Origin of the sequence: Streptomyces shaanxiensis, assembly GCF_039537145.1 — a bacterium.
Taxonomy (GTDB): domain Bacteria; phylum Actinomycetota; class Actinomycetes; order Streptomycetales; family Streptomycetaceae; genus Streptomyces; species Streptomyces shaanxiensis.
In genome coordinates this window covers 1-57,671 of the sequence record NZ_BAAAZY010000037.1, presented here as the reverse complement: position 1 = coordinate 57,671, position 57,671 = coordinate 1, and the positions used below count along the sequence as shown (strand labels likewise).

Annotated in this window: 38 protein-coding genes (1 of these 38 running past the window's edge); 16 read left to right on the top strand and 22 right to left on the bottom strand. The window is 71.4% G+C overall.

Going from position 1 to position 57,671, the window contains the following annotated elements; all coding sequences use genetic code 11:
* On the top strand, nucleotides 1-457 hold the 3' portion of the coding sequence (locus tag ABD932_RS42965; RefSeq protein WP_345021884.1) for a nucleoside deaminase. Its footprint begins 29 nt before the window's first position; only the last 457 of its 486 coding nucleotides appear in the window; its start codon lies beyond the left edge, outside the window; its stop codon occupies nucleotides 455-457.
* Nucleotides 458-521: 64 nt separating this feature from the next.
* On the opposite strand, the gene ABD932_RS42960 is transcribed toward ABD932_RS42965, so the two are convergent.
* Together ABD932_RS42960 and ABD932_RS42955 are read right to left on the bottom strand one after the other, a co-directional pair.
* Nucleotides 522-1,376: a GNAT family N-acetyltransferase gene (locus tag ABD932_RS42960; protein ID WP_345021882.1), complete on the bottom strand. Its 855-nt coding sequence runs from the start codon at nucleotides 1,374-1,376 to the stop codon at nucleotides 522-524.
* Nucleotides 1,377-1,632: 256 nt separating this feature from the next.
* Complete coding sequence (locus ABD932_RS42955; RefSeq protein WP_345021880.1) at nucleotides 1,633-2,292, bottom strand: chaplin; 660 nt, start codon at nucleotides 2,290-2,292, stop codon at nucleotides 1,633-1,635.
* A gap of 271 nt (nucleotides 2,293-2,563) precedes the next feature.
* Here ABD932_RS42955 and ABD932_RS42950 point away from each other — a divergent pair, with 271 nt between their 5' ends.
* Nucleotides 2,564-4,150, top strand: coding sequence for an alpha/beta hydrolase (locus ABD932_RS42950; RefSeq protein WP_345021879.1), 1,587 nt, complete (start codon nucleotides 2,564-2,566; stop codon nucleotides 4,148-4,150).
* Between the two features lie 83 nt (nucleotides 4,151-4,233).
* Nucleotides 4,234-5,331, top strand: coding sequence for a baeRF3 domain-containing protein (locus ABD932_RS42945; protein ID WP_345021878.1), 1,098 nt, complete (start codon nucleotides 4,234-4,236; stop codon nucleotides 5,329-5,331).
* Between the two features lie 89 nt (nucleotides 5,332-5,420).
* Here ABD932_RS42945 and ABD932_RS42940 read toward each other — a convergent pair whose 3' ends face one another.
* The gene (locus ABD932_RS42940) at nucleotides 5,421-5,834 is read right to left on the bottom strand and encodes an SsgA family sporulation/cell division regulator (RefSeq protein WP_345021877.1); all 414 of its coding nucleotides are present in this window, start codon (nucleotides 5,832-5,834) and stop codon (nucleotides 5,421-5,423) included.
* 431 nt (nucleotides 5,835-6,265) lie between these two features.
* Here ABD932_RS42940 and ABD932_RS42935 point away from each other — a divergent pair, with 431 nt between their 5' ends.
* Nucleotides 6,266-7,696 carry a PP2C family protein-serine/threonine phosphatase gene (locus ABD932_RS42935; protein ID WP_345021875.1) on the top strand — a complete coding sequence of 477 codons (1,431 nt, stop codon included), beginning with the start codon at nucleotides 6,266-6,268 and terminating at the stop codon, nucleotides 7,694-7,696.
* 73 nt (nucleotides 7,697-7,769) lie between these two features.
* Here the strand turns inward: ABD932_RS42935 and ABD932_RS42930 are convergent, their stop codons facing one another.
* On the bottom strand, nucleotides 7,770-9,266 hold the full coding sequence (locus ABD932_RS42930) for a DNA-binding protein NsdB (RefSeq protein WP_345021873.1): 1,497 nt from the start codon (nucleotides 9,264-9,266) through the stop codon (nucleotides 7,770-7,772).
* 241 nt (nucleotides 9,267-9,507) lie between these two features.
* Between ABD932_RS42930 and ABD932_RS42925 the strand changes: the two genes are divergently transcribed.
* Nucleotides 9,508-10,650, top strand: coding sequence for an aminoglycoside phosphotransferase family protein (locus ABD932_RS42925; protein WP_345021871.1), 1,143 nt, complete (start codon nucleotides 9,508-9,510; stop codon nucleotides 10,648-10,650).
* Nucleotides 10,651-10,936: 286 nt separating this feature from the next.
* Nucleotides 10,937-12,904 carry an N-acetylmuramoyl-L-alanine amidase gene (locus tag ABD932_RS42920; protein ID WP_345021869.1) on the top strand — a complete coding sequence of 656 codons (1,968 nt, stop codon included), beginning with the start codon at nucleotides 10,937-10,939 and terminating at the stop codon, nucleotides 12,902-12,904.
* A 27-nt stretch (nucleotides 12,905-12,931) separates the two neighbouring features.
* On the opposite strand, the gene ABD932_RS42915 is transcribed toward ABD932_RS42920, so the two are convergent.
* Nucleotides 12,932-15,166 (bottom strand): glycoside hydrolase family 95 protein, encoded by a 2,235-nt coding sequence (locus ABD932_RS42915; protein ID WP_345021867.1) that lies wholly within the window; start codon nucleotides 15,164-15,166, stop codon nucleotides 12,932-12,934.
* A 229-nt stretch (nucleotides 15,167-15,395) separates the two neighbouring features.
* Complete coding sequence (locus tag ABD932_RS42910) at nucleotides 15,396-15,893, bottom strand: hypothetical protein (protein ID WP_345021866.1); 498 nt, start codon at nucleotides 15,891-15,893, stop codon at nucleotides 15,396-15,398.
* Nucleotides 15,894-16,060: 167 nt separating this feature from the next.
* On the opposite strand from ABD932_RS42910, the gene ABD932_RS42905 reads away from it, so the two are divergent.
* Nucleotides 16,061-16,984: a phosphotransferase family protein gene (locus ABD932_RS42905; protein WP_345021865.1), complete on the top strand. Its 924-nt coding sequence runs from the start codon at nucleotides 16,061-16,063 to the stop codon at nucleotides 16,982-16,984.
* A gap of 84 nt (nucleotides 16,985-17,068) precedes the next feature.
* Here ABD932_RS42905 and ABD932_RS42900 read toward each other — a convergent pair whose 3' ends face one another.
* The 5 genes from ABD932_RS42900 to ABD932_RS42880 form a co-directional block, all read right to left on the bottom strand.
* Nucleotides 17,069-17,314 carry a DUF397 domain-containing protein gene (locus tag ABD932_RS42900; protein ID WP_126397947.1) on the bottom strand — a complete coding sequence of 82 codons (246 nt, stop codon included), beginning with the start codon at nucleotides 17,312-17,314 and terminating at the stop codon, nucleotides 17,069-17,071.
* A 121-nt stretch (nucleotides 17,315-17,435) separates the two neighbouring features.
* Nucleotides 17,436-18,602, bottom strand: a complete 1,167-nt coding sequence (locus tag ABD932_RS42895; RefSeq protein WP_345021863.1) for a thiolase domain-containing protein — start codon at nucleotides 18,600-18,602, stop codon at nucleotides 17,436-17,438.
* A complete protein-coding gene (locus tag ABD932_RS42890) occupies nucleotides 18,599-19,648 on the bottom strand; it encodes a thiolase domain-containing protein (protein WP_345021861.1) in 1,050 nt (349 codons plus the stop codon). Before ABD932_RS42890 ends, ABD932_RS42895 begins: the two co-directional genes overlap by 4 nt.
* The gene (locus ABD932_RS42885) at nucleotides 19,645-20,586 is read right to left on the bottom strand and encodes a Zn-ribbon domain-containing OB-fold protein (protein ID WP_345021859.1); all 942 of its coding nucleotides are present in this window, start codon (nucleotides 20,584-20,586) and stop codon (nucleotides 19,645-19,647) included. The genes ABD932_RS42890 and ABD932_RS42885 overlap by 4 nt, the downstream gene beginning before the upstream one ends.
* A gap of 13 nt (nucleotides 20,587-20,599) precedes the next feature.
* The gene (locus ABD932_RS42880; protein ID WP_345021857.1) at nucleotides 20,600-21,400 is read right to left on the bottom strand and encodes a crotonase/enoyl-CoA hydratase family protein; all 801 of its coding nucleotides are present in this window, start codon (nucleotides 21,398-21,400) and stop codon (nucleotides 20,600-20,602) included.
* A gap of 166 nt (nucleotides 21,401-21,566) precedes the next feature.
* Between ABD932_RS42880 and ABD932_RS42875 the strand changes: the two genes are divergently transcribed.
* The 3 genes from ABD932_RS42875 (at nucleotide 21,567) to ABD932_RS42865 (ending at nucleotide 25,767) form a co-directional block, all read left to right on the top strand.
* The gene (locus ABD932_RS42875; RefSeq protein WP_345021855.1) at nucleotides 21,567-23,195 is read left to right on the top strand and encodes an acyl-CoA synthetase; all 1,629 of its coding nucleotides are present in this window, start codon (nucleotides 21,567-21,569) and stop codon (nucleotides 23,193-23,195) included.
* Nucleotides 23,196-23,470: 275 nt separating this feature from the next.
* Complete coding sequence (locus ABD932_RS42870; RefSeq protein WP_425587598.1) at nucleotides 23,471-25,195, top strand: alkaline phosphatase family protein; 1,725 nt, start codon at nucleotides 23,471-23,473, stop codon at nucleotides 25,193-25,195.
* Between the two features lie 137 nt (nucleotides 25,196-25,332).
* A complete protein-coding gene (locus ABD932_RS42865; protein ID WP_345021851.1) occupies nucleotides 25,333-25,767 on the top strand; it encodes a hypothetical protein in 435 nt (144 codons plus the stop codon).
* 269 nt (nucleotides 25,768-26,036) lie between these two features.
* Here the strand turns inward: ABD932_RS42865 and ABD932_RS42860 are convergent, their stop codons facing one another.
* From ABD932_RS42860 to ABD932_RS42850, 3 genes are all read right to left on the bottom strand, one after another.
* On the bottom strand, nucleotides 26,037-27,314 hold the full coding sequence (locus ABD932_RS42860) for a cation:proton antiporter (RefSeq protein ID WP_345021849.1): 1,278 nt from the start codon (nucleotides 27,312-27,314) through the stop codon (nucleotides 26,037-26,039).
* A 6-nt stretch (nucleotides 27,315-27,320) separates the two neighbouring features.
* On the bottom strand, nucleotides 27,321-27,806 hold the full coding sequence (locus ABD932_RS42855; protein WP_250084658.1) for a cation:proton antiporter regulatory subunit: 486 nt from the start codon (nucleotides 27,804-27,806) through the stop codon (nucleotides 27,321-27,323).
* 79 nt (nucleotides 27,807-27,885) lie between these two features.
* The gene (locus tag ABD932_RS42850) at nucleotides 27,886-28,740 is read right to left on the bottom strand and encodes an alpha/beta fold hydrolase (protein ID WP_345021846.1); all 855 of its coding nucleotides are present in this window, start codon (nucleotides 28,738-28,740) and stop codon (nucleotides 27,886-27,888) included.
* Nucleotides 28,741-28,950: 210 nt separating this feature from the next.
* Between ABD932_RS42850 and paaK the strand changes: the two genes are divergently transcribed.
* The gene (gene paaK / locus ABD932_RS42845; RefSeq protein WP_345021844.1) at nucleotides 28,951-30,246 is read left to right on the top strand and encodes a phenylacetate--CoA ligase PaaK; all 1,296 of its coding nucleotides are present in this window, start codon (nucleotides 28,951-28,953) and stop codon (nucleotides 30,244-30,246) included.
* Here the strand turns inward: paaK and ABD932_RS42840 are convergent.
* Nucleotides 30,243-31,742 (bottom strand): acyl-CoA synthetase, encoded by a 1,500-nt coding sequence (locus ABD932_RS42840; RefSeq protein ID WP_345021843.1) that lies wholly within the window; start codon nucleotides 31,740-31,742, stop codon nucleotides 30,243-30,245. The genes paaK and ABD932_RS42840 overlap by 4 nt on opposite strands.
* A 131-nt stretch (nucleotides 31,743-31,873) precedes the next feature.
* Here ABD932_RS42840 and ABD932_RS42835 point away from each other — a divergent pair, with 131 nt between their 5' ends.
* The 4 genes from ABD932_RS42835 (at nucleotide 31,874) to ABD932_RS42820 (ending at nucleotide 40,155) form a co-directional block, all read left to right on the top strand.
* Nucleotides 31,874-34,306 (top strand): penicillin acylase family protein, encoded by a 2,433-nt coding sequence (locus ABD932_RS42835; RefSeq protein WP_345021841.1) that lies wholly within the window; start codon nucleotides 31,874-31,876, stop codon nucleotides 34,304-34,306.
* A 215-nt stretch (nucleotides 34,307-34,521) separates the two neighbouring features.
* On the top strand, nucleotides 34,522-36,000 hold the full coding sequence (locus ABD932_RS42830; protein WP_345021839.1) for a cytochrome P450: 1,479 nt from the start codon (nucleotides 34,522-34,524) through the stop codon (nucleotides 35,998-36,000).
* Entirely contained in the window at nucleotides 35,957-36,991 is a 1,035-nt protein-coding gene (locus ABD932_RS42825) for a (-)-alpha-amorphene synthase (protein ID WP_345021837.1), read from the top strand. Before ABD932_RS42830 ends, ABD932_RS42825 begins: the two co-directional genes overlap by 44 nt.
* Nucleotides 36,992-37,245: 254 nt before the next feature.
* On the top strand, nucleotides 37,246-40,155 hold the full coding sequence (locus tag ABD932_RS42820; RefSeq protein ID WP_345021835.1) for an ATP-binding protein: 2,910 nt from the start codon (nucleotides 37,246-37,248) through the stop codon (nucleotides 40,153-40,155).
* 58 nt (nucleotides 40,156-40,213) lie between these two features.
* On the opposite strand, the gene ABD932_RS42815 is transcribed toward ABD932_RS42820, so the two are convergent.
* A complete protein-coding gene (locus tag ABD932_RS42815; protein WP_345021833.1) occupies nucleotides 40,214-41,773 on the bottom strand; it encodes an acyl-CoA synthetase in 1,560 nt (519 codons plus the stop codon).
* Nucleotides 41,770-42,894: a nitronate monooxygenase gene (locus ABD932_RS42810; protein WP_345021831.1), complete on the bottom strand. Its 1,125-nt coding sequence runs from the start codon at nucleotides 42,892-42,894 to the stop codon at nucleotides 41,770-41,772. The genes ABD932_RS42815 and ABD932_RS42810 overlap by 4 nt, the downstream gene beginning before the upstream one ends.
* A gap of 169 nt (nucleotides 42,895-43,063) precedes the next feature.
* Between ABD932_RS42810 and ABD932_RS42805 the strand changes: the two genes are divergently transcribed.
* Complete coding sequence (locus ABD932_RS42805; protein WP_345021829.1) at nucleotides 43,064-44,833, top strand: serine hydrolase domain-containing protein; 1,770 nt, start codon at nucleotides 43,064-43,066, stop codon at nucleotides 44,831-44,833.
* Between the two features lie 24 nt (nucleotides 44,834-44,857).
* Here the strand turns inward: ABD932_RS42805 and ABD932_RS42800 are convergent, their stop codons facing one another.
* From ABD932_RS42800 to ABD932_RS42780, 5 genes are all read right to left on the bottom strand, one after another.
* Nucleotides 44,858-46,600: a fatty acyl-AMP ligase gene (locus ABD932_RS42800; RefSeq protein WP_345021827.1), complete on the bottom strand. Its 1,743-nt coding sequence runs from the start codon at nucleotides 46,598-46,600 to the stop codon at nucleotides 44,858-44,860.
* Nucleotides 46,597-46,860 carry an acyl carrier protein gene (locus ABD932_RS42795; RefSeq protein ID WP_345021825.1) on the bottom strand — a complete coding sequence of 88 codons (264 nt, stop codon included), beginning with the start codon at nucleotides 46,858-46,860 and terminating at the stop codon, nucleotides 46,597-46,599. Before ABD932_RS42795 ends, ABD932_RS42800 begins: the two co-directional genes overlap by 4 nt.
* On the bottom strand, nucleotides 46,857-49,784 hold the full coding sequence (locus tag ABD932_RS42790; RefSeq protein WP_345021823.1) for an aldehyde dehydrogenase family protein: 2,928 nt from the start codon (nucleotides 49,782-49,784) through the stop codon (nucleotides 46,857-46,859). The genes ABD932_RS42795 and ABD932_RS42790 overlap by 4 nt, the downstream gene beginning before the upstream one ends.
* A 14-nt stretch (nucleotides 49,785-49,798) precedes the next feature.
* A complete protein-coding gene (locus ABD932_RS42785; RefSeq protein ID WP_345021821.1) occupies nucleotides 49,799-57,334 on the bottom strand; it encodes an SDR family NAD(P)-dependent oxidoreductase in 7,536 nt (2,511 codons plus the stop codon).
* A 55-nt stretch (nucleotides 57,335-57,389) separates the two neighbouring features.
* The coding region (locus ABD932_RS42780; RefSeq protein ID WP_345021819.1) for an alpha/beta fold hydrolase at nucleotides 57,390-57,671 on the bottom strand (282 nt) is incomplete at its 5' end.

The window sequence follows — 57,671 nt, the reverse complement described above, 5'->3', positions numbered from 1 at the left end:
CCTGCGCCGCTGCGTCGAGCTCGCGGCCGAGGCGCTGGAGTCCGGTGACGAGCCGTTCGGTTCCGTTCTGGTGGGGGCGGACGGCGCGGTGCTCGCCGAGGACCACAACCGCGTCGCCTCGGGCGACCGCACCCGCCACCCCGAGTTCGAGCTGGCCCGCTGGTCCGCCGCCCACATGTCGCCCGACGAGCGGGCGGCCGCGACCGTCTACACCTCCGGCGAGCACTGCCCGATGTGCGCGGCCGCGCACGCGTGGGTCGGCCTGGGACGCATCGTGTACGTCGCCTCGTCGGAGCAACTGGCCGGCTGGCTGGCCGAGTTGGGTGTGCCCGCCCCGCCGGTACGGACGCTGCCGGTCCAGGAGGTCGCGCCGGGCGTGGCGGTGGAGGGGCCGGTGCCCGAGTTGGCGGAGGACATCCGAGCGCTGCACTTCCGGTTCCACCGGCGAACGGGCTGACGGGCGGTTTCGAGCACCGTACGGCCCGGACGCCGGCGTTCCGGGAAGGTCCCGCCGGGGCCCGCTAGCCGAGTTCCAGCGTGGTGACGCCGAAGACCCGCTCCTGGGCGTACGGCCGCACCGGGCCCGTGTACATACGGGCCGTTTCGAAGGACGGCGTGAAGCCGGCCTCCTCGACCAGGGCCACCGCCGCCGCGTTGGTCTCGGGCACGTCGATGGCGACCTCGCGGCCGGCCGCCTCCGCGGTCAGGGCGGCGCAGAGGGCCCGCGCGTCCTCGGCGGTGTCGGCGAAGAGCGGGCCGATACGCGGGCAGTCCTGACCTGGGCGGATCACTCCGTAGCCAGTGACGCGGTCGCCGTCGCGGCGGACGACGGCGTGGTGTCCCGGCCCGGTGAGCCAGTGCTCCAGGAAGCGGGGCCGGTCGGCCGGCGTGCAGAGCCCGTCGTACGCGGCGATCTCCGCCAGGTCGGCGGGCCGTACGGCGCGGACGTCCGCCGGAGCCTCGCCGGTGGGTGCCGTGCCGGTGAACCGGAAGGTGCGGTGGGCGAGTTCGAAGCCCGAGCGGCGGTAGTTGTCCTGCTCGGCGACCACGCCGTCGAGGCCCACCGTGCGGTTCTCGGCGTGCGCCAACGCGGTCTTCCACGTGGTGAGGCCGTAGCCACGGCCGCGCAGGTCGGGACGGACCAGGTACCAGCCCAGGAAGGCGTAGTCGGCGCCGTAGTTGACGACGGAGATCGCCGAGACGGGCTCGCCGTCGATCCGGCCGATGAAGAAGCCCTCCGGGTCCTGTGCGAAGAAGGCCGCACCGTCCGCGACTCCCGGGTTCCACCCCTCGGCGACGGCCCAGTCGCGGACGACCGGCCAGTCGTCGAGATCGGCCCGGGTCACGACGAGGTCTTCGGGGGCCGGAGAGGCCATGGGTGCGCTCCATTCCGTCGGCGGTCGCGTGCGCACGGTGATCGACCGTGCACGCAGCATCCTTTCCGATGGCCCGCCGAGGCGTCACGGCATGATCAAGCCGTTGCCGCGCAAGGGGGTAAGCCCGGACGGTTGTCCGCACCCCGAAACCGGACGGATGTACGCACCACCAATCCGGACGGATGTCCGCATGACGAAGGCCCCACCGCTCGCCCGCCCGGTGGGGCCTCGCGTACCGCAGTCGCCAAGGGCGGTGTCAGCGCACCGCCTGTGGGCGGAAGCGGCGGTACAGGATGGCCCCGCCGAGCACGAGAACCGTGCCGCCCACGGCGGCGGCGAGGGGCTGGTCCGCTCCCGTGTGGGCGAGGGAGCCGCTGGACCCCTGCGGGACGAACGCGGGCGGTACCGCCCTCGGCCGTGGCGGGTGCGTCCTCGGCTCGGACGGCTTGGGCGCCGGCCTCGTGGTGGGGGGCGGGGTGTCGCCGGGGCCGTTCACCGACTCGTTGCCGGTCACCGCGTTGCCGACGCCGACCACGTTCACGCTGTTGCCGCTGACGTTCACCGGGAGGTGGACGGGGAGCTCCACGACGTTGCCGGACGCGATGCCCGGCGAATCCTTTCCGCTTCCTACGGCCGAGGCTCCGTCGTGCGACGTGCCGCCCGGCTTGCCGGCAGCGTCCTTGTTCGCGCAGCTGTTGCCCGCGGCGGGGTTGAGCAGTCCCACCACGTTCACGGTGTTCCCGCACACGTTCACCGGGACGTCCACCGGGAGCTGGACGGTATTGCCGGAGAGCAGCCCCGGCGAGTCGGCCGCGGCACCGTGCGCCGCGGAATCGGCATACGCCGGCATTGCCATGGCCATCGCGCCCGAGGCGGCGGCGACGGCGATCACACCGTTTCGGGTAACCCGTCTCATAGGTTCCCTGCCTTCCAGACATGGTCGCGGGCCCTCGCCCGCATCGGATAAAACGCGGGCGAACCATTCGAGTTATGGCTTATCTGCCTTTCACCCCATCGAGCGGCACGGTTGTCGAACTAGTGGCAAAAACACCCGATGGGCACGCAAGGGGCGCAGGGTACGCCCGCTCCGGCGGTCCCGCACGTCCGGAGGCGTGCGTTCCGGGGCCCGCTTATCGTGAGCGAGGACGCCGTTCCCCGGTCCGCGACGGGCGTCCCTGGAGGCATTGATGCTGGCCAAGCTGTCAACGCGGCCCATGCTGCGACGCTGCGCGGTCACCGGCGCGGTCGGACTGGTCCTGCTCGGCACGGGCCTGCCGACGGCCACGGACGGCCCCGAGCCCGACCTCACCCGCTTCTACGAGCAGAAGGTCGCCTGGGCGAAGTGCCCGGGCGAGGGACTGCCGAAGGACATGCAGTGCGGCAAGATCACCGTCCCCCTCGACTACGCCCACCCCAAGGCGGGGACCCTCGATCTGGCGCTCGCCCGCTACCGGGCCACGGGCGAGAAGCGGGGCTCGGTGCTGGTCAACTTCGGCGGGCCGGGCGGCGCGGGTGTCCCCCAGTTCGCGGCCGGCGGCAAGGAGTTCATGGAGCTGACGGACAACTACGACATCGTGACGTTCGATCCGCGCGGTGTCGGCAGGTCCTCACCGGTCAGCTGCGGGGACGGCCAGGAGGACATCGAGGTGGAGGACGACGGCACGGAGCTCGGCGGCGATCCGCAGCACGTCCTGCGGCAGTTGAAGAAGGCGGCCGACGCGTGTGCCCGGCACTCCGGACCCGTACTCCCCCACATCGGCACGGTCAACGCCTCGCGCGACATGGACGTGATGCGCCAGGCCGTCGGTGACGAGAAGCTCAACTACCTGGGCTTCTCGTACGGAACCCGGCTCGGCGCGGTGTACGCCGCCCAATTTCCCGAGAAGGTAGGCCGGTTGGTGCTCGACGGCGTGGACACGCTGACCGAACCGCTGACCGAGCAGGGCGTGGCCGGCGCCCAGGGCCAGCAGAAGGCTCTGGAGGAGTTCATCAACTGGTGTGTGAAGGACATCGCCTGTCCGTTCGGGCAGGACGCGCGCGAGGCCAGGAAGCAGGTCGTGCGCCTCGTCGACTCGCTGGACGAGAACCCGGTGCCGTCGGCGTTCGGCGAACCGTTCACCGGGCAGGACCTGGTCGGCGCCATCGGGCAGGCGCTCTACAGCGAGGAGTTGTGGCCCTCCCTGGAGCGGGCCCTCGCCTCGCTGGTGGAGGACGGCGACACGCACGCCATCGAGACGTTCGCGACGGGCGGGATGGCGCCCTGGCGGCGCGAGGAGACCGACGAGCCCGACGGCGGTCTCGTCGACGCCGAGGACGTCCCCCTCGACAACCTCTCCGCCGCCCTGACGGCGATCAACTGCGCGGACGATCCGGACCGCCCGAGCGGCGGGCAGATCGCCGGGAGTCTCGACCGGCTGCGCGCCGAGTACGAGCAGGCGTCGCCGGTCTTCGGCCCCTACCGGCTCACCGGGGTGCTGCTGTGCTACGGCCGCCCCAAGGGCACGGACTTCATCCGCGACGACGTGAAGGACGTGCACACGCCGAAGATGCTCCTCGTGGGCACGCGCGGCGATCCGGCGACGCCGTACCGCTGGACCGTGGAGACGGCGAAGCGGCTCGGCCCCTCCGCCGTGGTCCTGGACAACAAGGGCAGCGGCCACACCGGATACGCCTCCTCCAAGTGCGTGCACCGCAAGGTCGACACCTTCCTGCTGTACGGCACACTGCCCGCCGACGGCAGCTCCTGCGGGCCCGAGGACGACCGGGAATCCTGAGGGCGGCCCCGGGAACAGGGACGTTCCGGCGCACCGGATTGCCCCTAATGCCCGATCGGCGAATCGGTCCTATCGTGCTTGTTATGGAGCACGCACTCAGTCCCACGACCCTGATCGAGCTGCGGCGCCCGCGCCCCTATCCGGCCGTGTCCGTGCTGACGCCCACGCATCGCCGAGAGCCCTACCGGGCGCAGGACCAGGTCCGGCTGCGCAATGTCGTGGCCGAGGCCAAGAAGCAGCTGGAGGCCGACCCCTCGGTCACCCGCGAGCGACGGGCGGATGTCGAGCGTCAGCTCGACCAGGCACTCGCCGAGGTCGATCTGACGCACGCCGAGGACGGTCTGGTGATCTTCGCCGCCCCGGGTGAGCACCAGGTGTGGTCGCTCGCCCGCACGGTGCCCGAGCGCGTGGTGCTCTCGGACACCTTCCTGACCCGCAATCTCGTCTCCGCCGAGGCCGCCGAACGGCCGTTCTGGGTGCTGTCGGTCTCCCCCGACCGTGTCACGCTGTGGACCGGCGGCCCGGACCGCGTCACCGAGGCCCGCATCGGCGGCTTCCCGCTGACCAGGCGCGTCGAGAACTTCGACGCCGAGCGCCGGGAGCGGATCGGCGACAATCCGAGCACGTTCCGCGACGAGGGCACCCGCCACTTCCTCAAGGACGCGGACTCCGCGATGACCACGGTCCTGCGGGACAACCCGCGGCCGCTGTACGTCACCGGCGAGCAGGCCGCGCTGTCCCTGCTGGACGAGATCGGCGGCGTCGCCAAGGAGGCGGTGCACGTCCCGCACGGCGGGCTCGCGCACGGCACGCACGAGGCGGTGTGGCAGGCCATCCGGCCGGTGATCACCGCTGAGGCCCGCCGGAACACCGACTCGGTGGCGCGCGAACTCGAATCGGCCATGGGCCGCAAGGCGTTCGCGGCCGGCGTCGACGAGGTCTGGCGCAGCGCCCGTGAGGGCCGGGTACGGCTGCTGGCCGTCGAGGAGAACTACCGGGTGACGGTGCGCGGCGAGGGCGGCGACCATCTGATCCCGGCCGCGAGCGGCGAGCTCGACGCCCGCGAGGACATCGTGGACGAGATCGTCGAGCAGTGCCTGGAGACCGGTGCCGACGTCCGCTTCGTACCGGACGGCACGCTGGGCGACGCCCACGGGATCGCCGGGGTGTTGCGGTACTGACGTCGGGTCGTCGAGGAGGCACAGCGGCGGCACGCTCGCCTCCTCGACGGTTCACCTCCTCATGGGGCCGTCTCGTCCGGTCACCGCCCTCACACGCCGTCGAACAGCGCGGTCAGTCCGCGCTCCACCACCGCCCCGAGGTCCTCCTCCCCGGCCGGCACCGCCGCGTACGTGCGCAGCAGGAAGCGGTTCAGTGCGGAGGTGTCGAACTGGAGCAGCGCCATGCCGTACGGCGAGTGCAGCTCCACGACCGTGCGCTCGGGTCCGCACGGCCAGATGTGCACGTCCCCGTCCCCGGCCGGCCCGCGCAGCCCCGCCTCCAGCAGGCTGCGCGCGAAGATCCAGGTGGCACCCTGCCCATCGAGGGAGACCTCGCCCGGGAAGTCGAGGTGCACCGCCAGCGGATCCGTGGAGGCGTAGCGCAGCTTGGCGGGAACGGGGAGTTCACGCTCCTCGCCGGTGATCAGACGGGCGCGGGCGGGCTGCTCGAGGGCGATGTCCATGGGCGGTCTCCCCTGCGGGTCGGAGGTCGGACGGTTTTTGCCGCTGTGTTCTTAGGACCCCGCAGGTGCCCTTTGCATTACGCCGAAGCACACCTCATTTATGTGAGCTGCATCACTCCCAAGGGATGCATCCTCCGGACGGCCGCCGACCTCCGCGCCACTCCTGGAACACACGACCGTCGAACACTCGAATGAACGTCGTACGATCGTCTCGGATGACCGTCAAATCACGTACGCTGTCTACGACTTGACCCCGCCGGTGACGTACGGCATTCGCACGGCACGAGCCCTCCGTGAAGACTCTGGCATATGCCAGACGCACCACCGTATCGGGTGTTGCCAAATCCCTTACAGCGCGTCGCGGGCTGTGCAACAGTCGTAACGGTCCTTCCGTCAGCCTTGGTCGTACCGTCCCCGCATCGGAGTGCGTCATGCCGTCCCATCTCTCTGCGGACCGCCCCGCCGCCCAGCCGCCAGGGCGCGGCTCGGTCGACGCGCTGATATCGCAGACGCGGCGGCTCCGGGGCGACGTCGACGCCGTACGGCGGGACACACGCAGCGACGGTTCGGACCCGCAGGAGCGGTGGCAGCGGGCGCTGTGCGACCTCGCCCTGCACCAGCTCAGCGACCTCGACGAGCACCTGGCACAGCTGAGGGACGGCCCGGCACCCGCTCCCCCCGCTCCCGCGGCCCCGCCCGCCGACCGGCCGGAGCCGCCCGCCGCGCGGCGCGGCTCGCTGCTCAGCCGGGTCGGCAGCGCGGAGTGGAACCTGCTGACGGACGAGGCCAGCTGGTCCGGCGAGCTCTACCAGATCCTGGGGCGCGACCCCGCCACTGCCCCGCTCACCCTCGACGAGCTGCCGTCCCTGGTGCTCGACGAGGACCGGCCGAAACTGACGGCGATGGTCACCCACTGCCTGGTCGACGCCAAGCCCATCGACGGGGAGTTCCGCATCGTCCGGCCGGACGACGAGATCCGGACCGTGCACATGATGGGCGAGCCCGTGCTCGACTCTGACGGCAGCGCCGCCTCGATGTGGGCCGTGCTGCGGGACGTCAGCGCACTGCGCAGGAGCCAGAGCGAGGTGAGCGAGACCCGTGACTCGCTCCAGCGCCACCGGCACCACGCGCAGACCGAGCACCGGCTCGCGGTCGAGCTGCAGGAGGCCGTGCTGCCGCCGTGGCGCGGCTCCCTGCGGCTCCCGCACGGGGGGCCTGCCACACTGGACCTCGCGGCTCGCTATCTGCCGTCGTCGACGAGCGCGCTGATCGGCGGCGACTGGTACGACGCACTCGAACTGGCCGACGGCGACACGCTGTTGAGCGTCGGCGACCTCACCGGGCACGGCGTCGCCGTGACATCGGGCATGGCGACCCTGCTGGGCGCCGTACGCGGCATGGCGATGGCGGGCACCCAGCCGGGGCAACTGATGTCCTGGCTCAACCAGTTGCTCGACGCCACCGTCCAGCCGGCCCTCGGCAGCGCCGTCTGCTGCCGGTACCGGCCCGAGAGCCGCACCCTGACCTGGGCGCAGGCCGGACACCCCGCCCCGCTGCTGTTCCGCGACGGGACGGGGCGCAGGCTGAACCCACCGGACGGCGTCCTGCTCGGCGCCACCTCGGGTGCCGTCTACGCACAGGCCGAAGAGACCCTCGAGGTGGGCGACCTGCTCCTGCTGCACACGGACGGGCTGGTGCCCAGGCACAGCGGAGCGGACTCCGTGAGCCGTCTCCTCGACCTGGCCCCCCGCTTGGGCGGGGCACGCGGTGCGCAGGACTGCGTACGGCTGGTCATGGAGGAGTTCGGTGACAGTGAGCGCGAGGACGACGCCTGCGTGCTCGTGGCCAGGGTGACGTCCTGAAACGTCGTCCGAACCTCGGTGACGTCCTGAAACTTCCTAGCTCTTCCGGTGGTCGATCAGCTGCACAGTCCCCCTATGCCTGTGCGCTGTTGCCGCCGCTCGGCTTCCTCGTCTTGGGCAGCGCCAAACGGATCTCCTCCCGCAGTTCGTTGATCCTCGGATAGCTGGAGTACTCGGCGGTGAGCCGGTACATCTGACGGAGCCGGTCCCAGGTGCGGCCGGACGAGTTCGAGCCCATCGACATCAGGGCCAGACGTGCGTACCGGTCCGCCTGTTCGGGGTCGTCCGCGATGAAGCAGGCGGACGCCATGGACAGATGGTCGAAGATCTTCGACCGTTCCCGGCCGTCGATCCGCAGGGCCAGGGCCTTCTCCGCGTAGTGCTGGGCATGTGCGGCCGCGGTGGGGTCGAACTCGGCCAGCGTGCGGTAGGCCAGGGCCTGCATGCCGTACAGATCCTCGTCCTTGAAGGTCTGCATCCAGCTCGGCGGCGGTACGTCACCCCGGTCGGAGACGAAGAGGTCCTCCGCCTGTCCGAGGGTGCGGCGCATGGCCTGGCCCTTGCCCATCGACGCCTGTGCCCAGGCCTCGATGGTGTGGAACATGGCCCTGGTGCGCGGCAGCACCTGTTCGCCGGAGCCGGACTGGGCGAGTTTCATGAGGTCGAGTGCGTCGTCGGGCCGGCCGAGGTGCACCATCTGGCGAGCCGCTCGGGAGAGCGCCTCCCCGGCGCGGGGCCGGTCGCCGCCCTCTCGGGCCGCGTGGGCGGCGATGACGAAGTACTTCTGTGCCGTGGGCTCCAGGCCGACGTCGTGCGACATCCAGCCCGCGAGGACGGCGAGGTTGGCGGCGACGCCCCACAGGCGCCGCTGCAGATGTTCGGGGTGACGGTAGGCGAGCATGCCGCCCACCTCGTTGAGTTGGCCTACGACTGCCTTGCGCTGCAGCCCGCCGCCGCGGGCCGCGTCCCAGGCCCGGAACACCTCGACCGAGCGCTCCAGTTCCTCGATCTCCTGCGATCCGATGGGGGCGGCCTCGTAACGGTCGAACCCGGCGGGGTCGGCGTGCAGGGGGTCGTCGAACTGGGGGGCCTCGGCCTTGAGGGCCGGGTCTGATTGCAGCCAGTCGTGCATGGCGCTGCTGAGTGCGGATCCCGCGGCGAGCGCGGCACCCGCGCCCACCAAGCCGCGTCGGTTGAGCATGAGGTCCATTCCCGTGAATTCGGTGAGGACCGCAGCAGTCCGTTCGGGCGCCCACGGCACACCGTCGGGATGCTCCACATTCCCGCCGTCCTGCCGTTTCCCCGCACGCCCGTGCCGGACCAGACCGAGGTCCTCGATGGTCACGACACGGCCGAGACGCTCGGTGAACAGAGCTGCCAGCACCCGCGGCACCGGATCGCGCGGGATCTCTCCCATGTCGATCCACCGCCGCACCCGCGAGGTGTCGGTCGCCAGCTGCGGGTGGCCCATGGCCGCCGCCTGCCGGTTGACCAGCCTCGCGAGCTCGCCCTTGGACCAGCCGGCCAGGCCGAACAGGTCCGAAAGGCGGGTGTTGGGTTCTCCGCTCACGTCAAGCCCCCAGGTTCTCGGCTGAGTTGACAGTAGCCCGGTGAGAGTTGCCTCGGGACTATTCGCCAGGGTTCGCCAGGGTGCGCCAGATGGTGTGCCACTGGGCATCGGGTGTCAGGTAGGAACGCGCCACCCCGACCCGGTTCGCCCTGACAACTGGTGCATTCCCCAGGGTGCACCCGGGCGGCCGGATCGGGCAGCGCTTTGTCGTCGCAGGCACACGAAGGGATCTGTTTCTCCCATGTACGCAGCATCGTCCTCCGTGTCCGCCCCGCCCCGGTCGCTGCGTGCCCGCCCGGCGGGCAGCGGCCCTTACCTCGACCCCGCGCGGCCGGCGGCCGCACCCGTGCTCGGCGCGGGCCGGCCGCGGCGCGCCGCGGGGCTCGGCACCCAACCGCTCAGCGGGAGACTCGACTTGTCCGGCCCTCAGGGCGCCCAGCTGCGTACCGCGATCGCGTCGGTGCACCGGATCTGCCCGGAGTTCGCTCCGGTGCAGGTACTGCGCCGCAGCGGGCGGTCCGTGCTCCTGGTCGGCACGACCGGGCGCAGCACGGCCGTCGCCAAGTGCTTACTCGACCTCTCGCCGGCGTGGGCCGAGCGGATCCGGCACGAGATAGCGGCATACCGCTCGTTCGTCCGGCACCGCCCACCGGTGCGCGTGCCGAGACTGATCGCAGCGGATCCGGACAACTGCACACTCGTCATCGAGCGGATGCCGGGCCGGGTGGCGGCACTGCAGCGGCACCCCTTGGAGGCGCCTCCGCGTGCGGACATCAGGGCGGCGCTCGGAGCGATCTGCCGGCTCAACGCGTGGCGTCCGCCGGCGGGCACGTTCGACGCACCGCTGGACTACGCGACGCGGATCTCCCGGTACCACGAGCTGGGCATGCTCACCGACCGGGACATGGGCGATCTGCAGAAGCTGCTGCACGGCATCGCGGCGACCGCGGGCCGGCAGGGCATGGGCCAGTTCTGTCACGGCGACGCACTGCTCTCGAACATCCTGCTCTCACCGGCCGGTCCAGTGCTGGTGGACTGGGAGCACGCGGGGTGGTACCTGCCGGGCTACGACCTGGCGACGCTGTGGTCGGTGCTCGGGGACGCACCGGTGGCCCGTCGGCAGATCAGCCAGATCGCCCAGTCGGCGGGCCCGGCTTCACGGGACGCGTTCCTGGTGAACCTGATGCTCGTGCTGACCCGGGAGATCCGTACCTACGAGACGGCCGTGCAGCGTTCGATGCACGACACGACCCCGGCGGCACCGGGAGTGGCCCACCCGGGTGCTGCGCCGTCCGGCGAGGAACAGCGGCTGCTCCTGAGGCGGCTGCACGACGACTGCCAACTGGCCCGACGGGCCGTTCGCGCGGCGGTCGGCACTCGCTGACGGGGACGGTGGCCCGCGGTGCGCAAGGAACGACGGCGCACCGCGGGCCTTCGTATGTCCGCTCACGCACGGCCTCTTGAAGCACGTCACTCGGACGGCCCATCGGTGTACGCCACTGACGCCCCGCAGGCCTGGACGCCGCCGCCACGAAACTCCCGGGACCCCCGATCTCCAGGGTATTTCGCCTGCCCGGCGGCATGATTGACGGATCGTCGGACAGCCGGTACCACAGACGCACGCCCGGCACCGCACGGCTCATCGCGCCCGACCGTCCCAGGAGGCTGCTATGCGCGGATCATTCACCGCCCCCACTCGAGCAGCCGGGCACAGCCGCACCCGGTCGACCGCCGTCGCGTCGGCCGCGGTGGCGCTGCTGTTCCCGCTGCTGGGGGCGGCCCCGCCGGATGCCCCGAGCCCGTCGGACCGCCTGCAGTCGGCCTTCGCCTCCGCCGCCGCCGAGTACCACGTGCCGCAGAGCGTCCTGCTCGGTGTCTCCTACCTGCAGTCCCGCTGGGACGCGCACGGCGGGGCGCCGAGCGTGACCGGCGGCTACGGCCCGATGCACCTCACCGACGCCCGCACCGCCCTCGCCGGGGCCACGCCGCACCACAGCGAGGGCTCGGAGGACGCGCGCGGCGACAGCGCCCGCCCGCCCCTGCTCCCCGACGCCAAGCTGCCGCAGGCCTCGGAGATCCCGGCCCGCCTCAAGACCTTGCCGAGGGCGGCCGAGCTGACCGGGCTGAGCCCGCGCGCACTGCGTACGGACACGGCCGCCAATGTGGCCGGCGGCGCCGCCCTGCTCGCCGCCGCACAGAAGGAGCTGGGCGAGCCGCTGAGCTCCGATCCGGCGGACTGGTACGGCGCGGTGGCCCGCTTCTCCGGGGCCGACGACCGGGCCACGGCGACGGCGTACGCGAACGACGTGTTCGACGTCATGCGCACCGGCCAGGAGCGCGACACGGACTCGGGCCAACGGGTGGCTCTGGCCGCCCGGCCGGGCCTCGCCCCCGACACCGCACAGCTGAGGCGGGCAGGGTTGCGGACGGCGAACGCGGCGGGGACGGAGTGCCCGACGACGGTGTCCTGCGAGTGGATCCCGGCACCGTACGAGGAGTTCGGGGAGGGCGACTACGGCAACCACGACCTCGGCGACCGCCCGGCCTCCCAGGACATCGACTACATCATCATCCACGACACGGAGGGCGCCTGGGAGGGAGTCCTCCAGATGGTCCAGGACCCGGCCTATGTGTCGTGGCAGTACTCCCTGCGCTCCACCGACGGCCACATCGCCCAGCATGTGAAGGCGAAGGACGTGGCCTGGCACGCGGGCAACTGGTACGTCAACTCCAAGTCGATCGGCCTGGAGCACGAGGGCTTCCTGGCGCAGCCGGACTCCTGGTACACGGAGGCGATGTACCGGTCCTCGGCCCGCCTGGTGACGCATCTGGCCCACAAGTACGACATCCCGCTGGACCGGCAGCACATCCTCGGCCATGACAACGTGCCGGGTCCGACCGCGTCGACGGTCGGCGGCATGCACACCGACCCGGGCCCGTACTGGGACTGGCGGCACTACTTCGAGCTGCTCGGCCGCCCGTTCGTGCCCACCGCGGGCCCGGACGGCGGCATGGTGACGATCCGCCCCGACTACGCCACCAACCGGCCCGGGTACACGGGCTGCGTGTCCGCGGGCCGGCCCTGCGCGGCCCACGGTTCGAGCGCGGTGCGGCTGTACTCCGGGCCCGGCGAGTCGTACCCCCTGATCAAGGACATCGGTCTGGGCTCGACCCCGACCACCGGAGTGAACGACCTGTCCTCGCGGGTCTCGACCGGCCAGCAGTACGCGGTGGCCGGCCGGAGCGGCGACTGGACGGCGATCTGGTACCTCGGCCAGAAGGCTTGGTTCAAGAACCCCGCGAAGAACCCGACCGCGGTGCACGCGACCGGCCTCGTGGTGACGCCCAAGGACGGCGCCGCGAGCATCCCGGTGTACGGGCGCGCCTACCCGGAGGCCTCCGCGTATCCGTCGGGCGTCCCCGCCCAGAGCGTGTCGCCGCTGCCGTACACCCTGCCCGCGGGCCAGAGGTACGTGGTGGGTGACAAGGTGCCCGGCGAGTACTACTACGCCGTGAAGTTCGACGTCGCCTCGCACCAGGTCGTCGTCGGCAAGGACCTGTACTACGAGATCCAGTACGGTCACCGGGTCGGGTTCGTGCGGGCGGCTGATGTGCGGGTGGTGCCGTCGGCAGGCTGACGGCACCACCGTCGGTCCTGTGCGGCGTCAGTCCTCCCTCTCCCAGATGTACCGCCGCCCGGCGACCGCCCTGAAGGTCAGGTCCCCGTCCTTGAACAAGTCACTGCGTACGGTGAGTTGACGGGTCCGGGAGGCCTTCAGGGCGATACGGATGGCCTGTCCGTCCGCCCACTCGATGTCGAGGGTGGCGCCGCCACGGGCGCGCAGGCCCCGCACCGAGCCGGCCGGCCAGGCGGCGGGCAGGGCGGGCAGTACCTCGATGACGTCGTACTGGCTCTGCAGGAGCAGCTCGACGATCCCGGAGGTGGCACCGAAGTTGCCGTCGATCTGGAACGGCGGGTGGGTGTCCCAGAGGTTGGGCAGGGTCGAGGACTTGAGCTGCTCGCCGAGCATCTTGTGGGCGTGGTCGCCGTCGCGCAGCCGCGCCCAGAAGTTGATCTTCCAGGCCTTGGACCAGCCGGTGCCGCCGTCCCCGCGTGCGGTCAGGGAGACCTTGGCGGCCTCCGCCCACGCGCTCCCGGGCTCGATCTGCCGCCCCGGGTGGAGGGCGAACAGATGGGAGACATGCCGGTGGTCGTCGGTGGCGTCGTCCAAGTCCTCCTTCCACTCCTGGAGTTGGCCCCAGGAGCCGATCCGCAGACCGGGGTCGAGCCGGTTCAGCGCCTCTTCGACGCGGCGCCGGAAGTCGGGCGTGTCGCCGAGGATCCGGGCCGCTTCGAGGGTGTTGGTGAACAGGTCGTGGACGATCTGCTGCGACATGGCGGCACCGGCGGTGAAGTCGCCGTGCTCGGGCGAGTAGCTGGGGGTGACGACGAGGGTGCCGTCGCGCGGGTCGGTGCGCAGGTTGTCGAGCCAGAACTCGGCGGCCTCCTTCATCACGGGGTAGGCCGTGGTGCGCAGGTAGTGCGTGGAACCGCCGAACCGGTAGTGCTCGTAGAGCTGTTGGCTGAGCCAGGCCGCCGCCTCGGGGAACCAGAACGCGGTCGCCCAGTCGTGCACACCGGTGAAGCCGTACGGGTTGGTCTCGTTGTGGACGACCCAGCCGCGCGAGCCGAACATCTCCTGTGCCGTACGGCGTCCGGGCGCGCGCAGGGCCTCGACGAAGCGGTCGTACGGCTCCGTCGTCTCGGCGAGGTTCGCGGCCTCGGCGGGCCAGTAGTTCATCTGGATGTTGATGTTGGTGTGGTAGTCCGCCGACCACGGGGGCGAGGTGCTGTTGTTCCAGACGCCCTGGAGGTTGGCGGGCAGGGAGCCGGGGCGTGAGGAGGCGATGAGCAGGTAGCGGCCGTACTGGAAGTAGAGGGCTTCGAGGGCGCGGTCCGCCGGGCTCGTCCCGCCGGTGTACGACGACAGCAGCCGGTCCGTGGGAACGTCCGCGGGGAGTGACTGGCCGATGTCCAGGCCTACTCGGCCGAACAGGGCCCGGTGGTCACGGACATGCCGGTCCAGCAGGGCCTCGTAGCGGTCGCCGGCCTGCTCAACGGCACGGCTGACGGCGGCGTGCGGGTCCGGGCCTCGGTAGTCGGGGTAGGTGTCGGCGTAGTCGGTGCCCGCGGCCAGGACGAACCAGGCGCTGTCGGCCCCGGTGACGGTGAGGGTGCCGGCGGCGTCGGAGGTGACGGTGCCGCCCTGGCTGCGCACGCGGACCTGTGCCTCGAAGCGCAGTCCGTTGTCGGCGAGTGCGCCCCGCACGGTCAGGGTTCCGTCGGCCGCGGTGGCGGTGAAGTCGGCGCGGGGCGAGGTGTGGCGCAGGGTGAAGGTGACGCTGCCGGGCCGGTCGGCGTCGAGCCGGCCGACGATCACACCGTCGGGGTGGGAGGCGAAGAAGTCCCGTTGGTGGCGGACCCCTTGGTGGGTGTAGGTGACGGAGGCGACCGCGTTGTCGAGGTCGAGGTCGCGGCGGTAGTCCGCGGGGGTCGTCGTCGGTGCGCCGGGCAGGTCGAGGTGCAGGTCGCCGAAGGTCTGATGGGCGCCGTAGCCGATCCGCGGCTGGCCGAGCCGGTCGGCCACGGACTCGGGGTCGAGGGTGGTCCGCGTGTCGAGGTCGTCCTGCACGGAGGAGACGGCGCCGGGGCGGGGCCCGCGCCAGTTGCCGTGGTCGTAGCCCTGGGCGGAGCCGGGGCCGCCGGTCCAGAGGGTCTTCTCGTTGAACTGCAGCCGTTCCGAGGCGAGCGTGCCGAACACCATGGCGCCGAGCGCGCCGTTGCCGACGGGGAGGGCCTCCCGCTCCCAGTCGCCGGCCGGGGTGGCGTACCAGAGCACCGACGACCCCCTCGACACATCGGAGGAATCAGCGGCGGCAGCCTCCACGGCTCCAGCCCCCAGAGCGAGCCCTCCGGCACCTCCGGCCGCTACCTTTAAGGTCGTTCTTCGAGTGATCCCATGCGGCTCATACGACATGACCCCAGACGCTAGAGATCCGATGACTCTGCGGCAAGGGTCATGACAACACGTGCGGGACCTCGAACACCGGGGCCTCGGGCGGGACGACTCAGCCCTGCTGGAACAGCTCTGCGGGCAGCGGCTTCAGGAGGGCGTACAGATCGTCGGTGATGGGGCGGTCCCAGGCGGCGATGGTGACCAGGACGTTGTCGCTGCGGTCGAACTGCACACAGGAGATCCGGCTCTCGGAGAGCTTCAGACGCCGCACGATCAGGAGGTTGTCGCCCTGCATCACCGGCACGTCCTCGCTGCCGACGACGGTGACCTCCTCGTCGTTCTCCAGGGCCAGCAGCAGCTGCGCGACCTCGAACGGGATCTCGCCCTCGGTGACCTCGCGGGCCGGCGAACCCTCCGGGAGGTTGCCGATGATCATCGCGGGGCCGCGGCCGCCGAAGAGGTCGTAACGCAGGAAGACGCCCTGGCAGCTGCCGTCCGGGGCGGGCAGCAGCCCGGCGCCCAGATTGCCGGGCCAGTCGCCCGGGTCCATGGCCAGTACGTCGAAGTCGGGCCCGGCGGGCGTGGCGCTGCGGCGGCGGAGGAACGACATGTCGCCATGGTACGTGGCCGGACCTGCTCCGTGACGTGCGGGCAGGGGTTCGAGCGCAGCTCCCCACGCACGGGCTCGGGCCCCACGGGCTCCGCCGAGGCCGCCGGGCTCCGGGCGCCGGGAAAATCCGTTGCCCCGCGAAAGCGGGCCGTCCTACGGTCCCGATCATGCTTCCACCGGTGGAAACGGACGAGGAATGGGACGCCGTCGTCCCGGACGAAACGATCATGCGGCCCGGGGCGGAGGACCTGTGCGCCCGCCTCGGCCTGGGCGGCGCCCCACTGACCCGCTTCCCGGACGGGTCCCAGCCGGTCTACGCCGTGGGCGACGAGCACGTACTCAAGCTGTTCCCCGGAGCAGCGGCCGAGGACGGCATCGCCGAGGGCCGGGTCCTGTCCCACATCCAGGGGCTCCTGCCCGTTCCGACGCCGCGCGTGCATGACGCCGGGCCGTACGAGAACGGCTGGCATTACGTGTTGATGTCCCGGCTGCGCGGCGAGAACCTGGCCGGCGCCTGGGACCGCGTGCCGGGCGCCGACCGTGAGCGGATCGTCGCCGAGATCGGCGAGGCCCTCGCGGTGCTCCACGGCATGGATCCCGCGCCGCTCACGGACGTCCTCGGTCCCGGGGACTGGGGCGCGTTCGTGGACCGGCAGAGCGCCAGGGCGGTGGACCAGCAGCGTGGGCACGAACTGCCGGACGCCTGGCTGGAGCAGATCCCCGACTTCCTCGCGTCGGTCCCGCTGCCCCGCACGCCGCGCCCGTCCTTGCTGCACACCGAGGTCATGCTGCAGCACTTCCTGGTCGATCCCGACGGCTGGCGGCTGACCGGCCTCTTCGACTTCGAGCCGGCCATGATCGGCGACCGGGCGTACGACTTCATCGGCGTGGGCCTGTTCGTCACCCGCGGCGACCCGCACCTGCTGGCCCGCCTCACCAAGTCGTACGGCACCGCCTTCGACCCGGCCGAGCTGCTCGCGTACACGTTGCTGCACGTGTACAGCAATCTCCCTTGGTACCTACGGGAGTTGGGGGCACCGGCCGACGGTACGCTGCCGTCCCTGGCCGAGGCCTGGTTCGGCGCGGGCTGACCCGCACCACGGGCCCTTCGCCCGGGCTGCGCGCAGGCGGCCGGCGTGCGGGAGGCCGCGCGCCGGCTCACCCGCACCCGTGCGTCACGTCAGGTCGAACTCGCCCTCCCTCGCGCCCGACACGAAGGCACCCCACTCGGCGGGGGTGAAGATCAGGGAAGGGCTCTCCGGGCGGCCGCTGTTGCGCATCGCGATGAACCCCTCGACAAAGGCGATCTGGACATCCCCCACGCCACGGCTGCTCGAGTGCCAGTCGGCGTTGCTGAGGTCCAGCTCCGGCTTGTCCCAGCCCGTGAGCGGCTGCTGCTGGATGGTGGTGCTCTCGGCCACGTCCGTGCTCCTCCCGATTCGCGTCGTCCGCGGGTCAGCCTAGCGATCGGTTCCGAGTGCCGACAGGCCACGTGAGAGGGACCTTTGCGGAGGCGTCGCCACCGCCGTCCGGGGAGTCCTCTCAGGCGTCCGGGCGCGCGGAGCCCACGAGCCACATCGAGAAGAACTGGGACCCGCCGCCGTAGGCGTGCCCGAGCACTTTCCGGGCCCGCTCCACCTGGTGCTCCCCTGCCTGTCCGCGCACCTGAAGGGCGGCTTCCGCGAAGCGGATCATGCCGGAGGCCCCGATGGGGTTGGTGGACAGGACCCCGCCCGACATGTTGACCGGCAGATCGCCGTCGAGCTCGGTCACCCCGGCCTCGGTGAGCTTCCAGCCCTCGCCCTCGGCGGCGAAGCCCAGGTTCTCCAGCCACATGGGCTCGTACCAGGAGAACGGCACGTACATCTCGACGGCGTCGATGTCCCGGCGCGGGTCGACGATGCCCGCCTGCCGGTACACGTCGGCCGCGCAGTCCTTGCCCGCCTGCGGCGACACGGCGTCCTTGCCGGCGAAAAGGGTGGGCTCGCTGCGCATCGCGCCGCCGAGCATCCAGGCGGGCGGGCGGGGCGCGCGGGCGGCTCCGGCGCGGTCGGTGAGGATCATCGCGCAGGCGCCGTCGGAGGAGGGGCAGGTCTCCGAGTAGCGGATCGGGTCCCACAGCATGGGCGAGGCCTGGACCTTCTCCAGGGTGATGTCGTGCTCGTGCAGGTGCGCGTAGGGGTTCTTCAGCGCGTTGCGCCGGTCCTTGTACGCCACCAGCGAGCCGACCGTGTCGGGCGCGCCGCTACGCCGCATGTACGCGCGCACGTGCGGGGCGAAGAAGCCGCCGGCCCCGGCCAGCAGGGGCTGCTGGAAGGGGATGGGCAGGGACAGGCCCCACATGGCGTTCGACTCGGACTGCTTCTCGAAGGCCAGCGTCAGCACGGTGCCGTGCACGCGGGCGGCGACCAGGTTGGCGGCGACGAGGGCGGTGGATCCGCCGACCGAGCCGGCCGTGTGCACCCGGAGCATGGGTTTGCCCACCGCGCCGAGCGCGTCGGCGAGATACAGTTCCGGCATCATCACGCCCTCGAAGAAGTCGGGGGCCTTGCCGATGACCACGGCGTCGATGTCGGCCCACGTCAACTCGGCGTCGTCCAGGGCCCGTTGGGCTGCCTCTCGGACGAGCCCGGCGATCGAGACGTCCCGGCGCGCCGCGACGTGCTTGGTCTGGCCGATGCCTACGACGGCCACGGGCTCCTTGCTCATCGCGGATCCCCTTCGAGTACGGCGACCAGGTTCTGTTGCAGGCAGGGACCGGACGTGGCGTGCGCGAGCGCCCGGTCGGACTCGCCCCGGTGGACACGGGCGGCGGCCTCTCCGATGCGGATGAGCCCGGCGGCCATGACGGGGTTGGCGGCGAGGGCCCCGCCGGAAGGGTTGACGCGCACGCTGTCGTCGAGCTTCAGCGCCTTGCGCAGGACGACTTCCTGTGAGGTGAAGGGTGCGTGCAACTCGGCGGTGTCCACCGGCCGTTCGAAGGCTCCCGCTTTCTCGGCGGCCAGGCGGGTGGAGGGCGAGTCGGTGAGGTCACGCACGCCGAGGCTGTGCGCCTCGATGCGGTGGTCGATGCCGCGGATCCAGGCGGGCCTGGCGCACAGGTCGCGGGCCCGCTCCCCCGCCGCGAGGATCACGGCGGCGGCCCCGTCGCCGATGGGCGGGCAGTCGCCGGTACGCAGCGGTCGTACGACGTACTCACCGTGCGGCACCGAACCCCGCAGCTTAGCATGGGAGTTGGCGGTGGCGTCGTCGCGGCTGCGGGCGGCGACAGCGGCGAGCGCGGGCTCGTCCGTGTCACCGGCGTCGATCAGGGCCTGCGCCTGGAGGGCGGCCAGGGCGACGGAGTCGGGCCAGAGGGGGGCGACGTAGTACGGGTCGAGCTGGCGGGTCAGGACGTCGCGCAGGGGGCCGGGTGAGGACTTGCCGTAGGAGTAGACGAGCGCCGTGTCGGCGTCGCCCGTGAGCAGCTTGGTCCATGCCTCGTAGAGAGCCCACGCGCCGTCCATCTCGACGTGCGACTCGGAGATCGGCGGCCAGGCGCCGACACCGTCCAGGGCGAGGGTGAAGGAGAAGGCCCGGCCGGCGAGGTAGTCGCTGGAGCCGGAGCAGGTGAAGCCGATGTCGGCGGTCTTCAGGCCGGTCTGCCCGAGCACGTCGTGCAGGACGGGCATGAGCATCTCCACCTCGGAGAGCTCCTCGCTGGTGCGCCGGTGGTCGGTCTGCGCGAAGGCGACGACGGCGATCTCGCGGTTCACAGCAGCTCCCGGTAGGTGTCGTAGTCCGCGTCGGGCTCGCCCGTGGGCCGGTAGTGGTCGGGGTAGCGGGCGCCTTCGGTCCACACCGGTTCGACCCGCAGGCCCATGCGCACCTGGTCGTACGGGATGCCGCCGATACGGCCGTGCAGCGCGAGGCCGGCGCCGTCGAGGGCGATGTGGGCGTAGACGTAGGGCACCTCGATGTCGAGGTTCTTCGCCTTGATGTTGACGATGCAGAACGTCGTGACCGTGCCGCCGGGACCTACCTCGACCTGTTCCGATGTGGCGAGGCCACATGTGGGGCACGCACCCCTCGGCGGGACGTACACCTTGCGGCAGGACGGGCAGCGTTCGCCGACGTTGCGGTGTTCGGCCAGAGCGTTGATGTAGGCGGTCTGGGCGCGGCCGGGTGAGTAGGTGTAGTCGAGGCGGGCGGCGGCCACGATGCCGGTGATCGGGTCCTCGAACTCGCCACTGTGGCCCGTGGGTTCGGCAGGGCCGCCGTCGTGCGGCTCGAAGCAGGCGATGTCGGTGATGGCGCCGGTGCGTTCCTCGGCCCATCGGACGCGGACGCGCATGCCGGTGTGCACGGCGTCGGGGCCGGGGGCGTCCAGGGCGTGCAGGAGGGCGGTGTCGGCGCCGTCGAGGCGGACCAGCGCCCAGGCGAAGGGGGTGTCGAGGGGCTGGTCGCGCCGGGGGGCGTGGTTCCAGGCCCAGGTGGTGACCGTGCCCGTCGGGGCGACCTCGACCAGGTCGCGGATCTCCTCGGCGGTGACGGGGTCGTACTCGACGGGCGGGACGAGCGTACGGCCGTCGGTGGTGCGCACCCCAAGGACGACGCCTTCGCGCAGACCGGTGAGGAAGGCGCTCTGGACCGGGCCGAGGGAGCGGGTGAAGGGGAACTCGACGACCAGCGGGGCTTTCAGGACTTCCGGCACGGTGGCTCCCTCGTTAGGCGCGCTTGTAGACGGGCGTCCGCTTCTCCGCGAAGGCGCGGGCGCCTTCCTTTGCATCCGCGGTGTCGAAGATCGGCCAGCCGCGCTTGAGTTCGGCGGCGAGGCCGTCGGTCTCGGTCATCTCGGCGGTGTCGTAGACCGACGCCTTGACGGCCTCGACGGCCAGCGGCCCGCAGGCGTTGATCCGCTCGGCGATCTCCAGGGCCTTGGCCAGGGCCGTGCCGTCGGGCACCACATGCCCGATCAGGCCGATGCCGGCGGCCTCCTGAGCGCTGTACGGGCGTCCGGTGAGCAGCATCTCCAGGGCATGGGTGCGCGGGATCTGGCGCTGTAGGCGGACCGTGGAGCCGCCGATCGGGAACAGCCCGCGTTTCACCTCGAAGAGCCCGAAGGTGGCCGACTCGCCCGCGACCCGGATGTCGGTGCCCTGGAGTATCTCCGTGCCTCCGGCTACGCAGTACCCCTCGACGGCGGCGATCACCGGTTTGCGGGGGCGGTGGTGGCGCAGCATCGCCTTCCAGTGCAGGTCCGGGTCGGCCTTCAGCCGGTCCCGGTACTGCTCGCCCTCCATTCCCTTCCCGGCCAGCGCCTTGAGGTCCATCCCCGCACAGAAGGCGCCGCCCGCTCCGGTGAGCACGATCGAGCGGATCGCGTCGTCCTCGTCGGCCTCGATCCAGCCGTCATACAGACCGACGAGCATGGACAGCGAGAGCGCGTTCCTCGCTTCGGGCCTGTTGAGCGTGAGCACCAGTGTCGCGCCCTCGCGCCGCACGGTGAGGTGTTCCGTCCCACCCATCGCCCATCTCCCCTCTGAAAGAACGAGAACAGGTTGCAGTAGGCGGGGAGGCACTTCAAGGGTTTTCTGACAGACAGTCAGATTTCTTGTGCGCGGACCCTTCACACTTGTGCCGCCCTTTGCTCTGATGACCGGCAGCCGGTGGTGAGCGAGGTCAGGAGGAGCGGTGGAGTACAACCTTGCCGACCTGTTCGAGTCGGTCGTCGACGCGGTTCCCGACCGCGAGGCGCTCGTGTACATCGACCACCCGGGCACGGGCGCGGAGCGCCGGCTGACGTACGCGGAGCTGGACGCGGCCGCCAACCGGATCGGCCACCATCTGATCGACAGCGGGATACGCCCCGGTGAGCACCTCGGGCTGCATCTCTACAACGGCGTCGAGTACCTGCAGACGGTGCTGGGCTGCCTGAAGGCGCGGATCGTTCCGGTCAATGTCAACTACCGCTATGTGGAAGAGGAGTTGGTGTACCTGTACCGGGACGCCGACCTGGTGGCCCTGGTCTTCGACGCCGAGTTCACGGAGCGGGTGGCGGCGGCCCTGCCTCAGGTGGACGGGCTGCGGCAGCTGGTGCGGGTGGGCGATGTGGCTCAGGGTTCGGCGGGGGCGCCGGTCGTGCCCGCCGTTGCCTTCGCGGACGCCGAGCGCGCCGGGTCGCCCGAGCGCGGATTCCCGGCGCGGTCCGGCGACGACCAGTTCATCATCTACACGGGCGGCACCACCGGGATGCCCAAGGGCGTGATGTGGCGCCAGGAGGACCTGTTCTTCTCGGGGCTGGGCGGGGGTGCGCCGACCGGCGAGCCGGTGAAGAAGCCGGAGGAGCTCGCCGAGCGCGTCGCGGCCGGCGGCGACGGGATCACCTTCTTCCCCACCGCCCCGCTGATGCACGGGACGTCCACGCTCACCGCCTTCATCGGCTTCAACTTCGGCCAACGCGTCGTGATCCACCGCAAGTTCGCGCCGGAAGAGGTCCTGCGGACGATCGAGAAGGAGAAGGTCACCAGCGTGTCGCTGGTCGGCGACGCGATGCTGCGGCCGCTGGTCGACGCGCTCAGCGGACCGATGAAGGGCACGGACTGCTCGTCGATGTTCAGCGTGTCGTCGTCCGGCGCGATCATGTCCGACACGGTGCGCCGGCAGTTCCAGGCGCTGGTCCCGAACGTGATGTTGCTGAACAACTTCGGCTCCTCGGAGTCCGGCTTCAACGGGACGGCGACCGAGGACTCCGGCCCCGAGCGCGGCTTCCGCATCCGCGTCAACTCCCGTACCCAGGTGGTCGACCCGGCCACGCACGAGCCGGTCTCGGTGGGTGAGGTGGGCAGGGTCGCGCAGTGCGGTCATGTGCCGCTCGGCTACTACAACGACCCGGAGAAGTCGGCCGAGACCTTCTTCGAGAAGGACGGCGAGCGGTGGGTGTTGCTGGGCGACATGGCCACGGTCGACGCGGAGGGCGTCGTCACCGTGCTGGGCCGCGGCTCGCAGTGCATCAACACCGGCGGCGAGAAGGTGTACCCGGAGGAGGTCGAGCAGGCGCTCAAGTCGCATCCCGACGTGTACGACGCGTTGGTGGCCGGGGTGCCGGACGCGAAGTGGGGGCACCATGTGGCGGCCGTGGTGCAGTTGCGGGCGGGGGCCGTCCAGCCGTCCCTTGCGGACATCCAGACGCACTGCCGGTCCCACCTCGCGGGGTACAAGATCCCACGCCAACTGGTCCTCACGGACTCGATCCGGCGCTCCCCGAGCGGGAAGGCGGACTACCGGTGGGCGCGCGAGGTGGCCGCGGCTGCGGACGGGTGAATTCCGGACAGGTCCGATTGAACCTAAGGTGACGTGCGGACGTACTCGTGGTGGCAGGCTCGGTCATCGGGCGCTGCTTGCCATGCCATCGCAAGACCGCACGGGAGGACCTCCGGGTGTCGCAGGAGGCAACAGAGGAAGCAACGCGAGAGACGGAAGAAGCGGGGACGGAAGAAGCGAGGACGGCTGAGGCGGGGAGCGCTGAGGCGGGGACGGTTGAAGCGGTCGAGACCGCCGAGGCCGTCGACCCGGCGAAGACGACCGAGGCCGTTGAGGTGGCTGGGACGGCTGAGGCGGTCGACCAATCCGAGCAATCCCGCCCCGCGGAGACGCCCGGCTCCCCCTCCCCCGGCTGGTTCGGCTGGCGGCGCCGCTACCCCCGTACGGCATACGGCGTCACCGTGGGGACGACCGTCCTGGCCGGTGTGCTCCTGCTCTTCGCGCTCCTCGTGCCCAACCGCCTCGAGCGGCTCGGCCCCGAGGCGTTCTTCCGTCTCCCGGCCGAGGGGATCCTGCTCGCGGGCCTGCTGCTGGCGCTGCCGCCCCGGTCACGACGGCTGACGGCGGTGGTGTCGGGAGCGCTCCTCGGTCTGCTCACCGTCCTGAAGTTCGTCGACATGGGCTTCTACCAGGTGCTGGCCCGCCCCTTCGACCTCGTCCTGGACTGGATACTGCTCGACGACGCGGCGGAGTTCGTCCGGGAGACCTTCGGGCGGACCGGTCAGGTGCTCGCGGTGGTCGGCGTGATCCTCCTGATCCTCGCCGTGCTCGTCCTCATGACGCTGGCGATGGTGCGGGTGACGAATCTCATGGTCCGTCACCGGCCCACCGCCGCCCGCACGACGCTGATCCTCGGAACCGCCTGGATGACGTGCATGACGCTGGGCGTCCAAGTCGCCGGCGTCCCGCTGGCCACCAAGGGCAACGCCGAGTTCGTCAACAATCGTGTCGAGCAGGTGCGCGCGGGCCTCAAGGACGGACAGGTCTTCCAGAAGCAGGCGGCGGTGGACGCCTTCGCGAAGACGCCGCCGGACCAGCTGCTGACGGGGCTGCGCGGCAAGGACGTGCTGTTCACGTTCATCGAGAGCTACGGCCGTGTCGCGATCGACGACCCGGCGATGGCGCCGCAGATCGACGCGGTGCTGAAGGAGGGAACGAGCTCGCTCAAGGCGTCCGGGTTCCAGTCGCGCAGCGCCTGGCTGAGGTCGCCGGTGACGGGAGCGGGCAGCTGGCTGGCGCACTCCACGTTCCTCTCCGGTCTCTGGATCAAGAACCAGCAGCGGTACCGGAGTCTGACGACCAGCGACCGCGCGACCCTGAACAGCTACTTCCGCAAGACCGGCGCCTGGCGCACGGTCGGCGTCGTGCCCGGGGTGCGGCGGGCCTGGCCGGAGGGCAAGTACTTCGCCCTCGACCACATCTACGACTCCGAGCACCTGGGCTACCACGGCCCGTACTTCAGCTGGACCCCCGTGCCCGACCAGTTCAGCCTGGAGGCCTTCCAGCGGCTGGAGCACGGCAAGAAGAACCGCGAGCCGATCATGGCGGAGATCATCCTGGCCTCCAGCCACAACCCGTGGTCCCCCATCGCCCGCATGATCGACTGGGACGACCTCGGCGACGGCTCGGTCTTCCACCAGATCAAGAAGGAGGGCACGGACCCCAAGGAGGTCTGGAAGGACCCCGAGCGCGTCCGCACCGAGTACCGCCGCGCCATCGAGTACTCGGTCCGCAGCCTCACCGAGTGGGTGGAGCGCTACGGCACCGACGACACGGTCCTCGTCTTCCTCGGCGACCATCAGCCCGTCCCGACCGTCACGGCCGGCAGCACGAGCAAGGACGTCCCCGTCACGATCGTCGCCCGCGACCAGAAGGTCCTGGACCGCATCGCCGACTGGAACTGGACGGACGGCCTCAAGCCCGCCGAGAACGCCCCGACCTGGGGCATGGACCGCTTCCGGGACCGGTTCATGACGGCGTACGGGCCTCGGGCGGGCTGAGCGGCCGACGGTTGCGGTCGCGGCTTCGCCGCGGTGCGGGGGCACCGTATGGCGTAGCAGTACGCGACGGCGCACGGGTGGCGTCCCTACGGTCGCAATGACGGTCGAAGAGGCCTCAGGACCGAAGGGGAACGCCCGTGAAGGGACGAATACGCATTCGCGCGCTGTGCGCGACCGCGATCACCGTTGTCGTCACCGCCGGCCCGGCGGTCCAGGTCGCCCACGCGCGGGGCGACCTGGACTGCAGCGACTTCCGCTTCCAGGAAGACGCGCAGGCGGAGTTCAACCGCGACAGAAACGACCCCAACGACCTGGACGATGACCACGGACGGGGACGGGACGACGACATCGCCTGCGAGGTCCTCCCTCGCCGTGTCTCGCCCATCTCCCCCGTGTCGTCACCGCTCCCCACGATGTCGCCGCTCCCCACGCGGGGAGTCAGAGGCGGCCTGGGCGGTAGTTCGGGACCGTCGGACTTCGAGGTGGCGGTGGGGGCCGGCCTGGCCGTCGGCGCGCTGGGGCTGACCGTGGGGTACGTCGTGTACCGGCGTCGGCTCGGATCCGGGAGCTAGGCCGAGGGTCGAGGACGCACTGCCCCGCTTCTCCCGGGCAACGCCACGTAGTGGAGCACGCTCCAAGGAGATATCTCCGTGGAGGCCGAAGGGCACCAAGCCCGCCATGGGGCAGACGTACAGCAGCAGGCCGCCCACCAGCAGGAGGCTCACCGTGCCGGGCAGGCTGCGGGCGACCGCGACCATGACCGCTTGTTCCCGAGCCGACAGGTGTTCGGCGGGTACACGGCCGGAGAGCGGCAACTCCCCGGCCGTACCAGGTGGCTCGCTCAGGGCCTGCCGACCACGTCCTGGCCCTCCACCGCATCGTGCGGTGCGTCCGCCGACGGCTCGGCATCGGCATCCGCCCTGCCTCGGGTGTCCGCCGGACCGCCCGGCGTGCGCCTGCCCAGGCGCTCCGTCAGCCGTGTCGCCACGGGCTCCGTGTAGCGGGCCGTGAGCGGGCCCAGGATCACCAGGATCAGCACGTACGCGGTGGCCAGCGGCCCCAGTGACGGCTCGATGCCGGCGGTCACGGCGAGCCCGGCGATGACGATGGAGAACTCACCTCGGGCGACCAGCGTTCCGCCCGCGCGCCAGCGGCCCTTGACGGAGATCCCGGCCCGCTTGGCGGCCCAGTAGCCGGTGGCGATCTTCGTCAGCGCGGTGACGACGGCCAGGGCCAGCGCCGGCAGCAGCACCGGCGGGATGCTCGCGGGATCGGTGTGCAGCCCGAAGAAGACGAAGAACACCGCGGCGAACAGATCCCGCAACGGTGCCAGCAGGTTGTGCGCCCCCTCGGCCACCTCGCCGGACAGGGCGATGCCGACGAGGAATGCGCCGACGGCGGCGGACACCTGGAGCTGCTGGGCGAGCCCGGCCACGACCAGGGTGAGGCCCAGCACGACGAGCAGCAGTTTCTCGGGGTCGTCGCTGGACACGAAGCGGGAGATGTGGCGGCCGTACCGCACCGCGAGCAGGAGCACGAGTCCGGCCACGCCCAGCGCGATGGCAAGGGTGACGCTCCCCGCCGCGAGACCCGCACCGGCGAGCAGCGCGGTGACGATCGGCAGGTAGACGGCCATGGAGAGGTCTTCGAGGACCAGGATGCTCAGCACCACCGGTGTCTCGCGGTTGCCGAGCCGCCCGAGGTCGCCGAGGACCTTGGCGATGACGCCGGAGGACGAGATCCAGGTGACGCCGGCCAGGACGACGGCGGCGACCGGGCCCCAGCCGAGCAGCAGGGCCATCGCCGCGCCGGGCAGGGCGTTGAGGGCGGCGTCGACGAGCCCGGCCGGGTACTGGGTCTTGAGGTTGGAGACGAGGTCGCTGGCCGTGTACTCGAGGCCGAGCATCAGCAACAGCAGGATCACGCCGATCTCGGCGCCGATGGCGACGAAGTCCTCGCTGGTGCCCAGAGGAAGGAGCCCGCCCTCGCCGAAGGCGAGCCCGGCCAGGAGGTACAGGGGTATCGGCGAGAACTGGAAGCGGGCGGCGAACCGGCCCAGCAGGCCGAGGCCGAGGATGATCGCGCCGAACTCGATGAGGAAGACCGCGGAGGAGTGCATCGCGGCTCACTCCCGCCCGAGTATCGCGGCGGCCGTCTCCACGCCTTCGCGGGTACCGATCACGATCAGGGTGTCGCCGCCGGCCAGCCGGAAGTCCGGGGCCGGCGAGGGGATCGCCTCGGCGCGCCGCAGCACGGCCACGATCGACACACCGGTCTCGGTGCGCATCCGGGTCTCGCCCAGCAGCCGCCCGTTCCAGTGCGACGTGGCGGACAGCTCGATCCGCTCGGCGACGAGGCCCAGTTCGGTGGTGGACAGCAGGTTGGGACTGTGGTGCGCGGGCATCAGCGCGTCGATCAGCGTGGCCGCCTCGCCTGAGGTGAGTCGGACCGACAACGCGCACGCGTCCGGATCGTCCTGGCGGTACGCGCTGAACGTCCGCGATCCGTCCCGGTGGGCGACCACCGACAGGCGGCGCTGTTCGCGGGTGGTGAGGTCGTAGCGGACCCCGATGCCGGGCAATGGCGTACTGCTCAGGCGTGGAGCGCCCACAGCTGTCCCCCCTTCGTTCAGGTGTCACTTCCAGCACTCTTGGGGGAAATTTTAACGACCCGTGATCTTGCGCTCGAACTCAGCCCGCTCTACGGCCGCTCCCGTCCAGGAAGGCGACGACACGCCGTACGAACCATTCCGCGTCGTCGAGCCACGGATAGTGCCCGGCACCGGGCTGCACGGCGAACTCGGCGTTCGGGAGGACGTCGGCGGTGCGGCGGGCCAGGTCGGGGCGGGGGCCGCCGTCGAGTCCGCCTGCCAGGACGAGGACCGGGGCGGTCAGGCGGGAGAGCTCCAAACGCGTCGTGGGCGGGTCGTAGGCGCCGTCGGAGCCGTAGATGTCGGCGGCCTCGTCGTTGGACTCGTCGTCGGCGCGCATGTCATGTTGCTTGGCAGCATCGTCCCAACGCCCGTAGAAGAAGGGCGCGAACACGGGGTCGAAGTCCCCCGAGCCGGCCAGCCATGCCTCGAACGCCGGGAACGCCTCCGCGAACCACGGCTCGCCCTCCCGCAACCGAGCGGCGGCCAGCCGGTCCTCGGCCGTGGCGGGCATCCCCAGCGCCCAGGGCGTCGCGGTCACCAGGGCCAGCCGCGCCACCCGCTGCGGATGGCGGGCGGCGTACAGCATGGCCAGGCTCCCGCCCGCCGAGTGCCCGAGCACGTCCATATGGGCCAGACCCATATGGTCGCGCAACACCTCGATGTCGTCCACCAAGTGGTCGCAGCGGTACGTGGCCGGGTCGGCCGGGACAGCCGAGTTCCCGGTGCCCCGCAGGTCGATCCGCACCAGCTGCCGGTGCTCGGTCAGTCCGCCCAGGTCACCCAGGTAGGCGGAGGCCCGCATCGGTCCCCCGGGCAGGACGACGAGTGGTTCGCCCTCCCCTCGCAGGTGGTAGGCGATCTCGGTCCCGTCGGAGGCGGTGAAGAACGGCATGACGCCGATCCTGGTCACCGAGGCGCGCTCACCGCAACGGAGTTGTCCGCCAGGGCAGCCCCTCCCGAGCCCCCTGCGCGGCAGCGTCGGTCGCAGAAAGTGCGGGCCGCCCCCTTGCCTGATCAATCACCGCCTGAATTACTGATCCCGAACACCCGGACCGAATGATCGGTCGTCCGGATTGATGTGGTTGGCGAGGGAGAAGTCCCCATGGCGGATGCGACGGAGCTGCTGGACTCGGGGGAACGGCTCGACCCGGAGGCACTGCGTGCGGTGCAGCTGGAGCGGCTGCGGAAGACGCTGCGGCACGCGTACGACAACGTGCCGTTCTACCGGGAGTCCTTCGACAAGGCCGGGCTGCGGCCCGAGGACTGCCGCTCACTCGCCGATCTGGCCCGATTCCCGTTCACCACCAAGGCCGACCTGCGCGAGAACTACCCGTACGGAATGTTCGCCGTGCCCCAGGACCGGATCCGCCGCATCCACGCCTCCAGCGGCACCACCGGACGCCCCACCGTCGTCGGCTACACCGACGCCGACCTCTCCCTGTGGTCCGACATGGTGGCCCGCTCGATCCGGGCGGCGGGCGGACGTCCCGGGGACAAGGTCCATGTGGCGTACGGCTATGGGCTGTTCACCGGTGGGCTCGGCGCACACTATGGGGCCGAACGACTGGGCTGTACGGTCATCCCCGCGTCCGGCGGAATGACGGCCCGTCAGGTCCAGCTGATCCAGGACCTCAAGCCCGAGATCATCATGGTGACGCCGTCCTACATGCTCACCATCCTCGACGAGTTCGAGCGGCAGGGCGTCGATCCGCGCGGTACCTCCCTGCGCGTCGGCATCTTCGGTGCCGAGCCCTGGACCGAGCAGATGCGCCGGGAGATCGAGGAGCGGTTCGCGATCGACGCCGTCGACATATACGGGCTGTCCGAGGTGATCGGGCCAGGGGTCGCGCAGGAGTGTGTGGAGACCAAGGACGGGCTCCATGTGTGGGAGGACCACTTCTACCCCGAGATCGTCGACCCGATCAGCGGCGAGGTGCTGCCGGACGGTGAGGAGGGCGAGTTGGTCTTCACCTCGCTCACCAAGGAGGCGATGCCGATCGTCCGGTACCGGACGCGGGATCTGACGCGGCTGTTGCCGGGCACGGCGCGGGTGTTCCGCCGGATGGAGAAGGTGACCGGCCGCAGTGACGACATGGTGATCCTGCGCGGCGTGAACCTCTTCCCCACCCAGGTCGAGGAGATCGTGCTGCGCACGCCGGGCGTAGCGCCGCATTTCCAGCTTCGGCTCACCCGGGAGGGCCGGCTCGACGCCCTCACCGTGCGGGCCGAGGCTCGCCCCGACGCGTCGCCCGAGACCCGGGAGGAAGCCGCGCGGGCCATCGCGGCGGCCGTGAAGGACGGCATCGGGGTGTCGGTCGCCGTGGAGATCGTCGAACCGGAGTCGCTCGAACGGTCCGTGGGCAAGATCCGCCGGATCCAGGACCTGCGTCCCCGCTAGTCACCGGCGAGACGGTCCCGCAGCTCCCGCTTGAGGATCTTGCCGCTGGCGTTGCGCGGCAGCTCGTCCACGAACACCACCCGTTTGGGCGCCTTGAAGTGGGCGAGCTTGTCGCGCGCGTGGTCGATCAGCTCGGCCCCGGTCACCTCGCCGCGCGGGACGACGACCGCCGTGACGGCCTCGATCCACCGCTCGTCGGACAGCCCGATCACGGCGACCTCGGCGACGCCCTCATGCGTGTACAGGGCGTCCTCGACCTCACGTGAGGCGATCAAGACGCCGCCGGAGTTGATGACGTCCTTCACCCGGTCGACGATGGTGAAGTAGCCGTGTGCGTCCCGCACCGCCAGGTCACCGGAGCGGAACCAGCCGTCCCGGAAGGCCTCGGCGGTCTCCTCGGGTTTGTCCCAGTACCCCTCGCACAACTGCGGGGAGCGGTAGACGATCTCCCCGGGGGTGCCGTCGGGCACGTCCGCGCCGTGCTCGTCGACCACCCGGGCGTCGACGAAGAGGACGGTACGGCCGCAGGAGTCCAGCCGGCCCTTGTGCTCGTCCGGGGCCAGCACGGTGGCCAGCGGGCCGATCTCGCTCTGGCCGAAGCAGTTGTAGAAGGCCAGCTTCGGCCACCGCTCCCGCAGCCGCTCCAGGACCGGCACCGGCATGATCGAGGCGCCGTAGTACGCCTTGCGCAGTCCGTCGAGGTCGCGGGTCGCGAAGTCGGGGCGGCCCGCGAGGGCGATCCACACCGTGGGCGGGGCGAACAGGCTGTCGACGCCGCCCGTTTCGATCAGGTCGAAGAGCCGGTCGCCGTCGGGCGCGTCGACGATCGTGTTCGTGGCGCCGACCGCGAGGTACGGCAGCAGGAACACATGCATCTGTGCCGAGTGATACAGCGGCAGTGAGTGGACGGGACGGTCGCCGGCGCTCAAGTCCAGGGCGGTGATCGCGCTCAGGTACTCGTGCACCAGGGCGCGGTGGGTCATCATCGCGCCCTTGGGCAGGGCGGTCGTGCCCGAGGTGTAGAGCAGCTGCACCAGGTCCTCGCTGCGCGGCTCCGGGCCGTCGTGGGCAGGCGCCGTCGCCTGGCGCGCGAGCAGTGAGTCGTCGGCGTCGCGCAGGGGCAGCGTACGGACGCCTGCCGGGAGCCGGTCCGCCAGGTCCGGGTCGGCGAGGACCAGGGAGCTGCCGGACTGGCCGACGATGTACGCGAGGTCGTCGCCGGTGAGGTTCTGGTTCACCGGGACGTGGACGAGGCCGGCGCGGGCGCAGGCGAGGAAGGCGATCAGATAGGCGTCCGAGTTGTGCCCGTAGGCGCCGACCCGGTCCCCGGGGGCGAGGCCCTCGTCGAGCAGGACGCTCGCCGCGCGCGAGACGGCCTCGTCGAGTTCCGCGTACGTCCAGGAGCGGTCGCGGTAGTCGACCGCGACGCGCGCGGGGGTGCGCCGGGCGCTGCGTCGCAGCACCCCGTCAACCGTGCTGCCGTGTCCAGGCGTCATGACACATGATCCTCGGTGCGCCGCACGGACAGGTCAAGCAGGACGCAGAGCAGGAACAGAACACCGCGCCGAGGACACATACCCGTTGGTACGCTCAACGGCTCCTTCCCTCAATGACGTTGGGAGGCACGATGCGCACCCGCTTCAGACGGCTCGTCGTCACGGCCGTCGCCCTGCTCACCGCCACGGCCGGACTACCCGCGGCCGCGGCCGATCAGCAGGACCGCCAGGACAGGCACGACCGTCAGGAACAGCTCTCGCACGGCGGTCTGTCCGCCGTCGTCCGCTACACCGAGTACGGCATTCCGCACATCGTCGCCAAGGACTACAAGTCCCTCGGCTTCGGCACCGGTTGGGCGCAGGCAGCCGACCAGGTCTGCACCCTCGCCGACGGTTTCGTGACCGTACGCGGCGAGCGTTCACGCTTCTTCGGTCCGGACGCGGCGACCGACTTCTCGCTCTCCTCCGCCACCAGGAACCTCTCCAGCGACCTGTACTTCCGCGGCGTACGTCAGACGCGCACCGTCGAGAAGCTCCTCGCGCAGCCGGCACCGCGCGGCCCGAGCCGTCAGGTCAAGGACCTCATGCGGGGCTTCGCGGCCGGGTACAACACCTGGCTGAGGCAGAACCGGATCACCGACCCCGCGTGCAGGAAAGCCGCCTGGGTACGGCCGGTCACCGCACTCGACGTGGCCGCCCGCTTCTACGCGGTCGCCGTGCTCGGCGGCCAGGGCGGCGCCGTGGACGACATCACGTCCGCCCAGCCACCCACCGGATCCGCGGCCCGCGCCAAGGGCATCGCGACAAGTCCGAACGCCGAGGCCCTGATCCGGGCCGTGCGGGAGCGGACCGCCGACGCGGACATGGGGTCGAACGCGGTGGCCTTCCGCGGGGACACCACGGCGAACGGCCGCGGTCTGCTGCTGGGCAATCCGCACTACCCGTGGCACGGCGGACGCCGCTTCTGGCAGGCACAGCAGACGATCCCCGGCGAGCTGAACGTCGCCGGCGGGGCGCTGCTCGGCTCGCCGACGATCTCCATCGGGTACAACTCCCATGTGGCGTGGAGCCACACGGTGTCGACCGGCGTCCCGTTCAATCTGCATCGCCTGACGCTGGATCCCGCCGACCCCACCGTGTATGTGGTGGACGGCAAGCGGCACCGGATGACGAAGCGGACCGTGACCGTCGCGGTCAAGGACGGCGCACCGGTGACCCGCACCCAGTGGTGGACGCGGTACGGCCCGGTCGTCGCCTCCGCCGACGGTGAGCTCCCGCTGCCCTGGACCACGACGACGGCGTACGCGCTCAACGACCCCAATGCCGCCAACATGCGGTTCGCCGACACCTCGCTCGGCTTCAGCAAGGCGCGCGGCACGGCGGACGTCCTCGCGTCGCTGGACCGGCATCAGGGGCTCCCATGGGTGAACACGATCGCCGCGGACTCCTCGGGGCACTCCCTCTACACGCAGTCGCAGGTGCTGCCCCGGATCACCGACGACCTCGCGGCCGGGTGTTCCACGGACCTGGGCAGGGCCACCTACCCGGCCGCGGGCCTGGCGGTCCTCGACGGCTCCCGCGGCGACTGCTCGCTCGGCAGCGACGCCGACGCCGTCCAGTCCGGGATCTTCGGGCCCGCGCGCATGCCGACGCTGAAGGACGCGCCGTACGCGGAGAACTCCAACGACAGCGCGTGGCTGGCCAACGCCGACCGGCCGCTCACCGGTTACGAGCGGGTCTTCGGCACTGTCGGCACGCAGCGCTCCCTGCGCACGCGTGGCGCGGTCGAGGACGTGGCGGCGATGGCGGAGCGGGGCGGTCTGACCGTCCGGGACCTGGAGCGTCAGCAGTTCGCGAACCGGGTGCCCGCGGGCGACCTGGCCGCGGCCGACGTGGCGAAGGCGTGTGCCGCGCTTCCCGGCGGGACGGCAACGGGCAGTGACGGCAAGGCCGTTGATGTCTCGTCAGCCTGCTCGGTGCTCGCCGCCTGGGACCGTACGACGGACACCGGCAGCCGGGGCGCCCTGCTCTTCGACCGGTTCTGGCGCAAGCTGACGGCGAAGGTGCCGGCCGCCCAGCGCTGGAAGGTGCCCTTCTCGGCAGCGGACCCGGTGCACACCCCGAACACCCTGAACACCGACGCCCCCGGCTTCGCCACGGCCCTCGCGGACGCGGTCGCCGAGCTCCGGGCGGCGGGCATCGCGCTCGACTCCCGCCTCGGTGAGCACCAGTTCGTCGTGCGGGACGGGCGGCGTATTCCGGTTCCGGGCGGCACCGAGGGGCTGGGTGTGTGGAACAAGATCGAGCCGGTGTGGAATCCGGCGGGCGGCGGTTATACGGAAGTGACGACCGGCTCGAGCCACATCCAGGCGGTGGGCTGGGACGGCAGCCGTTGTCCGGTGGCGCGCACGCTGCTGACGTACTCGCAGTCCTCGAATCCGAACTCGCCCCACTTCAGCGATCAGACCCGGGTGTTCTCCGGTGAGAAATGGGTGAGGTCCCGCTTCTGCGAGAAGGACATCCTGTCGTCGCCCGCGCTGCGCGTGGTCCGGGTGAGCGACTGAGTTTGACGCCGGGTGGTCCCGCGGTGACACGCGGGACCACCTCTTTTTGAACGCCTCGATCGCACCCTTGTGCTTCTTTGTGCCTCTGTGCGCCCCTCCGAAGAAAGGATTCGCAACAATCAAAACGGGTTCGCACTGGGCAGGACATTACCCAGGGGCCAAGTCAATGTAGCGCCCATGGATTTTCGAGCGCCGAAAGAGGCAGGGGGTTTTCGATGAGCCGTGTTGCGCCTGAACAAGAGCACGCCTGGAGGGTGGGTACTGCGCCAGGCATATTCCCATTCATCGGTCACGGTATCGCCTTGTACCGTCACCCGTTGACATTTCTGAATTCCTTACCCGCCCATGGGGACCTGGTCGAGATACGGCTGGGTCCCCAGCGCGCCTGGATGGTGTGTCACCCGGAGTTGGTCCACCAGGTACTCATGGACTCGCGCACCTTCGACAAGGGGGGCCCGCTCTACGACAGGCTGCGACCGCTGCTGGGCGACGGGGTCGGCACCTGCCGCCATCAGGCGCACCGGCGACAGCGCAGGCTGCTCCAACCCGAGTTCCGCGCGGCCCGCGTCGCCGACCACACGGCCCTGATGGCCGAGGAGGTGGAGGCGGTGTGCCGTGAGTGGCGGACCGGCCGGCAGGTCGACGTCAGCGCGACCATGCTGGCACTGACGACGCGGGTGATCAGTCGCGTCCTCTTCTCCGACTCGCTCGACGCCACGACGGCGGCAGAGATACGCAGTTGCCTCGCCACAATCGTCCGCGGGCTCTTCGTGCGGACGGTGGTTCCGGTCGACGCCCTGTTCCGTGTTCCCACGCCCGCGAACCGTCGCTACCGGCGTGCCGTCGATCGCGTGCACGCGATCGTCGATACGGCCATCGCCGAGCGCCGACGAGGCGCTCCGAGCGGCGACCGGACCGACGTACTGGGGACTCTGCTGACGGCCATGGCCGACGACGGCGGAGCGATCACCGCACAGGAGGTCCACGACCAGCTCATCACCCTCCTGTTCGCCGGAGCCGAGAGCACCGCCCTGTGCCTGGCCTCCGCCCTCGACCTGCTGGCGCGACACCCGGACGAGGAGGTCCTGCTGCACTCCGAAGTCGACGCCGTACTCGCGGAGGGCCAGTTGGCCGGTCCCGACGAACTGCCGCGCCTCGTGCGCACCCGGCTCGTCCTCACCGAGACACTTCGTCACCGCCCGCCCGGCTGGCTCTTCACCCGCGTCACGACCAGGGAAACGGCTCTGGCCGGCCATCATCTGCCTGCGGGCGCCACCGTCCTGTACAGCCCGTACCTCCTCCAGCACGACCCCGCCTCGTTCCCCGACCCCGATCGCTTCCTCCCCGACCGCTGGCTGCCGGGGCAGGCCGTCGGCGTCCCGCACGGGGCGATGATTCCGTTCGCCGCGGGCAGTCGTAAGTGCATAGGTGACGCCTTCGCCATGAGGGAGGCCACCATGGCCCTCGCGTTCGTCGCCCGGAACTGGCGTCTGCGCCACCTGCCCGGCCATGTCGAACGACTGCGTCCCGCGGCGACGTTGGGGCCGAGGTCACTGGTGATGGTCTGCGAACCGCGAGGCCGACGCCCCCTCGGCACACCGCATCGGGTGGACTCCCTCGAACCCAGGGCAGCTGCAGCACCTCGCGTACATGACTCCCGAACGGCAGGTGGCGACGGTGTCGACGGCGCGTGAGGAAGTCACGCTCGCCAGGCAGGGCGGAATTGCGGCCTCCAATCTGACGGAACTGATCGACGCCCATCTCCATATGCCCTTCCCGTTCCTGAGCAATCGCCACGTATCCGAAGCGGCCGCCGGAGTCGACGTGTGGTTACGTTCGTGCGGGCTGACCGACGAAGTGGGGGTGGCGGCAATGATCGCCTTCACTCGGCCGGCGGAACTCGCGTCCTACAACAGTCCGACAGCGGAGTTGGACGTCCTTCAGATCGTGGCCAATCAAATCGCCTATCAATTCATCTTCGACGACCGGGCCGAGGAGATCGGCCGGCGGTCGCCGGACCGGCTGCTGCCCATGCTGTGCGAGAGCATCGGAATCCTGCGCGACGATGCTTCGCCCAGCACCCGGCTGGGCGCGGCGCTGGCCGATCTGCACCGACAGGTCCGCCAGAGGTGCACCCCCGCACAGGCCGCACGCTGGGCCTGGAAGAGCCGCGAGTACGTACACGGCCTGCTCTACGAGGCGGTGGCCCAGGCCACCCCCCTCCCCCCACGCATGGGACTGAGCACCTCGATACGGTCGCTGACCGCGGGCGTCGAACCGTTCTTTCCGTTGGCCGAAGCGGCACAACCGTGCGAACTGTCTTCCGAGGAGCTCCATCACCCGGTCGTGCAACGCCTGAGCCGGCTGTCCGCCGATGCGGCCGTGTGGATACCCGACCTCTTCTCCTCGGTGAAGGAGCAGCGAGCCGGCGGAGTGATCAATCTGGCCCTGGCCCACCAGCGGGCCCATCGATGCTCGCTTCCGGTGGCCGTCATGCTGGCCATCCAGCAGATCAACGGCACGATCAGGGAGTTCGAGCGGCTCTACGAGGAGATCGAACCGGAGTTGAGCCCCGCCGGGATCGGCTACGTGGACGGCATGGCCGGCTGGATCCGCGGGTGTTACTACTGGTCCCGCACCGTGCCCCGGTATGTGGACGCGGCTCTGACGCCCGCCCTTCTGTGAGGCATCCTGCGCCCGCCGAGACCGCGCGGCGGGCGCACGGCTCCCGGGCGACCCCGGCTCCTTGTCCTCAACGCCCGCGTCACCGAGGGGGCTGATTCGAGATTCACTACCCGAAGAGCGGACAATAGAACCACTTCGGCGCGGGATTCATCCATCTCTGTCATTCTCGTGCCCGATTACCGCCACTCAGCGCCCACCCGTGCGTACTGTCTGCGCAGTCCTCCGAGGAGCAACGACAGGAAGCGGTAGGGCCTATGGCGCATGGGTCGTGGCAACCGAACACCGAGCCCCGCCCGTTGCTGGAACGCCAACGGGAACTCCATGCGCTCGGCTCCGCGTTGTCGGACCTGCGCGAGGCCGCCGACGGGGTGCAGCGTTCGCGGCCCAGCGGACTGCTCGCCTTCACCGGTCCGGCCGGGCTGGGCAAGACGGCGCTCCTCACGAAGGCCCGAGCCCGCGCCGCGGCCCAAGGCTTCACGGTGCTCTCGGCCTGCGGCGGCCAGAACGAACAGGAGCTGGCCTTCCGACTGGTGCGCCAGCTCGTCCAGCCCACCCTGGCCACGATGGACGAGGCGGAACGCCGTACCTTCCTGGGAAGTTGGTACGACATCGTCGCCGTAGCTCTCGGCCTGGAGGCGACGGACACCGCCCACGCACCGGATCCGACGGGGGTGCGAGACGGTCTCGACTGGGTCATGACGCGCCTGGCGACGATGAAGGCACCCCTCGTCCTGCTCCTGGACGATCTGCACTGGGCCGATCTCGAGTCCCTCAGCTGGCTCGCCTCGTTCACACCGCGGGCAGCCGATCTCCCGCTCCTGGTCCTCGTCGCGTACCGGCCGGACGAGCTGCCGGCCGAGGCGGCCGCCTTCCGTACGGTCGTCGAACGTCACGGGAACCGCCCCCACCCGCTGGCGCGGCTCAGCGCCGCCGGTGTGGCCCAGATCGTCCGGGACGAACTGGGAGAGGGAGCCGAGGACGAGTTCTGCGACGAATGCTGGTCGGTGACCGGCGGAAGCCCGTTCGAGGCCGTCGAACTCGCCATCAGGCTCGCCGAGCGGAATCTGAAGGGGGCACCGGAGGAGTTGGCCACGATGCGGGACCTGGCCGCGGCGGTCAAGGGCCCTGGACTGATCGAGAGCCTTCGCGGGCTCGGCACGAGCACCCTCCGATTCGCCCATGCCGCGGCCGTACTGGGCCCGCCGGTCTCGCCGGAACTCGCCGCCACGCTCGCGGTGATCGGCAGCGAGGACGCCGTCGAAGCGATCGAGAAGCTGCGCGCCGCCCGGATCCTGTCCTGTTCCCAGGCGCCTGGGGACGGCCTGGAGTTCGTGCACCCGCTGATCGCAACGACGATCTACCGGTCCATCCCCTCAGGACTGCGGGTCGGCCTGCACGACAGGGCCGCGGAAGCAGTCCGGGCGGCGGGGCTGGGTCCGGCCGCCGCCGCCCGGCATCTGCTGGAGGTTCCCTGCGAAGGCAGGAGCGAGGTGGTCGACTGCCTTCGCGAGGCCGCCCGTGAGTATCTCCGCGCCGGGGCTCCGGAGGCCGCCCGGCGCGTCCTGGCCCGAGCGCTGCAGGAACCACCCCTTCCGGAGGACCGGGCCGCGCTCCTCCACGAGCTCGCGTGCTCGACCTTTCTGCTCGACCCCACGGCCACGGTCAGCCTTCTCCAAGAGGCGCTGGCCGAGCCCGGGGTGGACCCCCAACTGCGGGCCTCCATCGTCTACCGGCTGACCCAGGCACTGGCCCACACCGACCGGCTGGCCGAGGCGGCGACCGTGTCCGCCGACGAGGCGCGGCTCGCCACCCATCCGCGCATCCGACTGCGCATGCAGGCCGATCATTTCGTCTGGAGCGCCTTCCGCGCCGATGAGCCCGACTCTTTCGCCCGCTCGCGCAGGCTGACGCGACTGGCCGAACGTCTGGCGGGCCGCGGTCTGGAGGAGCGGTACATCCTGGGTCTGCGCGCCTGGGACGCCCTTGTGCGCGGCGAGCCCCGGCAGACCGCCCTCGCCTGTGCGGAGGAATCCCTGCACGGTGGTCTGAGCTGGACTGACGAGAACCGGGGCTTCGAGGTTCCGGTCTCGGTCGCCCTGGTGTTCATGTACTGCGACCAGCCGCGGCGGGCCGAAGAACTGTTCACCAGAGGCATGGCCGAGTGCGAGCTCATGGGCTGGCGCGGATCCCACCTGGCGCAGGGGCAGACCCTCTTCGGCTACATCCGCTACCGCCGTGGCTGCCTGCCCGAGGCGGAGGAATTCGTACGGGCCGGGCTGCACACCGCCAACCGGGTGGCAGGCGCGGTCCCCGCCCAGTGGTTCGCCATCGGCATCCTCCTCCAGACCCTGCTCGCCCGCGGCCGCACCGCCGAGGCGCGGCGCCTCGCCGACGCCTACCGCTACGGCGAGGTCGTCCCGAACGCCGTCATCTACCCCGACCCCCGCACGGTGTACGCCGAACTACTGCTGGCCGAGGGGCGGCACGCCGAGGCGGCCGACCTGTTGTCCGCCGTCGGGGAGTGGCTGGACTCCCGGGGCTGGCGCAACCCCTCCTGGTGTCCCTGGCAGCTGCACCTGGCGTCCGCCCTCGCCCCCACGGCCCCCGGCCGCGCACTGTCCCTCGCCCGCGACGCCGTCAAGCGCGCCAGGGACTTCGGTGCCGCCTCGACGATCGGCCAGGCACTCCACATCGAGGCCGAGGTAACCGGCGGACCAGGTGCGCTCAAGCTGCACGCGGAGGCCGTGGAGCACCTTGAGCAGTCCCCCGCCGCCTACGAACTCGCCCGCGCCCTGATCGGCCACGGCGCCGCCCTGTCCCGCAACGGGCGCCTCCAGGAAGCCGCCGACCGGCTCTACCAAGGCCTGGAGGGCGCCGTCCACTGCGGGGCCGAGGGGCTCGCCGCCCGGGCCAGGGAGGAGCTCTCGGCGGCGGGGATGCGGCCGCTGCCGCTGCGCTACGCTCAGGCGGACACGCTGACCGCCCGGGAACGGCGTACCGCCGAACTGGCCCTCCAGGGTCTCCCGGTGCCGGTGATCGCCAAGGAACTGCGCCTCACCGAGCAGGGCGTGCGGCAGTTGCTGTCCGGTGTCTACCGCAAGGTCGGCACCGATGCCGCCGGCCTCGCCAAGGCCTTGGAGACCTTTCCCCGCCCTCGCGCTTGAAGCGACCGGTCAAGCCCCTGGTCAAGGCCCCGACCCGTACCCCGCGCCGGGGCCTCGGTCACACAGGTCGCGTCCGGCCCTCCCAGTACGGGTCCCGCAACCGCCGCTTGTACAGCTTGCCGTTGGGATCGCGTGGCATCTCGGTGATGAAGTCGACGCTCTTGGGCCGCTTGTAGCCGGCGAGCCGGTCGGCGCAGTGGTCGAGGATCGCGGCGGCCAGGACGGGGCCCGGGTCGTGACCGGGGGCCGGTTCGACCACTGCCTTGACCTCCTCGCCCCAGTCGTCGTGCGGGATGCCGAAGGCGGCCGCGTCGGCGACGGCGGGGTGGGCGAGGAGTACGGACTCGATCTCGGCGGGGTAGATGTTGACCCCGCCGGAGATGATCATGTCGATCTTGCGGTCGCGGAGGAAGAGGTAGCCGTCCTCGTCGAGATATCCGAGGTCGCCGACGGTGAAGAAGTCGCCGATGCGGTTCTTCCGCGTCTTGGACTCGTCCTTGTGGTAGGCGAAGCCGCCGGTGTTCATCTTCAGGTAGACGGTGCCGAGTTCGCCCGGCGGGAGCCGGTTGCCGTCGTCGTCGAAGATCGCGAGTTCGCTGATGGGCCAGGCCTTGCCGACCGTGCCGGGCTTCTTCAGCCAGTCCTCGGCGGTGGCGAAGGCGCCGCCGCCCTCGCTGGCCGCGTAGTACTCCTCCACGCACGGGCCCCACCAGTCGAGCATCGCCCGCTTCACGTGGTCGGGACAGGGGGCGGCGCCGTGGATGGCGTGCCGCATGGAGGAGACGTCGTAGCGGGCGCGCACCTCCTCGGGCAGGGCGAGCAGACGGTGGAACTGGGTCGGGACCATGTGCGTGTGGGTGCACTTCTCCCGGTCGATCAGGCGGAGCATCTCCTCGGGCGTCCACTTGTCCATCAGGACCAGGCGGTGGCCGATGTGCAGCGACGCGCCGGCGAACTGGAGCACGGCGGTGTGGTAGAGCGGCGAGCAGACGAGGTGCACGTTGGCGTCGAAGGGGCGGATGCCGAAGATGCCGAGGAAGCCGCCCAGGTACGCCTCCTCGGGGAGCTTGCCGGGCAGCGGGCGCCGGATGCCGCGCGGGCGGCCCGTGGTGCCCGAGGTGTAGTTCATGACCCAGCCGAGGGTGCGGTCGGCGGGCGCAGACTCCGGTTGCCCGTCGAGGAGTTCGGTGTACGGCCGGAAGCCCTCGACCGTGCCGATCGCGTACCGGTGGGTGACGGGCAGTCCGGCCTCGTCCGCGGCGCCTAGCACGGGGCCGGCGAAGCGTTCGTGAGTGAGGAGCACCTTGGCTCCGGAGTCGGCGACGATCCAGGCGATCTCCGGCCCGACGAAGTGGTGGTTGATGGGGACGAGGTAGAAGCCCGCCTGACTGGCGGCCAGGTACGCGGTGATGAACTCGGCGCTGTTGGGCAGGACGACCGCGAAGGCGTCGCCGCGCCGCATGCCGGCCGCGCGCAGGCCGTGGACGAGGCGGTTGGTGGCGGCGTGCAGACGGCCGGCGGTCCACTCCTCGCCGTCCGGGGCGACGAGGACCGTGCGGTGCGGGTCGGCCGCTGCCTGGGCCCAGAAGCCCGCCGGGGGTGTGCTCGTGCTCGTCACTCGCCGCTCCTTCCGGCTATGCGGTTGATGCGATCGACGGCTCGCTCGAAGCCGCGGGTGAGGTCGTCGAAGACTGCCTGGACGCTGCGTTCGCTGTTCATCCGGCCGACGATCTGGCCGACGGGGGTGCCGAGCAGCGGCTCGACCTCGTACTTCTGGATGCGCGAGACGGCCTCGGCGACCAGCAGACCCTGCAGGGGCATGGGGAGGGTGCCGGGTCCGTTGGTGTCGTCCCAGGCGTCGGTCCACTCGGTGCGCAGCTGGCGTGCGGGTTTTCCGGTCAGAGCGCGCGAGCGCACCGTGTCGCCGGAACCGGCGGCGAGCAGTTTGCGGGTCAGGGCGGGTGAGTGCAGATCGGCCTCTGTGGTGGTCAGCCATATGGAGCCCAGCCACACACCCTGGGCGCCCAGGCTGAGTGCCGCCGCCACCTGCTGGCCGCTGCCGATGCCGCCTGCGGCCAGTACGGGCAGCGGGTCGACTGCCTCCACGACCTCCGGGGTGAGCACCATGGAGGCGATGTCCCCGGTGTGGCCACCCGCCTCGTAGCCCTGGGCGACCACGATGTCGATGCCGCGCTCCTTGTGCTTGACGGCGTGCCGGGCACTGCCCGCGAGCGCGGCGACCAGGACGTTCTGGTCATGGGCGCGTTCCACCACATCGGCGGGAGGTGAGCCCAGGGCGTTGGCGAGCAGCTTGATCGGGTAGTCGAAGGCGACGTCGAGCTGGGTGCGGGCCACCTGCTCCATCCACCCGGTGATGCGCCAGCCGGAGGCCTCCCCCTCGGCGAGTTCGGGCACGCCGTACTTGGCGAGGGTGTCCTTGACGAACTGCCGGTGCCCCTCCGGGATCATCGCCTCGACATCGGCCTCGGTCAGTGTTCGGTCCTTCGGGGCCTCCACCTTCTTCGCGGGCATGACCACGTCGAGGCCATAGGGCCTGCCGTCGACATGGGCCTCGATCCAGTCGAGGTCGCGTTTGAGGTCGTCGGGGGCGGTGTAGCGGACCGCGCCGAGCACTCCGAAGCCGCCGGCCCGGCTGATGGCCGCGGCGACGGCGGGGAACGGCGTGAAGCCGAAGACGGCGTGCTCGACTCCCAGTTTCTTGCTCAGCTCCGTCTGCATGGGCGCAGGATGCCGCAGTCCTCCGAACGACGGAAGGCCTTTTCTGATACACCGTCAGATCTCTTGCATGGAACGGGGCGTTGACACCGCGCCCTACTGACATAAAAGTTTCACCACGCAAGGTGATCCCGGAAAGATACTTTCAGCCGGCGTGGTGGGAGGAACCTCGATGACCGACGGCAGAGACAGACTGACCCGGCGTCAACTCGGCAAGCTGGCCCTGGCCTTGGGCGGATCCCTGGCCATCGCCCCGTTCCCCGCCGGTCCGGCGGCGGCCGCCTCCTTCGGCCACGGCAGCATCCTGCGGCACGGCTCCGCCGAGCGCGCCGGCCTCCTCCCCGACCACCTCGACCGCCTCGTCACCGATGCCAGGACATACCTCGGACCCTCCCCCAAGCACCCCTGGTACGCGGGCGCCGTCCTGCTCGCCGGGCGGGGCGGCACGGTGGCCCTGCACCAGCCCATCGGCATGGCGGTGCGCTATCAGTCGTACGACGAGAAGACCGACACCGGCGTCGAGCTGCCCACCGGCCGGCAGATCGCGATGGCCGAGGACACCGTCTTCGATCTGGCCTCGGTGTCCAAGCTGTTCACGTCGATCCTCGCCGTGCAGCAGATCGAGCGGGGTGCGCTCGAGCTGGAGGCGACCGTCACCTCCTACCTCCCGGACTTCGGCCGGGCCGGCAAGCAAGACATGACGGTTCGTCAGCTCCTCACCCACACCTCGGGGTTCCGCGCCTGGATCCCGCTGTACAACGCGCCGACGTACGAGGAGAAGCTCCAGCTCATCTGGAACGAGGCGCCGCTGAACCCGCCGGGGACGACGTACCTCTACTCGGACCTGAACCTGATCTCCCTCCAGCTGGTCCTGGAGAAGATCACCGGCCGGACCCTCGACACCCTCCTGCGCGACGAGATCACCGCGCCGCTCGGCATGAGCCGCACTCGCTACAACCCGCCCGCGGCCTGGAAGCCGAGGATCGCGGCCACCGAGGACGCCCGCAAGCCCTGGTCCGGTCTGGACCGGGGGCTGGTGTGGGGCGAGGTGCACGACGAGAACGCCTTCAGCCTCGGCGGGGTCGCGGGCCACGCGGGCGTGTTCTCGACCGCGTGGGATCTCGCGGTCCTAGGGCGGACGCTGCTCAACGGCGGTGTCTACGGCAGGGCGCGCATCCTGGAGCCGGAGTCGGTGGAGCTGATGTTCACCGACTTCAACACCGCGTTCCCGGGCGACGAGCACGGTCTCGGCTTCGAGCTCTACCAGCACTGGTACATGGGCGCGATGGCCACCCCGCACACGGCGGGGCACACCGGCTTCACCGGCACCTCGCTGGTCCTCGACCCGTCGACCGACTCCTTCCTCGTCGTGCTCGGTAACTCCGTTCATCCGGTGCGCAGTTGGCGCTCCGGTTCCGCGCCCCGGGTCGCCGCCGCGAACAACATGGCCCGTGCCGTGTCCGTCCGCCCACGGCACGGTCGTACCGCGTGGTTCTCCGGAATGGCGACCGCCACGACCGCGGCCCTCGCGCTCCCCCCGGTCGACACGTCCGGCGGCGACGCCCGGCTGTGCTGCGCCCTGTGGTGGGACACCGAACCCAAGGCGGACTTCCTCACCCTGGAGGCCACGACCGACGGTGGTGCCACCTGGCAGCCGGTCCCCTTCACGACGACACGCCATGGAGGGCAGCCGCAGGACCACCCGGCAGGCACCGTCACCGGCTGGTCGGGCCGTGTCTGGCACCGGCTCACGGCACGACTCCCCGCGCACCGGCAACTGGTGCTCCGCTGGCGGTACGCGACCGACCGGCTGTACGTGGGCCGTGGCGCGTACGTCGACGGCCTGCGCGTCGAGGCGGCGGGCACCGTCCTCTTCGACGAGGCACGCCCGGCGGACGCGGCGCGGATCTCGGCGAGCGGCTGGACGGCCTCCGCGAACTGACGACCCGACCTGGCAGGACGCCGGTCAGGCCGGGGTGAGGAGGTCGGAGTGGAGTGGGGTGAGACGGGCCGCGCGGAGTTCCTCCCGGGCTCGTGAGCGCTGGATCTTGCCGCTGGTGGTCCTGGGCACGCTCATCGGCCCGACGATGACCACCTGGACGGCGAGCCGCAGTTCTTCGGCCAGGCGCTTTCTGATGAGTTGCGAGAGGGCCGCGGGAGTGCGGCCCTTGAGGTGGAGGGGGCGGATCTCCTGTACCAGGACGATGTGTTCGTGGCCGTCGGCGTCGGGCAGGGTGAAGGCGGCGCAGGGACCGGTGGCGGGGTCGGTGGTCTCGCTGACGCGTTCGATGTCCTGGGGGTGGATGTTGCGGCCGTTGACGATGATCAGGTCCTTGGCGCGGCCGGTGACGTAGAGCTCGCCGTCCTGGAAGAAGCCCAGGTCGCCGGTGCGCAGGAAGGGACCGTCGCCGTCGACTGTGGTGGCGGCGAAGGATTCGGCGGTGGCCTGCGGGTCACCGAGGTAGCCGTCGGCGATGCCGTCGCCGCGTACCCAGATCTCACCGATCCGCCCGTCCTCGAGGGGGCGTGAGGTGGCGGGGTCGACGATGCGCACATCGCTGCCGGCGGGACGGCCGCAGCCGACCAGGTCCACGCCGTTGGGGGCGGGTACGGCGGAGCCTGCCTCCAGCGCGTCGCGGTCGAAACGCCCTACGGTCGGACCGCTGCCGCAGGGCGTGCCGGTGACCATGAGGGTGGCCTCGGCAAGGCCGTAGCCGGGTGCCCAGGCCTGCGGGCGGAAGCCGAGAGGGGCCAGCTTGCGGGCGACCGCGCTCAGGACGCCGGCTCGGACGGGTTCGGCGCCGCTGAGCGCGAACCGCAGGCAGCCCAGGTCCAGGTCCTGGTCCGTGAGCGGGTTGTCCTTGAGGCTTCTCAGCAGCCAGTCGTACCCGAAATTCGGCGCGCAGGTGTAGAAGGCCTGGTAGCGGCTGATCATCTGCAGCCACAGCAACGGGTGAGCGATGTAGGAGACCGGCGAACTGAAGACGAGGTTGGCGTAGCTCGCGAAGGGGGTGAGCAGCAAGCCGACCAGACCCATGTCGTGGTAGTGCGGGAGCCACCCCGCGCCGGTCGGCGAGGGGCCGTGGCGCAAGTCGTCCCTGATCTCCTCGGTGGCCATCACTTCTCTGATCGACAGCAGGTTGTGCAACAGGTTCCGGTGGGTGATCACGACACCGCGCGGTTCGCTGGTCGAGCCGGAGGTGTACTGGATGTAGGCGGTCGCGCCGAGTCCCTGCGCGAGGGGGGACCAGGTGTCGGGGTCCGGCAGGGCGGTCACGTCGGTGGCGACGCATTCGGGGCGTGTCGCCAGATTCAGCCCGGTGAGCCAGGAGCCGAGGGCGGGCTGGTGCGCGGCGTCGGTGAGCACCGTGCTGACGCCCGCGTCGCGGATGATGCCCTCGGCGCGCTCAAAGGCCCGCCGGTCCGTGTCCGGGAGCGGGGCCGGGATGGCGACCCGCCCCGAGTACAGGCAGCCGAGGAAGGCCGTGAAGAACTCCAGGCCCGCCGGATACATCAGCATGACGCGGGCGCCGAGCGGCGTCCGGTCGGCCAGCCACGCACCCATCGCGCGGGCCCGCGCGTCGAGTTGGGCGTAGCCGAGGCGTTCCACCTCGACGAGCTCGCCCCGGACGCTGTCCACCCGCGCGTACCAGCGGGTGTCGCCGAGGAGCCAGACCTTCTCGCGCAGGAACCGGACGAGTTCGCTCAACTCTGTGCTCCTGTCTGCCCGGACAGGGACTCCTCGACGTGGTTGACGACGGCGCCGACCGTGTGGAGCTCCCAGGCGACCTCGTCGGGGATGCGTACGCCGAACCGTTCCTCGGCGACGACGGTCATCCGCACCAGGACCAGGGAGTCCAGCCCGAGGTCCGCGATGAACGCGGTCTGTTCGTCGACCTGTTCGGGGTCGACGTCGCCGAACTCGGCGAGCATCGCCTTCAGTTCGGCCAGGATCTCCGCCCGGTTCACCGCGCTCCCCCGTTCTTCGGTGCGTCCCAGGCGACGGGCAGTGCGCCGAGTCCTCGTTCGAACTGGCTGGGCCGCCACCGCGGCGTGCCGGCCGGCCGCAGGCCGGGCAGTCGGCGCAGGACCGTGCCGACGGCGGCCTCCGCGGTCATCCGGCCGATGTGGGCGCCCAGGCAGTAGTGGGCGCCGTGGCCGAAGGCGAGATGGCCGGGGGTGGGGCGGTGCAGGTCGAGGCGGTCGGGGTCGGGGAACCGTGCGGGGTCCCGGTTGGCGGCGCCGATGCACAGGAACAGGGACTCGTTCGCGGGGACGGTCACGTCGCCGAACTCGACGGGTGCGAGGGTGCCCCGCCAGCTCGTGAACGGCAAGGGGCTTTCGTAGCGGAGCAGTTCGCCGAGGCCGGTCGTCATCAGGGACGGGTCGTCGCGGAGTTCGGCGAGGGCGTCAGGGTGGGCGAGCAGGGCGTGCAGGCTGTTGCCGACGCTGTTGATGCTGGGGTCCTGGCCCGCGACGAGCATCATCATGACCTGGCCGTGCAGCTCGTCCTCGCTGAGCAGGGCGTCCTGGTCGTGGGCCCGGACCAGCAGCGAGATCAGGTCGTCACCGGGGGTCCGGCGCTTCTCCGCGACGGCCGTGCGGACGAACGCGTCGACCTCGTGGGCGAGCGCCGCCACATAGGGGACGTCGTTGTTCCACTCGGCGGTACGCCAGATCATCGCCCGCAGGTGGTTCATCTGGGGCGGGGTGGCGCCGAGGACGGCGAACAGGACGTTGCCGCCGAGCGGGTAGGCGACGGAGGCCATGAGGTCGCCGTGTCCCCGGTCCACGATCTGGTCGATCCGGGTGTCGACGAGGCGCTGCACCCGGGTGCGCCACTGCTCCTGCCGGGCCGGTGTGAAGAACGGCCGCATGATCGCGCGCAGTTCGGCGTGGCGAGGGTCGTCGCTGTCCAGCAGATGGGTGAAGAGCCGCTCCCGCAGTGCGGTCGGCCAGTGCCGCATCCACATGTGGCCGGCGGGGATGCGTTTGCTGTCGCAGGTGACCCGCGGGTCGGTGTGGGCGTCGCGGACGTCGTCGTAGCGGGTCAGCAGCCAGCCCGGTCCGTCCGGGCTGATGACGCGGCTGACCGGCCGGTGTTCGCGCAGCCAGTGCAGGGTCGGGTAGGGGTCGTGGTGGAACGCCTCAGTGAACGGCGCCGGCAGTCCGCCGGGCAGTTCTTCGGGCGGCCACCCCGGCGGGTACTCCCGCACCGCCTCGACCCTGGGCCTCGGCCGCGCCGGGACGTACGGCCCCGGAATCCCGGCCCCCGAGCTGCTGTCGCGTGCCACGGACACGCCCTGCAGGCGGCTGGTGCGCAGCATCGGGTAGTTGAGCTCGCCGAACCGGTCGCCGCTCAGTCCCGGGCCGCCGTGGTTGGCGAGGTACGGCACGCCCGCGAGGTGGGAGTCGTTCACCCGGAGCTGGCCGCACGAGCGGACGTCCCGGACGAACCGGTCGATCACGTCGGGGCTCCCGGTCCACAGCGAGTTGCGCAGACCGTACGAGCCGGACGCGACGAACGACACCATCTCGGCGAGGAGTTCGTCATCGTCGGCGGGGACGGGGACGGGGACGGCCAGGGTCAGCAGCGGGAAGAACGTCTCGTACCGGACCGACCGCAGTTTGAGCGCGCGAGCGAGCCCGTCGATCCTGATGAGCGCCGGTTCCGCGAAGACGGCGTCGTCGCTCTCACGTCCGTGCACATCGAGGTGCCGTCCGCCGGTCAGCACCCGGGCGCCCGCCCGCCGGGCGTCGGCGAGCGTGGCGTTGTATCCGGCAGTGTTGGGCGAGGCGGCCAGCACCACTTCGGGGTCGTCGGGGAAGCCGGGCCGCAGGGCACGGACGCGCTCGGTCAGCCGGTCGGTGAGCCGGTCGGCGATGTCCGGGTGGACGAGCGCGATGTTGGGCGCGCAGCAGATCTGGCCGCTGCCGTGGTACGACTCCATCAGCGCCTCGACGGCCCGGTCGAGGGGCGCGTCCCGCCACACCACGACCATGTCGTTGCCGCCCAGTTCCAGGATCGGCTTCTTGCCCGCGGCGAGGCACGCCTTCTCGAGTTGCTCGCCGCGGATCGAGTCGCCGAAGTACAGCACGTCGTCCACCAGCGGGCTCTCCAGCCACGCGTCCAGTGCCTGGGCGGGGTCGGTGCACAGCGCCGACAGGACTCCGGGCGGGGCGCCGACATCGGCGAGCGCGGGTACGGCGATCCGTTCCACCAGGTACATGGCGGCGATCGGCGCGTGCCGGGACAGCCGGACCACGAGCGCGTTGCCGGCCAGTACGGACTGGAAGGCCGCCCCGACACTGAGCGCCGGGGTGTTCTGTGGTGGCTGCACACACACCACTCCGTCCGGCACCCGGCGCAGCACCACCGTCCGGCCGTCGACAGTGTGCTCCGACTCCATGTGGCGCAGACACCAGTCTGTGGTTTCGGGACCGTAGAAGGTGAGGAGGTTAGCGACCTCCATACGGGCCAGCCGGACCGGGTGCCCCTCCTCCACCAGGAGCCCGGTCAGCGCGTCGGCGTGTTCCCGCAGCCGTGCGCGGAACGCCTCGGCGAGCTTCGCCCGTCGGTCCGGCGGGCTGCCGCCCCACTCGGCCGCCGCCTGCCGTGCGGTGCGCAGAGCGGCCTCCAGGTGCTCGGGGCCGGCGAGGGCACAGCGTCCCAGGATCGTCTCGGGGTGGGCTTCGGGGCCCATGCGCCCGGCGTTGAGCGCGTTGCGGTAGCAGGTGGCGCCGATGGGATCGTCGATCAGCGCGCTCGCGCGGAGCACGTACACCCACTCGGCCGGGTCGGGGACGGTGGTACCGGCGATGAGGGGGCCGAAGGCGAGCAGGCCTTCGGCGGAGTCCGCCGCCGTGCCGTCGGATTCCTGACAGGTCACCATGACGGGCCCTTCTTTCAGCCGTTGGCGGTGTCGGTGGTGCGGACGCCGAGGCGCAGCAGCACATGGCGGGACAGGTCGGTGAGGGTGATGCCGCCCTGGAGGAGCTCCATCGGCGGGATCTCTACATCGAGGCGTTGCCGGAGTGTGGTCAGCAGTTCGGCTGCCATCAGGGAGTCGACTCCGTAGTCCTGGAGCGGCGTTTTCGGGTCGATGCGCGCTGCGTCGGTCTGCAGGATCCGGGACAGCACGTCGGCGAGAGTGACGCCGACGGTCTCCAGCGCCTCGTCCGCGGAGAGGCCGGCCAGGGCGGCCACGAGGTCCTGGCGGGAGTGGCCGTCGAGGTCGCCGTCGGCGGGCAGCAGGGCGGCGAAGCGGGGTGCCGTCATGGTCGGCAGAAACGTGCGCACGCGGGGCCAGTCGTAGCGGCCGATGCCCGTGACGGCGATGTTGGACGCCACGCCGGTGTCCAGGGCGGCCAGTGCCTCGCGAGAGCCGATCGGTTCGACGCCGAGCGCTTCCATGACCGGTGCCAAGGCCTCACGGGCGACATGCCCGAAGTCCCCGATCGCGCCCCAGGCGACGGCGAGGGCCGGTCGGGCGGGGTGCCGGCGCCGGGCCAGTGCCTGCGTGAACAGGTTCCCGCCCGCGTACGCGGACTGCTTGATGTTGCCGACGGCGGCGGCGAAGGAGGAGTACAGCCAGAACAGGCCCAGGTCGCGGTCCCGGGTCAGGGCGTCGAGGACTGCCGCCCCGGCCATCTTGGGCGCGAGGACCGCACGGATCCGTTCGTCGGTCAGTTCGGTGAGCGGGGCGTCGTCGAGAGTCATGGCCGCGTGGACGACGCCCGCGAGCCGGTGCCCGGTGGCGTCGATACGGCCGATCACCTCGGCCATGGCGGCGGCATCGGTGACGTCGGCGGCGTACGGCGTGGCGGTCACGCCCTGTGCGGCCAGGTCGGCCAGCACGGCGGCGGCCTCGGGGCCCTCGGCGCCCCGCCGGGAGACCAGCGCGAGGTGGCGGGCGCCGCGGTCGGCGAGCCGGCGGGCGGTCGCGGCACCGAACCCGCTCAGCCCGCCGGTGACGAGGTAGCTGCCGTCGGGGTCGAGTCGGGGCGGCTCGGGCCGGGTACGGACGGGCAGCGGGCCGTCCTGCAGGTCGAGGCTTACGACGACCTTGCCGATGTGCCGGGAGTGCTGCAGCAGCGCGAACGCCTCGGCGGCCCGCGCGGCCGGGTACACCGTGTGGGGCAGCGGCCGGTAGCGGCCGTCGGCCACCCGTTCGGCGACCTCGGCCAGCAGACGCCGCCCGTGTGCGAGCCCGGCCTCGTCGGACAGCAGCGCGGTGACGTCGACGCCGAAGAAGGCGATGTTGCGGCCGAACGGCCGCATCAGCAACGGCTTGTTGGCATAAATGTCGCGCTTGCCGAGTTCGACGAACCGGCCACCGGACCGGAGCGTTTCCAGGCCCCGGCCGATGGCCTGCCCGGCCAGCGAGTTGACCACCACGTCCACCCCGCGCCCACCGGTGATCCGCAGGGCCTGGTCGGCGAAGTCCAGGGTTCGGGAGTCCAGTACGTGCTCGACGCCGAGCGCCCGCAGCAGGTCGCGCTTGGCCGGGCTGCCCGCTGTGGCGATCACCGTGGCGCCCACCAGGCGGGCGTACTGGAGGGCAGCCAGACCCACCCCACCCGCGGCGCCGTGCACCAGCACCGTCTCCCCCGGCGCGAGTCGCGCGAGGTCGTGCAGCGCGTAGTGGACCGTCAGGAAGGCCACGGGAAGGGTCGCGGCCTCCGCGAAACCGAGCGCGTCGGGAATCCTCACCACCGCCGACGCGGGAGCCACCGTGTGCGAGGCCAGACAGGCCGGAGCGGCCGCGCACACCCGGTCTCCGACGGCCAGGCCGTCCACGCCCTCGCCCACGGCCGACACGGTCCCGGCGCATTCGAGACCGGGGCCCTTCTCGCCGAACCCGCTCTCGGCCGCCTCGGGAGGAAGCAGACCTGTCGCCAGCATGATGTCCCGGTAGTTGAGCGCGGCGGCGCGCACCGCGATCACCACCTCACGCGCGCCGGGCGCGAGGGGGGAGGCCCGCGTCCAGACCGGCTCGTACGACAGGCCGGGCGTGCCGATCTCCAGGGCGAAGGGTTGGTCACCGCTGGGCTCCGTGTGCTCCCCGGACGGGAGTTCGCGTTCCCTGGGGACGAAGCGGCCGCCCTCCGTGAGCACGATCTCGTCCTCACGCGCGGCCGCGCTCGCGTCATCGGGCGGGGCGACGGGTTCCAGCAGTTCCCGTGCCAGCCGGTGTGCGTCGGCGGCCGGGTCGTCGAGGCGTTCCAGTGAAATCCGGGTCACCCGCAGGCCGGAGTGCTCGTTGGCCACAGTGCGGGCCATGCCCCAGGCGGCGGCGTCCTGCGGCTGCGCGGGCCGTTCGGGGGCGGGCAGCGCGCCGCTGGGCCGGGTGACCAGCCACAGGGCCGGTCGGGCACCCTCCGGGAGCGCCCGGCAGGCGCGGGCCAGGGCGCGCAGCGTGGCGGCGCGGCTCACGGCCTGGTCGAGCATCGCCTCCGGGTCGGCGGGGGCCTCGCCCAGCAGGAGCACTACGGCCGGATCGCCGTCACCGGTGAGCGAGGCCGTCCAGGCCGCCGGTTCGGCCGGGGCGGGCACCACCGGAACGGGACGCGTCGCGCGGTCGGAAAGGAGTGCGGCGAGGTGCTCGGCCAGCGGCGTCCGCGGGCCGCTTTCCGTCGCCACGATCCACCGGGTGCCGTCGTCGGGACGCGGCAGCGCGGGCCGGGTGGTCGCGTGCGCGGGTGCCGAGGCCAGCAGCAACGAGGCGGTGTCCTCGGCCGACTCGAAACCGCCGCCATGGCCGACGATGTCGGTGAAACCGCACACCCGCAGCACATCCCGCCACTGGTCGCGGTCCAGCAAGGGCGAATCCGGCCGCAGCTCGTCGTCGTGACCCCAGAAGCTCTCCAGCGTGCCGAAGAACGGCAGCAGGTAGTCCGTGTCGTGTGTCTCGAAGGCCAGCAGCAGGCCCCCTGGGGCAAGCAGGTCGCGCACCCGGGGCAGGGCTGTGCGCAGATCGGTCGCGGTGTGCAGGGAGTTGGCCGCCACGACCAGGTCGTAGGAGCCGTGTGCGAAGCCCTGCTCCTCGGGGTCAGCGTTGAGATCGAACAACCGGTGGTCGACAAAGGGGTGTTCGCCGAAACGGTGCCGAGCGCGGGCGAAGAAGACCGCGGACACGTCGGTGAAGTGGTAGACGGAACGCTCCGGTGGCAGCAGCGGCAGCAGTACGGCGGTGGTGCCGCCCGTGCCGGCGCCGATCTCCAGGATCCGCAGTGGCCGGTCCTCGGGCCAGGCCCGCACGATCTCCGCTGTCAGCGCGGCGACGCCCCGGTTGTGGAACCGGCAGCTCGGCGCCACGTCGTAAAACTGCTCGAGAGCCTCCTGCGTGCCCTGGCCCGTCAGCAGTTGCAGCGCGTCCCGTTCACCGCGCAGCACTTGGGGCAGGTGCGACAACTGGCGGACGGCCAGCTGCACTTCGGCGCTGCACGCCGGAAAGTCCAGCGGCAGCCGGGCCAGGAGTGCCCCCGGGTCCGCGGTGCCGGTGAGCCGCCACCGGCCGTCTTCGCTCACGGCCGCCAGCTCGTGCCGGGACATCAGGTCGAGCAGGGCCCGCGCCAGGCGGTCGTGTCCGGGAAGCATTCCCTCCCGGACCAGGTCCGCGGTCGTGAACTCGGCGCTGTCCGCGGGCAGCAGGTCCGCGAACGCGGCGGCCGCCACCTGCGCGGTCACCTGCTTGAGCCGGGCCATGAAGTCCGCGAAGCGCACGGCGGCCGCGTCGGCCCGCGCCGCGGCCGCGATTGCCTCGACGGCTCCGACGAGTTCGTGGTTGCCGGGCAGCGGCGAGGGCGCCGCCGGCAGATGGAGGTGCGGTGCGGCGCGCAGCACGGTCTCGTACCGCATGGGCGCCCGGTCGCCCGGGCCGGGGACGCGGCGCATGCGAACGCCGTCGAGTTCGACGGTGACGCTGCCGTCCGGGTCGGCGACGACCACGTCGAAGCAGAGTTCTTTGGTGCCGCGTGTACGGTCGCGGACGTGCACCATCCCCGCCGGGGACGGGCTCCGCCACACGCGTACGGCCTCGATCGCGGCCGGCAGCCAGGCCTGCCCGGTGCCCACCCGGGCGGCCACGAGCGGCACGCACGCCTGGAGCGCCCCGTCGAGCAGCGCCGGATGGGCCACGTACTGCGCGGTGTCGGCCGCGTCCGTGGTGTGCCGGTAGGCGGCCAGCGCCTCTCCCTGCCCCAAGTGGCCCCGCACCAGCTGCCGGAAAGCGGGCCCGTAGTCCAGCCCGCTCGCGGCCAGTTCGGCGTACAGGGCGTCGGCGTCGCCCCTGCGGGTGCAGCGGGCGCGTACCCCGGCGAGGTCGATCCTCGCGGGTGGGCGGCCGATCAGTTCGCGGACCCTGCAGCGGGCGTGTGGGCGGGGCGGCGTGCCGTCGGCTTCGCCGCTGCCGGCGGCCTCGGTGCTGGTGACGGTCACCATGCCGTCGTCGGGCGAGAACGCAAGCTGCAGCCGGACGTCCCCGGCCCGGTCCCACGGGACGACCAGCGGGCGGCTCACTTCCAGCCAGGCCAGTTCCACCGCACCGTCCAGCACGCGCCGGCCTGCGGCCAGGGCCATCTCGACATAACCGGTCGCGGGCAACACCACCGACCCGGCCACCTTGTGGTCGGCCAGCCAGGGCACCAGCACCGGCTCGACGGGCCCCTGCCAGGAGGGCTCCGCCGTCGGCAGCCGTTCGCCCAGCAGGGGGTGGTCCAGCCGGCCCGATCCGCTGCTGCCGATCCACTGCTGCGGGGTGCCGCTCCAGTGCCGTTCCCGCTGCCACGGGTAGGCGGGCAGTTCCGCGACCCGGGCGGGGCGGGGGAACCAGCGTGTCCAGTCCAGGTCCGCCCCGGCGGCGATCAGTGCCTCGACCGACCCGCGCAGCGCGGCCGGCCCGGCGGTGTCGCGGCGCAGGGTGGCGAGTACGGCCACCCGGTCGCGTCCGGCGGCGATCCGGCGCAGGTACGAACGCAGGACCGGGTGCGGGCCGACTTCCAGCAGTACGTCGACGCCCGGGTTGTCGTCGCGCATGTCCAGGGCGTGTTCCACGGCGGCGGCGAACCGGACCGGCTCGCGGACGTTGCGCCACCAGTAGTCCGCGTCCAGGCCGCTCGCGGGTACCGGTCCGCCGGTGACCGTGGAGACCAGCGCATCGGTGCCGCCTCGCGGGGCCAGCCCGGCGAGGCCGTCGGCCAGCGCGGCCCGGATCCGCTCCATGACCGGGCTGTGGAAGGCGTAGTCGAGGTCCATGAGCCGGAAGAACACATCGCGGGCCACCAACTCCTCACCCATCGCCTTGAGTTGGTGCACCTGCCCCGCGATCGTCACGTCCCTTGCGCTGTTCGTGGCGGCCACGACCAGCCCCGGGTAGGCCGGCAGCACCCGCTCCGCCTCGGCCTGCGGCAGGCCGACCGCGGCCATCCGGCCCTGCCCGGCCGTGGCCGCCTGCGCCCGGCTGCGCTCGGCGATCACCCACGCGGCCTCTTCGAGCGTCAGCGCGCCGACGGCGTACGCGGCCGCGACCTCCCCGACGCTGTGCCCGAGCGCGACCGTCCATCGCACGCCCCGCTCACGCAGGACCGCCGTGATCCCGGCCTGTACGGCGAACAGCAGCGGCTGGGCCACCTCGGTGGCCTCCAGTCCCCACTCGTCCGCCGGGCGAAGCAACTGCGCCGCGACCGACCAGCCGAGCCGGGGCGCCAGCGCGGCGTCCACCGCCTCCACCTCGGCCCGGAACACCGGATCGTCGTCCAGCAGGTCGGCGGCCATCCCCGCCCACTGCGAGCCGTTGCCCGCGAAGACCAGCCCGACCCGGCCGTGTTCGACGGCCTCACCGGTCACGCTCTCGCCGGACAGGATCCGCGCGGCCTGGTGCGGAGTCGAGGCCAGGGCCACCCTGCGGTAGCGGTGCCGGGCCCGGCGTACTCCGGCGGTGACAGCGATGTCGTAGAACTGCGCCGCATCGACCGGCGCGGTGTCCGTCAGCCGGGCGGCCAGTCGCCGCGCCGCCTCCTCGGCCGCTTGCGGGGTGCGCCCCGAAGCGATCACCGGAAGGTCGCCCAAGACCTCGGCGTCAGGCCGCTGGGCACCGGGGAGCAGGGCGGGAGGCGGGGCAGCAGGGGGCGGGCCGACGACCACATGGGCGTTGGCCCCACCGAACCCGAAGGAATTGACGCCCACGAAGCGCCGCCCGTCCCGCGACGCCAGCGGACGGGACCGGCCGACCGGCTCCAGCCCCAGGCCGGCGAAGTCGATGCCGGGGTTGAGCGGTTCCAGGTGCAAGGAGGCGGGGATCGTGCCGTACCGCAGCACCGCGAGGGCCTTGAACAGCCCCGCCATGCCCGACGCCGGCTCCAGATGCCCGACGTTGGACTTCACCGACCCGATGGGCAGCGGCCCCGTCGAGCGCCCGGCGGCCAGTGCCCGGCCCAGCGCCGTGCACTCGGCCGGGTCGCCCACCTGTGTGCCGGTGCCGTGTGCCTCGACGTACACCACCTCGTCGGGCGCGATCCCCGCCCGCTCGTACACCTGCCGCAGCAGCTCTTCCTGCGCCTGTGCGCTGGGCAGGGCCAGACCGACAGTGCGTCCGTCGCAGTTGCTGGCGGCCCCGGCGATCACCCCGTGGATCCGGTCCCCGCCGACGAGCGCGTCGGCCAGCGGCTTCAGCACGATCACACCCGCGCCCTCGGCCCGCACGAACCCGTCGGCGTCCGCCGAGAACGCCGCGCAGCGACCGCGCTTCGACAGCATCGACGCCTGGCTGAATCCGACGTAGCCCGCCGGGTTCAGCAGCACGTTCACCCCGCCCGCGAGGGCCACGCGGCTGCCGCCCGACGCGAGTTCCCGGCAGGCGCGTTCCACGGCCACCAGCGACGACGAGCAGGCGGTGTCGATGGCCATGCTGGGCCCGCGCAGGTCGAAGAAGTGCGACAGACGGTTCGCGGCGATCGAATGGGCGCCCCCCGCCATGGAATAGGCGTTCAGCCGACGGGGGCTGATCATCTGCAGCCCACCGTAGGAGAAGTCCGAGATGCCCACGAACACGCAGGTGTCGGAGCCCGCCAGTGTCCCGGGGTCGATGCCCGCGTCGTCCAGCGCCTCTGCGGCGGTCTCCAGCAGCAGCCGGTGCTGGGGGTCCATCTGGGCCGCCTCACGCGGCGAGATCCCGAAGTAGTCCGCGTCGAACCCGGCGATGTCCGCCAGAAATCCCCCTCTGGCGGTGTACGACTTCCCCGGCCGTGCCATCGCCGTATCGACGAACCGCCGTGCCTCGAACCGGTCCTCGGGCATCTCCCCGACCAGATCGCGCCCCGCCTCCAGCGCCTCCCACAGCCCGGCCAGATCCACGATCCCGCCGGGCAGCCGGCACCCCAGGCCGACGATCGCGAAAGCGTCCGTGCTCGTGCCCGCGTCCGTGCGGGACAGGTCCCCCGCCATCAACACACCCCATTCCTGAAGCTCTGCGCCATTGCGCGATCGAGTGAATGCGTGATCACGACGCCGACCGGAGGAAGTCACGGACGTGGCGGTCGAGTTGCCCGGCCGCGTCCTCCATCACGAAGTGGCCGGCGTCGTGGTAGCGGCGCACCCGGGCCTGCGGGAACCGGCGGGTCCATTCGGCCAGCACCGGTGGCGTGAACACGGGGTCCCTCGTCCCCCACCCGATGAACATCGGCAGCCCGACCAGACCGCCGTCGGCGTCGCCGGGGTCGAAGAGCCGCCACGCCGGGTCGTCGTCCCTGTGGGGTATGCACCGGACGAACTCCACAACGGT

What these genes read in the sequence shown, in the direction of transcription:
- ABD932_RS42955 (WP_345021880.1), bottom strand. Translation starts at nt 2,292, where the DNA reads ATGAGACGGGTTACCCGAAACGGTGTGATCGCCGTCGCCGCCGCCTCG.
- paaK (WP_345021844.1), top strand. Translation starts at nt 28,951, where the DNA reads ATGGCGGATGCGACGGAGCTGCTGGACTCGGGGGAACGGCTCGACCCG.
- ABD932_RS42790 (WP_345021823.1), bottom strand. Translation starts at nt 49,784, where the DNA reads ATGGTGACCTGTCAGGAATCCGACGGCACGGCGGCGGACTCCGCCGAA.
- ABD932_RS42960 (WP_345021882.1), bottom strand. Translation starts at nt 1,376, where the DNA reads ATGGCCTCTCCGGCCCCCGAAGACCTCGTCGTGACCCGGGCCGATCTC.
- ABD932_RS42950 (WP_345021879.1), top strand. Translation starts at nt 2,564, where the DNA reads ATGCTGGCCAAGCTGTCAACGCGGCCCATGCTGCGACGCTGCGCGGTC.
- ABD932_RS42860 (WP_345021849.1), bottom strand. Translation starts at nt 27,314, where the DNA reads ATGCACTCCTCCGCGGTCTTCCTCATCGAGTTCGGCGCGATCATCCTC.
- ABD932_RS42880 (WP_345021857.1), bottom strand. Translation starts at nt 21,400, where the DNA reads ATGGGTGGGACGGAACACCTCACCGTGCGGCGCGAGGGCGCGACACTG.
- ABD932_RS42830 (WP_345021839.1), top strand. Translation starts at nt 34,522, where the DNA reads ATGAGCCGTGTTGCGCCTGAACAAGAGCACGCCTGGAGGGTGGGTACT.
- ABD932_RS42825 (WP_345021837.1), top strand. Translation starts at nt 35,957, where the DNA reads ATGACTCCCGAACGGCAGGTGGCGACGGTGTCGACGGCGCGTGAGGAA.
- ABD932_RS42945 (WP_345021878.1), top strand. Translation starts at nt 4,234, where the DNA reads ATGGAGCACGCACTCAGTCCCACGACCCTGATCGAGCTGCGGCGCCCG.
- ABD932_RS42820 (WP_345021835.1), top strand. Translation starts at nt 37,246, where the DNA reads ATGGCGCATGGGTCGTGGCAACCGAACACCGAGCCCCGCCCGTTGCTG.
- ABD932_RS42940 (WP_345021877.1), bottom strand. Translation starts at nt 5,834, where the DNA reads ATGGACATCGCCCTCGAGCAGCCCGCCCGCGCCCGTCTGATCACCGGC.
- ABD932_RS42925 (WP_345021871.1), top strand. Translation starts at nt 9,508, where the DNA reads ATGTACGCAGCATCGTCCTCCGTGTCCGCCCCGCCCCGGTCGCTGCGT.
- ABD932_RS42835 (WP_345021841.1), top strand. Translation starts at nt 31,874, where the DNA reads ATGCGCACCCGCTTCAGACGGCTCGTCGTCACGGCCGTCGCCCTGCTC.
- ABD932_RS42920 (WP_345021869.1), top strand. Translation starts at nt 10,937, where the DNA reads ATGCGCGGATCATTCACCGCCCCCACTCGAGCAGCCGGGCACAGCCGC.
- ABD932_RS42850 (WP_345021846.1), bottom strand. Translation starts at nt 28,740, where the DNA reads ATGCCGTTCTTCACCGCCTCCGACGGGACCGAGATCGCCTACCACCTG.
- ABD932_RS42935 (WP_345021875.1), top strand. Translation starts at nt 6,266, where the DNA reads ATGCCGTCCCATCTCTCTGCGGACCGCCCCGCCGCCCAGCCGCCAGGG.
- ABD932_RS42910 (WP_345021866.1), bottom strand. Translation starts at nt 15,893, where the DNA reads ATGTCGTTCCTCCGCCGCCGCAGCGCCACGCCCGCCGGGCCCGACTTC.
- ABD932_RS42785 (WP_345021821.1), bottom strand. Translation starts at nt 57,334, where the DNA reads ATGGCGGGGGACCTGTCCCGCACGGACGCGGGCACGAGCACGGACGCT.
- ABD932_RS42840 (WP_345021843.1), bottom strand. Translation starts at nt 31,742, where the DNA reads ATGACGCCTGGACACGGCAGCACGGTTGACGGGGTGCTGCGACGCAGC.
- ABD932_RS42895 (WP_345021863.1), bottom strand. Translation starts at nt 18,602, where the DNA reads ATGAGCAAGGAGCCCGTGGCCGTCGTAGGCATCGGCCAGACCAAGCAC.
- ABD932_RS42810 (WP_345021831.1), bottom strand. Translation starts at nt 42,894, where the DNA reads ATGCAGACGGAGCTGAGCAAGAAACTGGGAGTCGAGCACGCCGTCTTC.
- ABD932_RS42905 (WP_345021865.1), top strand. Translation starts at nt 16,061, where the DNA reads ATGCTTCCACCGGTGGAAACGGACGAGGAATGGGACGCCGTCGTCCCG.
- ABD932_RS42805 (WP_345021829.1), top strand. Translation starts at nt 43,064, where the DNA reads ATGACCGACGGCAGAGACAGACTGACCCGGCGTCAACTCGGCAAGCTG.